The following is a 56,894-nucleotide window of genomic DNA, read 5'->3' as shown; positions in this document are numbered from 1 at the left end:
CCGCAGAGGTCCAGCACGGCAGCAACAGGGCCGCCGTGCCGAAGATCAGGCTGTGGTGATCAGGTTGTTCAGGCCGAGCGTGGCCGTCCGCGATGTCAGCGCGCCGCCGTACGTCACCTCGACCGCCGAGCTGATGTCCTCGATGTCCATGACGTCGCCCGTCGTGTAGTTGCCGAAGATCACCCAGTAGTTTGGATGCGGCGTGAAGACGGCCGTCATGTTCGGAGCCGCCTGGACGGCGTGGGTCCCGGATCCCGCCATGCCGATGCCGACTGACGTGTAGTTGGGCTGGACGTTGGACAGCTGCTGGATCGTCAGGGAGCCGATTGCACCCGTACCGGCGGGATTGGCAAAGGTGGTGGCCCCGAAACCGTCTTGCGTCAGCTGCACGACGTTCTGCCCGTTCGGATCTGCTGCGACATTCTGTGTTGCGGCAAAGTTGATGCCCGGCTGCAGCAGGCCAGTCTCCGACCAGACGAAGCTGTAGTCGAGACCCCAGGTAAAGGTGACTTTGCTGGACACGGCCGTTGGCCGGGCGAACCAGGCCAGCGAAAAGATGTTACCGGGAATGGTCATCGGTGGTGGCTTCTGGAAGACCGCAAAGCTGCCGGACATCTGCGAGTTATTGATGCATGTCAGAGAGTAAGTCGTCATTGTCGTCGCCTTTCGTTTCGGGAAGATCCCCTGTGATCAAGAGGCCGGCACCGCCCAGGGGAGGATGCGGTGCCGGCCCGCCTCGCCGCTCAAGTCGTGCGGAGCATGGAGACGGCGAGGATGCCCGGCTCGGTGGCGGAAGCCGGGCAATCGGAAATTGCAGCTAGCCGAGCTGGACGATCTCGTCGGTCACTCCGACAGAGATCTCTGCGGTTGCGAGCAGGCCGCTGCTCGATGTCCCCGGCTGGAACGTCACCTGCCTCGGCTGGCTGACATCGGAGACAGGCGGTGGCGGCAGCTGAAAGGCAGTACCGAACGACACCGTTGCAACGAGAGACATGTCAGGCGTCAGGGTGAGTACTGCTTGGCCCATCGCTGGCCGAACCAGAATCGATCCTGGACCCACCACCAGGCCGAGCTTTGTGCCAGGCGGGACCTGGGCGGTGAACGACACCTGAATGCTGTCTGCTGGGCCGCCGGCTGCGGGGGTGATCGTGAAAGCGCCGGCCGCCCAGTCGACGACCACGGTGTCGCCCAGCGCAACTGCGGTGCTAGGCTCGGTGACGCGGCTAGCTCCGGCCGTGACGGCAAACAACGACAGCGCACCGTTACCGCCTTGCCATGTCATCGTTGTGGATTGCCCTTTGCTCGTCGCATCGGAGACCAGAGCGACAAGGGTCTGGGCTTTGGCGTCCAGATTTGTCAGTATCGGTGGATAGACGTTGAAATAATTCTGCCCCGGAAGGCTGGAGTCGTTGGTGGCCTTCAGCTCGAAGGTGGTGCCGGCGCCCGCTTGTGCATCGATCGACATTGTATCGTTTCCTGTCGCTATTCGTTTGAGAACAATTGAATTGCTTCGGCTTTCTCTTTTGTTGCTGTGGATACTAGCGATCCTCTCCTGGTTGTCCTTGGATGCCCGTCCCGCAAACTTGGACAGGCGTCCCAAATCACGGACCGCGTCAGCCCGTGCCGAGCATGAGAAGCCAATCGGAGAAGGAGGGGACGGGACCCGGCGGGAACTTCAGGCCCTTCAAACTGCTGTCGCCGGCGCGCGCCGCCGCCCTGATGTCGCGCGGCGATTGCCCGAAGGTCTGCCGAAACAGCCGGCTGAAATGCGCCTCGTCGGAAAAACCCATTTCGTAGGAGATGTCGGCGATCCTGGCATCTGCGCGTCGTGGGTCGGCAAGCGCCTGCAATGAGCGCCGTAATCGCCGGCCACGGATGTAGGTGTCGACACCGCCGCTCGCCTCGAACTGCCGATAGAGCTGACTGCGGGATACGCCGATCTCGCGCGCCAGCCGCGAGGCAGTCAGGTCTGCCCGGTCGATATTCTCCTCGATATGACGGCGCAGCCGCCGGCCGAGATCGCCTCTCGTTGTTACCGCTGAAACCACGGGAACGGTCCCCAGGCACCAGCCGAGCAGGTCGGGAAAGCAGGCACCGAGGGCATTGACCTCAAGCGCGCTGAAATAAAGGGAGGCGTTGGAGAGGCTTTCGAGGATACCCCGCAGGAAAATAGCCATTGCGGTGTCGCCCTGGAAAACGCGGCATGGCATTGGCGAAAGGGACGCCACGGCACTGGGCAAACCGGCGCGCGGAACGATCAGATGCAGCGCGTCGGCCGCCACCATGGCAAAACGCATCGGCGAGGAAAGATCGACGACCGTAACGTCTCCCGGCCGCAACCGCCTCGCCTTGCCGCCGACAGCGATCCCTCCGCTCAACACCGAGGAGACAACGACATGGTCCAGATCGTCTGAACAGACCCGCTGATGGTCACGAAGAAAGCGCCCGCTGCCCGCAAAGCTGCGGCAAAGCAGGAACGTCCCGAAATGCTGGACAACAAGATCGGCCTTGAACCCGCTAGGGGTAATTTGCTGGGTCTGCGTGGCTTCGAACAACGTCGCGAGGACTGCACGCCAGGCGGCAAAGGGCGCATCGTTATCAGCCGTGGAAAAGCGAAAGCCGGCGACCTCACCTCGCCCTTGGGCATCGGACAGCGGTTCTGATGTTGGCGCCACGGCCTGATTCCAAGGGATCATAGATCGTAGGATTACAATCCTACTTCATGGATATCAAGGGTAGCATTTTAAATAAATGCAATTCAGGGTAATTGGCATAATACCGTCAACTGCTGAGGTGCCAGTCCGGGCTTCATTCCAGGGGAGCGCAACTTCTTCTAAAAAAATATAGATTCAGCATTGGTTCAGCGGATTGCGCCGAGCTCCGGACAACACTTCGACAAAAAATAGTTCAATCAGCGCGAACGAGCTCGAAAATAGGATTTAGATCCTGCCATACGAATGATTGGCTCTCCGCCGGGAAAGCATGAAAAAAGACTGTGGCCGCCGAAACTCTTTGTCCTGCCCCGACGTACCCACACCTGCGGTAGAAACATCCACGGAGTTACGTATTGAAAATAGGCATTTTCCTTTTGAGCATTTCCACGGTGATGTGTTGGGGACTGGCGTTTTACATGGTCTATCGCACGCATTAGCTACGAAAAATTGGAGGGTATCCGGCAGAGTGCAGCAGCACCGCCGCACTGGCCCTTCGCTCCAGATCGCTACTACAGATAGCAGAACCCCCCTCGGAGCGACTACTTCTCGACCAGTTTCAACGTCTTGTCGAAAATCTTCAGCACCTGGCGCAGATCGTGCCCGCGCTTCAAGATCATACCGTTTGTGTTGATGACGGCGTAGGCACCCTGCTTGGCGGCAAGCTTCGGGTCCTTCTCGATGCGAAACAGCGGCAACTCGCCGGAGCGTTTGAAAACCGAGAAGATCGCCTTTTCCTTGGTGTGGTCTATGGCATAGTCGCGCCACTCGTTCTCGCCCACCATTCGACCGTAGATCCACAGTATAGCATCCAGCTCCCGCCTGTGAAACGTCACTGGCAGGATATCCTTGCTCTGTTTATATTGAGTAATATCGACGACAACGGAAGAGTTGCTATCGACGCTGTTGCTTTGGCCGCGTCGCAAATCCGGCTGATCAGTCATCAATTCCTCGAAGCCTCCGCCCATGACAGCAGGGTGACAGTGTCGCCCCGCCGCAATAAAATTGCAAGATGCCGCGCATCCGGATTTGCGCCGGTGCAGATTTCACCGGGCATCCAGCCTGGAAGACATTTGCGATAGCGAAGATTTGACGCCTCTAGTCGTCGGCACCCACAGTCATGACGGTGGCCCCGATGATGGCTGCCGGATCTCCCGTGGCCGTCGAAGACTGCAGCATGATGGCAAGCCCCTTGCGGCCGGCCTTGTCCATAACGTTCGCAGGCAATGTTAGGTGCATCGGCTTGCCCTCCCACATGCCCACAGTCTCGACGTCCGAAACGCTGTGCATGTAGGCGATCTGCTGGCCGGTATTTTCACCCTTGGTGACGTCGACGCGCTGTTCCCGGTCGAAATAGGCGACTACCACGTTGGCCTTGCCCATGCCTGCCGCGATGTCGATTTCCAGTTCGTCGCCCTTCATCGCGGCGCTGACCGGAACGGTCAGTCCCTGTCCGGCACGCGAAAGATCATCCAGCTTGACGTTGATAGCCCCGAGATCGGCGCCGTTCAGATGATCCCGGCCATTCAGCACGGCCTGCGGCGTGTAGACGCTGCTGCGGCCGAGTGTCCGCGCATAGGCATATTGCCGGGCGGTATTGTCCTTCGACGACATGGTGTCGTTCCAGCCGAGATAGTTCCAGTAGTCGACGTGATAGGCCAGCGCCACGACATTGCCCTGCTCGATCAGTTGCTTGAGCGCGGCGTCCGCCGGCGGACAGGAGGCGCAGCCCTGCGAGGTGAAGAGCTCGACGACGCCCTTCAGCTTGCCCAAGTCCTGCGCATGCGCCGCGCCCGTCAACGCGACACCGGCCAGCAGGGATATCAGGAACCGAACGGACATGGGGCAACACCTCTTTCAGACCTTGTTAGCCAAAATCCTCGGCCTGCATCAAGCCTGACAAATCTGAAGCAAGAGATAATGGCTCGCAGCAGCCGCGCAAAGTCACGAACGGGTGAGGCAACGCGGCAACAGCGGACAACGATACACTTCACCGTGAAAGAACAACGCCGCCGGAGATTTCTCTCCGGCGGCGCCTGTCTGTGGCCTGTATTGTCTATCAGGCAGCGAGATCGCGCAGAACCGTCTGCAGGATGCCGCCATTGTTGAGATAGACCACCTCGTCGAGCGTATCGACGCGGCTGATGAGCGGCACATTCTTCACCGTGCCATCGCCGTAAGTGATGACGGCGGTCTTCTTTTCGCGCGGCTTGATGTTCTCGAGGCCTTCGATGGTGACGGTCTCGTCACCCTTCAGTGCCAGCGAGGCCCAGGTCGTGCCTTCCTCGAAGACGAACGGGATGACGCCCATGCCGACCAGGTTGGAGCGGTGGATACGCTCGAACGACTGGGCGATGACGGCCTTGACGCCGAGCAGGTTGGTTCCCTTGGCAGCCCAGTCACGCGACGAGCCGTTGCCGTATTCGACACCGGCAAAGATGACCAGCGGCACGCCTTCGGCCTTGTACTGCATGGCCGCGTCGTAGATCGATTCCTCTTCCTTGGACGGGTAGTGGATGGTGTAGCCACCTTCCTTGCCGTTCGGGCCGAGCATGTGGTTGCGGATGCGGATGTTGGCGAAGGTGCCGCGCATCATCACTTCGTGGTTGCCGCGACGCGTGCCGTACTGATTGAAGTCGGCAACGCCGACATGGTGCTCCAGCAGGTAAGCGCCCGCCGGCGACGCTGCCTTGATCGAGCCGGCCGGCGAGATGTGGTCGGTGGTGATCTTGTCGCCGAACAGGCCAAGAACGCGAGCGCCCTTGATATCGGAGATGCCGGAGCCGCTCTTGCCTATTCCCACGAAGTAGGGAGGGTTCTGGACGTAAGTGGAATCGTCGTCCCAGGCATAGGTCTGGCCCGGAGGAACCTGCACGGCCTGCCAGTTGACATCGCCCTTGAACACGTCGGCATACTTGCTTTCGTAGAGTTCACGGGTGACGTATTTCAGGATGAATTCCTGGATCTCGTGCGAGGTTGGCCAGATGTCCTTGAGGAACACCGGGTTGCCATCCTTGTCTTCGCCGAGCGGTTCACTGGTCAGGTCGATCTGCACCGAGCCCGCCAGCGCGTAGGCGACGACCAGCGGCGGCGATGCGAGGTAGTTCGCCTGCACATCGGGCGACACGCGACCTTCGAAATTGCGGTTGCCGGAAAGAACGCCAGCTGCAATCAGGCCCTTGTCGTTGATTGTCTTGGAAACCGGCGCCGGCAGCGGGCCGGAATTGCCAATGCAGGTGGTGCAGCCGAAGCCGACGAGATTGAAGCCGAGCGTGTCGAGATCGGTCTGCAGGCCGGACTTCGACAGGTATTCGGCAACGACCTGGCTACCGGGTGCCAGCGATGTCTTTACCCAGGGCTTTGACTTCAGGCCCTTGGCAACGGCGTTGCGGGCGAGCAGGCCGGCGGCGATCAGCACCGACGGGTTGGACGTGTTGGTGCAGGAGGTGATCGCGGCAATTGCCACGTCGCCGTGGCCGAGGTCGTAGTCCGTACCCTCGACAGCATAGCGCATGTCGATCTGGCCCGGCTTCTTGTAGTCGGCTTCGAGAGCAGCAGCGAAACCGGCGGCGATGCTTTCCAGCGGCACGCGGCCTTCGGGACGCTTCGGCCCGGCCATGGCAGGCACGACGTCGCCGAGATCGAGTTCCAGCGTGTCGGTGAAGACAATCTCGGACCCGTCATTGTCGCGCCACATGCCTTGCGCCTTCGAATAGGCTTCGACGAGCGCGATCCGGTCGGTGGTGCGGCCGGACATGGTGAGATAGTTGATGGTTTCGCTGTCGACCGGGAAGAAGCCGCAGGTCGCACCGTATTCCGGGCCCATGTTGCCAATGGTGGCACGGTCGGCAAGCGACATGTTGTCGAGACCGGCGCCGAAGAATTCGACGAACTTCGACACGACGCCCTTCTTGCGCAGCATCTGCACGACCATCAGCACGAGGTCGGTCGCGGTGCAGCCTTCCTTGAGCTTGCCGGTCAGCTTGAAGCCGATGACTTCGGGCAGCAGCATGGAAACAGGCTGGCCGAGCATGGCGGCTTCGGCTTCGATGCCGCCGACGCCCCAGCCGAGAACGCCAAGACCGTTGATCATCGTCGTGTGGCTATCGGTACCGACGCAGGTGTCGGGGTAAGCCACCGTTTCCCCATCCTCTTCCTTCGTCCAGACAGTCTGGCCGAGATATTCGAGGTTCACCTGATGACAGATACCCGTGCCCGGAGGAACGACGCGGAAATTCTTGAAGGCCTGCTGGCCCCACTTGAGGAAGCGATAGCGTTCGCCGTTGCGCTCGTATTCGAGTTCGACGTTGCGCGCGAGTGCCGTCGGCGTGCCGAATTCGTCGACGATGACGGAGTGGTCGATGACCAGGTCGACGGGAACCAGCGGGTTGATCTTTTCCGGATCGCCACCCAGCGCCACCATGGCATCGCGCATGGCGGCGAGATCGACCACGGCGGGAACGCCGGTGAAGTCCTGCATCAGCACGCGGGCCGGACGGTATGCGATTTCGCTTTCAGCGGTGCCCTTGTCGATGAGCCAGGCGGCAACGCTTTCGATGTCCTTTTTGACAACCGAGCGGCCGTCTTCGTTGCGCAGCAGGTTTTCCAGGACGACCTTCATGGAATAAGGCAGCTTGGAAATACCGGAAAGGCCGTTTGCCTCAGCCTTGGGCAGGCTGTAGTAAACATAATCCTTTCCGTTCACGCTGAGCGTGGAACGGCAATTGAAACTGTCGAGAGATTTAGACACGAGAGACCCCGTTTCTGATAGCCAACACAGTCGTGTGGACGCCTATGCACGTAATGCACATCAGGATGCGGGTACGGCCATTTCCGCTGTCCGCACGTGAGGTTGCCTTGAGACAACCGCAAGTTCGGCGCTAGGATGAAGTTCACGCCGACCGCTGGCGTGGTTGCAGGTCTTATAGATAATTTCCAAAAAACTTGCCATAGCAGGCAAGCCCAAAATCGGACAATTTTTTGCACATGCGTCATGCCAACCGGGAAAGCCTCCGCCAATGCATCTGAGTGCCGAAAACCTGGCTGCCAGGCGGGGCGAAGATCTGATTTTCGTTAACATTTCCTTTCACTTGCGAGCCGGCGAGGCCCTGATATTAACCGGCCCGAACGGCTCCGGAAAATCGACCCTCCTGGGTGTTGTCGCCGGTCTTCTGGCGGCCGAAAAGGGCAGGATCGTCTGCGTCGACGGGGCAGGAGAATCGGAGCGTCCGGTGGGCGAGGTCAGCCACTATTTCGGCCACCGCAACGCGATGAAAAACGAGCTTACCGTCGCCGAGAACCTGTCCTTCTGGCGCACGTTCCTCGGGTCTGACGGCGGGGTGTCCGTGGAGGAAGCAGCCGAGGCCGTCGGCCTTGCCGCCATCCTGCACCTGCCCTTCGGCTACCTCTCCGCCGGCCAGCAGCGCCGGATGGCCTTCGCCAAGCTGCTCGTCGCCCACCGCCCGGTCTGGATCCTCGACGAACCCACGGCAGCCCTCGACGCCAACGCCGACCTCCTGTTTGCCGACCTGATCACCAAGCACCAGCAGCGCGGCGGCATTGTCCTCGCAGCCACCCACCAGCCCCTCGGACTGGATAACACCCGCGAACTGGCGATGACCGGATTTGTCGGTGTGGATGAGGGAGTATGGGGTTGATGGTTCCAAGTTTGCCGCTGCCAAGCCATCCCGATGTTCACGCGCCACCTCCACAACAAGAGCGGGGTCACCGGACACGTACAAGTACCCCTGCCTTACCCTCTCCCCTCTTCCCTCATTCCTGTGCCCGTCACAGGAATCCAGCCACGGCGCGTCTGCGCCGTGAGACGACTCACTGTTGCTCGGCAAAGAGGCTTTCGCCCAAGGACTTGGGCGACTGGATTCCTGTGACAAGCACAGGAATGAGGGAGGTGGATGCAGCGCCCTCCCGAAACACTGGTCGCAATACACAAGCCAATCGGACTGGGCATCGCATGCGGGCCGGCGATGACAGGTTTTGCGGCCTTCGACGAGGAGTCATGCGATTGATCGCCGGGATTCTGGTGCTCCCGACCGCCCTCCCTGACGGTGCGGCCTCTCCCCTACAAGGGCAGGCCCACAATATCTCCCTCATTCCCAACCCCCTCTTCCCTCATTCCTGTGCTTGTCACAGGAATCCAGCTACGGCGCGTCTGCGCCGTGAGACGACTCACTGTTGCTCGGCAAAGAGGCTTTCGCCCAAGGACTTGGGCGACTGGATTCCTGTGACAAGCACAGGAATGAGGGAGGTGGATGCAGCGCCCTCCCGAAACACTGGTCGCAATGCACAAGCCAATCGGGCTGGGCATCGCATGCGGTCCGGTGATGACAGGTTTTGCTGCTTCCGGAGAGGAGTCATGCGATTGATCGCTTGGCCCCTACCACTCCCAACCCCACACTCTGACCGTGCGACCTCTCTCCCACACGTGCAGGCCCACAATATGTCCCTCATTCCCAACCCCCTCTTCCCTCATTCCTGTGCTCGTCACAGGAATCCAGCCACGGCGCGTCTGCGCCGTGAGACGACTCACCGCTGTTCGGCAAAGAATTTTCCGCCCAAAGACTTGGGCGACGGGATTACTGTGACTAGCACAGGAATGAGGGAGGTGGATGCCTTGCCCTCCGAAGCTTGCAACTGCCCTCGCCATGTCGGAGGCAAACGATGATTGCGCTCTTTCTTCGCGACCTCAAGCTTTCCGTTCGCTCTGGCGGCGGTGCGCTGATCGGGGTGCTGTTCTTTCTGACCGTCGTTGCCGTAATCCCCTTCGGTGTCGGGCCGGACCTGAAACTGCTTGCCCGCATCGGACCGGCCATCGTCTGGATCGGCGCGCTGCTGTCGGCGCTGCTCGGCCTCGACCGGTTGTTCCAGGCGGAGCGCGATGACGGCTCGCTCGATCTGCTGTTGATGCAGGAAACGCCGCTGGTGCTGACCGTGCTCGTCAAATGCGCGGCCCACTGGACGGCCACCGGGCTGCCGCTGGTGATCGCCTCGCCGCTGCTGGGGCTGTTCATGAACATGAGCGAGACGGCGATCGGCGCCACCATGCTGACGTTACTGGTCGGCTCGCCGGCCATCACGCTGATCGGCGCGGTCGGGGCGGCCGTTGCCGTTGCCCTGCCGCGCGGCGGATTGCTGGTGTCGATCCTGATCCTGCCGCTGGCTATCCCGGTGCTGATCTTCGGTGTTTCGGCCACCTATGCCGCCGTCGAAGGCCCGGCGCCGTTCCTGCCGCCCTTCCTGATCCTCATCGCCCTGACGCTGTTCTTCGCAGTCCTCGGACCGGCCGCAGCAGCCCTGGCTCTCAGGAGCACGCCGGATTGATCGCCTTGCCAGCAGCGTTTGAATTGCAGGCTTCACAATATCGCGCTAAGGAAAATCGATGAGCGAAGTCAGCCCGACACTGAGCCGGTTTTCCGATCTGGCCAACCCGACCCGGTTTCTGGCGCTGGCAAGCCGCGTCATTCCCTGGCTGGCTGCGCTGACGGCGATGCTCTCGGTCATCGGAATATACCTCTGTTTCTCGACGGATGCGGACTACCAGCAGGGCGACACCGTGCGCATCATGTACATCCACGTGCCGGCCGCCTGGCTGTCGATGATGTGCTATACGGTGATGAGCGTGGCTGCCATCGGCACGCTGGTCTGGCGCCATCCGCTGGCCGATGTTGCTGCCAAGGCCGCAGCCCCGCTCGGTGCCGCCTTCACCCTGCTGGCGCTGGTGACCGGTTCGCTCTGGGGCAAGCCGATGTGGGGCACCTACTGGGTCTGGGATGCCCGCCTGACCTCCGTCTTCATCCTGTTCCTGATGTATCTCGGCCTGATCGCGCTCAATCGCGCCATCGACGATCCCTCGCGCGGTGCGCGGGTGAGCGCAGTGCTGATCCTCGTAGGCTTCGTCAACATCCCGATCATCAAGTTTTCTGTAGAATGGTGGAACACGCTGCACCAGTCGGAAAGCATCGTGCGGCTGGACGGCCCGACCATCGCGCCGGAATTTCTTTGGCCGCTGTTCGTCATGGCGCTGGCCTTTACGCTACTATTCTTCACGCTGCACCTGATGGCGATCCGCAATGAGATCTGGCGCCGCCGCATAGCCGCCCAGCGCCGCCTTGCCGCCCGCATGGCAAGCCGGGAGGGCTGAGCCGATGGACCACGCCTTCTACGTCTATGGCTCCTACGGCTTTGCCGCACTGACCGTGATCGCACTCATTGGCTGGACCTGGATCGACGGTCGCCTGCGTCGCCGCGAACTGGCGGCGCTGGAAGCCTCCGGCATCCGCCGGCGCTCGCAGCGCAACAAGGAAGTCACATCCTGATGGCCGAAAGCACCGATCAGGACCCGGCGCCAAAGTCGCGCGGTATCGGCCGCTATGCCGCAGCCCTGCTGCCGCTGTTGGTGTTCGGGGTGATTGCCGGCACGGCTGGCAAAATGCTCTACGACCAGGATTTTCACGGCAAGGACATCGCCACGATTCCCTCGGCCCTGATTGGCCGGAAAGCGCCGTCGCTGGCGCTGCCGCCACTCGATGGCGCCAATCTGCCGGCGCTGACGGATGCGGCGATCAAGGGCAAGCTGACGCTGGTCAACGTCTTTGCATCCTGGTGCATTCCCTGCCGCGAGGAACATCCGCTGCTGAAGGAACTGGCGAAAGACGGGCGGCTGAATGTGGTTGCCATCAACTACAAGGACCAGCCGGAGAATGCCTTGCGCTTCCTCGGCGAACTCGGCAATCCGTTCAAGGCCATCGGCATCGATCCGAAGGGCGCAGCCGCAATCGACTGGGGCGTCTACGGCATCCCCGAATCCTATCTCGTCGCCCCCGACGGCACCATCGTCTACAAACGCGTCGGCCCGTTCGATACTCTCAGCCTCAGGGAAGGCCTGTACCCGGCGATCGACAAGGCCCTGGGACACGGTTCGTAGCATCATACGCTTGCTATTGCCCGCACCGCGCGGCGGGCGACCAGTCGCACCTGGCTACCCCAAACGCGTCAGTCGCCGCCCTCTCCTCCCTCATCCCTGTACTTGTCACAGGAATGAGGGGCGTGGGGTAACCCTTTGAAAACGAGATTTTACAGCGCAGCCTGCCAGACCTAAAGCGCCGCCTGCCAGGTCTTGACTGCGTCGACCGGCCAGACCAGCATCAGCACGTTCAGGGTGAGGTTGTCGCGGATCAGCCAGCCGGTGAGGAGTTCGAAGAAGATGGCGATTGCTATCGTCAGCCAGACGGGCGCCCGCCAGGCAAAGACGAAGCCGACGGCCATGAACACGGTATCCATCGCCGAATTCAGGATGCTGTCGCCGACATAGGCGAGCGAGATCGTCGTCGCCCGGTAGCGGTCGATGATGATGGGCGAGTTCTCGAGGATCTCCCAGCCCGATTCGATCAGCATGGCAACGAAAAGCCGCATGGACAGCGGCTTGGCCCGCATGATCAGATGCGTCAGGCCAAAAAACAGGAAGCCGTGAATGATGTGCGACGGCGTGTACCAGTCGGCGAGATGCTGCGAGTTGCCACTGGAATTGACCGCAGGCTCGAACAATTTGACATAGCCGCAGGTGCAGATGGCAACCCGGCCCATCAGGTGCTCGGCGAGGACCTGCACAAGAAGCACGGCGAGGCATGCCACGAACCACGCGGTGTGGCGGTTTGCCCGGTACGTCTGGTCGACGACCGTCATTTCTCCGCGTCCGTGGCAGCAGGCGGCTGCACCGTGTGCTTCATGATCAGCGGCATCTGCGAAAGCGTGAACAGGATGGTGATCGGCATCGTCCCCCAGACCTTGAAAGCGACCCAGAAATCATCGGAGAAATTCCGCCAGATGACTTCGTTGAGCACGGCAAGAAACAGGAAGAAGACGCCCCAGCGTACGCTCAGCTTGCGCCAGCCCTCGGCATCGAGCTGGAAGGCGGCATTGAAGACATAGCCGAGCAGCGACTTGCCGAACAGCAGGCCACCGAGCAACGCACAGCCGAACAGCGCATTGATGATCGTCGGCTTCATCTTGATGAAGGTCTCGTCCTGCAGGTAGATCGACAGCGAGCCGAATACCAGCACGACGATGCCGGAGACGAACGGCATGATCGGCAGGTGGCCGAGCACGAACTTCGAGACGATCAGCGACACGATCGTCGCGGCCATGAACAACCCGGTGGCGACAAACAGCGGACCGCCCAGCGCTGAAAGCGCCGGAAATTGCGCCACCAGCCAGGGGCCGCGCAGGTTGGCAAAGAAAAACACCATCAGCGGCCCGATCTCGAGCGCCATCTTCAACATCGGATTCTGACGATCCGCCGTGCTGGGTGTTACGTCGCTTTCGCTGCTCGTCATTATCCGTCCTGACCTTGGTCCAAATCCCGTTGCGCCATGATCGGCGTCGATGGCTTATCTATGGCGCCGGTTGCTATCCGTCGATCCCCGCAATCGCCTGGGCGAACTCTTCCGCCTCGAACGGCTCCAGATCGTCCACCCCCTCGCCGACGCCGATGAAATAGACCGGCAGCTTGTGCTTGGCCGAGATGGCGACAAGAATGCCGCCGCGGGCGGTGCCGTCAAGCTTGGTCATGATAAGACCGTTAACGCCGGCAACATTGCGGAAGATCTCGACCTGGTTGAGCGCATTCTGGCCGGTCGTCGCATCCAGCGTCTGCAGCACGGTGTGCGGCGCCTCGGGATCAAGCTTGCCGAGCACGCGGACGATCTTTTCGAGCTCGTCCATCAGCTCCTTCTTGTTCTGCAGCCGGCCGGCAGTGTCGATGATCAAGACGTCGGTGCCATCGGCTTTCGCCTGCTGGAATGCGTCGAATGCGAGACCGGAGGCATCGGCACCGATCTTGGTGCCGACAAAGGTCGACTTCGTCCGGTCGGCCCAGATCTTCAGCTGCTCGATGGCTGCGGCGCGGAACGTATCGCCGGCAGCAACCATCACCTTCAGGCCGGAGCCCGACAGTTTGGACGCCAGCTTGCCGATCGTCGTGGTCTTGCCGGTTCCGTTGACGCCGACCACTAGGATAACATGCGGCTTATGGCTGAGGTCGAGCTGCAGGGGCTTGGCCACCGGCTTCAGCACCTTGACGATCTCGGCCGCCATGATGCGGCTGACATCCTCGCCGGACACATCCTTGCCGTAGCGCTCCGAGGCCAGCGCATCGGTGATGCGCAAGGCCGTCTCGACGCCGAGATCGGCCTGGATCAGAAGGTCCTCGAGGTCCTGCAGCGTCTGGTCGTCGAGCTTACGCTTGGTAAACAGCGCCGTGATCTGGCCGGTGAGCTGCGACGAGGTCCGCGACAGGCCTGCACGCAGGCGCTGGAACCAGGTGGTCTTCGGGGATTCGGGGACGGGCGCGACGATGGCGGGACCGGTGGAAAAGCCTTTGGGGAGAATGGGAGGGGACGGGATGGTTGGCTGCGACGCCAGTTCGCCCCCCTCTGCCAGCTTCGCCGACATCTCCCCCACGAGGGGGGATATTGGCGCCGGAGCGGCCTTGGATGTTAAATCAGCCAGGCTGTCGACGATTGTCGTCGGAGCCGCGCCACTCTCCGTCTGATCTCCCCCCTTACGGGGGAGATGTCCCGCAGGGACAGAGGGGGGTGTCGCCCCACCCTCGGGAATCTCAGCCTCGGCTTCGAGCAACGCCAGTGGTGTGACGCCGAGATCGTCCAGCGCAGTGACGACAGGCAGGATCGGCGGCGTATCGTCCTCGGCATCGCCAACGATCCCATCGGCCGCAGGCCCACCGGCTGTCTCCATTTCCGCCGGCAAGACCGGATCGGCAGCCTCGGGCAGGTGCTCCTCGCGGCTCTTCGGCTCCAGCTCTGCGGCAAGACCCTTGTCTTCGTCCGGCAGCAACTCGGCCGGAACCTCGTTGAAGCCCGGCTGGTCGTGGCGGAAGGTGAAGACTTTTTTGATGAAACCGATCGCCATGAAAATTCCGTCAGTCAGGCCGCGTTTGCGGCGTCAAGTTGTATATCGAGGCGCTTGCCGTCGTGGCCGGTGATGACGGCCGGGACTAGCGCACGAGGCGCAAGGCCCGGAGCCGCGACAAGCGTGAAGTTTTCCGTATGCGCCATACCGTTGTTTTCGACAAGCAGCCATTGCGTCGTGCCGACCATGCCATCCAGATGGGATTGCTGCAGCCGAAGACCAGTGGCACGCAGCCGGGCTGCCCGCTCCTTGACGACGGCCCGGTCGAGCTGTGGCATGCGCGCTGCCGGCGTCTCCGGCCGCGGACTATAAGGAAACACATGCAGATGGGCGATGCCGGCTTCTTCCGCCATACTCACCGCATTCTCGAACATTGCTTCTGTCTCGGTCGGGAAGCCGGCGATCATGTCGGCGCCGAGGCTGATACCCGGCCGCAACCGCCGGACCTCGGCGCAGAAGGCGAGCGCCTCGGCACGCGAATGGCGGCGTTTCATCCGCTTCAGGATCATGTCGTCGCCATGCTGCAGAGACAGGTGCAGATGCGGCATGAAGCGCGGCTCGTCGGCGATCAGGTCGATCAGGTGCCGGTCTGCCTCGATACTGTCGATCGACGACAGCCGCAGCCGGCGGATTTCGGGCACTTGGCGCAAAAGGGTCTTGGCCAGCATCCCCAGCGTCGGCCGGCCCGGCAGGTCGCCGCCATAGCTGGTGGCATCGACGCCCGTCAGCACGATCTCGACATAGCCTGACGCCACCAGCTGGCGCGCCTGCTCGACAACTGATCCCATCGGCACCGAGCGGGAATTGCCCCGTCCATACGGAATGATGCAGAAAGTGCAGCGGTGGTCGCAGCCGTTCTGCACCTGGATGAAGGCGCGCACATGCCCGTCGATGTGTTTGACCATCTGCGGCGCCGTGTGGCGGACGCTCATGATGTCGTTGACGCGCAGCTTTTCTTCCGCCGAAACGCCGAAATCAGGCAATGCCCGGTAAGAGGTTTGGGTCAGCTTTTCTTCGTTGCCGAGCACCATGTCGACCTCGGGCATCTCGGCAAATGTCTGCTTCTCGGTCTGGGCAGCACAACCTGAAACGATGATGCGGGCATGCGGATTGTCGCGCCGCGCCCGCCGGATCGCCTGGCGCGCCTGGCGCACGGCCTCGCCGGTGACCGCGCAGGTGTTGACGAGGATGGCATTGTTCAGCCCGGCCTTCTCAGCCTGGCCGCGCATCACTTCGGATTCGTAGGTATTGAGCCTGCAGCCGAAGGTAATGACCTCGACGCCGCTCACCGCACCGACGCCACTTCGGATTGTTCGTCGCGCGAAAACACGCCTGTCGCCGGATCGACCCTGCCCGACCACTCCCATTCGGCCGGACCCGTCATGACGACGTGATCGTCGTCGCGCCACTCGATCTGAAGCTTGCCGCGCGGCACGCTGCTGGCAACGTCGATCTCGACGGTGCGACCGGTGCGGCCGGTGCGCGCAGCACTGACGCCGGCGGCACAGGCGGCAGATCCGCAGGCAAGCGTCAGCCCGGCGCCGCGCTCCCAGGTGCGGGTGATCATAGACGACGGCGAGGTCACCTGCGCCAGTGTGATATTGGCCTTTTCGGGAAACATCGGATGGTTTTCGAGCATCGGTCCGAAACGGGCGAGATCGTAGGACATCACGTCGCGCTCGACCCAGAAGATCGCGTGCGGATTGCCCATCGACATCACGGCAGGCGAATGCAGGATCGGCGCGTCGATCGGGCCTATCTGCAGTTCGATGCGGCTGGTGTCGAAGAACTCTTCCGACAGCGGGATCCTGTCCCATTCGAACACCGGCCTGCCCATGTCAACCGAGATCGTCCCATCATCGTGCTCGACTGCATTGAGGACGCCGGCGACGGTCTGGAAGGTGAAAACCTTGCGGCCGGTCTCCGATGAAAGCGCCTGCACGACGCAGCGCGTACCATTGCCGCAGGCCTGAGCCTTGGTGCCATCGCAGTTGAGGATGTCGATCCAGGCGTCGGTGCCCTGGGCCTTCGGGTCGTGGATGGCCATGATCTGGTCGAATTGCGTGGCCGGATCGGCATTCAGCGCAATCGCTGCCGCCGGCGTCACCTTGTCCTTGCGACCGCGCATGTCGACGACCAGAATCTTGTTGCCAAGCCCGTTCATGCGCGCAAATTCGACCGTGTCACCCATCAGACGTTCCATTGTTGGAGCCTGTATATGGCGGAAATGGCCGCGAATTACCAGTCTTGGCGCAAGACAGGCCGCCTGCCTCGCCAAGCTTGACCAATAGCAACCTAAGCGAGCACATTGAGCCTATGACCGACTACACTTACATCGTCACGAACCACAAGCACGGCACCCTCTACATCGGAGTGACCTCGGACCTCGCACGCCGCATCCACGAACACCGCGAAGCCCTCACCCCCGGCTTCACCGCCACATACGGCTGCCGGCGACTGGCCTGGTACGAAGAGCACTTCAACATCCAGGACGCCATCCAGCGCGAAAAGTCCCTCAAGCGCTGGTATCGCCAATGGAAGATCGATCTGATCGAAAAAACCAACCCGGATTGGAGGGACCTGTATTACGAGCTGTGGTGAACATGGTGGTCCTCGGGTCGAGCCCGAGGATGACGAATTGTGGGGGCTTGGCTTTGTCGATGCAAGGGCTGCGTTTGAGGCGCCAACTTCAGAATGACGGTCATCCGCTAAAGCCTGTCGACAAGCCCGCACCAACCACCCAGCACCACCGCCCCATACCGTCCACACGCACCACCTTCAAACGGCAACCCCACCCACGGGGTTCGTCATCCTCGGGCTTGACCCGAGGATCCAAACGCAAGCCACCGTAAGTATTTCAGGGGCCCCGGCTTAGCGGAAAACCGGGGTAGGCGGCATGCGTGCCATGCGTTCACCACGAATGCCGCACCGCTTGCGCCTGGATCCTCGGGTCGAGCCCGAGGATGACGAAGTGCGGTGGGCTGGGCTTTGCCACAGCAAGGACTATGTTTGGGGGCGCCAATTACAGAATGACGGTCACCCGCTAAAGGCCGGCCGACAAGACCGACCACCCCGCACCACCCATCCCGCACCACCGCCACACGGCAGCCCCACCCCCGGGGCTCGTCATCCTCGGGCTTGACCCGAGGATCCAAACGCAAGCGACCGCCGGAGGATGACGAACCCCAAGGGCCGGGCTTTCCCAAAACAAGCACAGCCCCCCCGGAATTACCCATCCCCCGCTCGCGACCGGGCAATTTCCTCGCCGATCTTGACTTTCCCGCCCAATTGCTGTTTACCGCGCCCATCTGCGACGAGCTCAAGCCTCCTAGCCGCCGACCGGGACCCCGCAAGGGAATTGGATCCCGGAGGTCAACACCCGACAGCGCGATGCGCCCTCGGGTGCTTTTTGGCTTTGCGTCTTGTTTTCGTCAAGGAAAAGAACAAAGTTTCCGGCCGACGCCGCGCGATGCCCTGAGGCGATATGCGGTCAAAAAATCGGAAGCGAGAAGGAAGAGCTGATGTTTGAAAACCTCCAGGACCGACTTGGCTCCATTCTGAATGGACTGACCGGCCGTGGCGCTTTGTCGGAAGCCGATGTTTCCGCAGCGCTGCGCGAGGTTCGCCGTGCTCTTCTCGAAGCCGACGTGGCGCTCGACGTCGTGCGTGGCTTTACCGATCGCGTCCGTGAAAAGGCCATCGGCGCCGAAGTCTTGAAGTCGATCAAGCCCGGCCAGATGGTCGTCAAGATCGTTCATGACGAGCTGATCGAGATGCTCGGTGCCGACAGCGTCGGCGTCGATTTGAATGCGCCGGCCCCCGTCGTCATCATGATGGTCGGCCTGCAGGGCTCGGGCAAGACCACGACATCGGCCAAGATTGCCCACCGGCTGACGACACGGGACCGCAAGAAGGTGCTGATGGCATCGCTCGATACGCGGCGCCCGGCCGCCCAGGAGCAGTTGCGCCAGCTCGGCGTGCAGGCCTCCATCGACGTGCTGCCGATCATTGCCGGCCAGTCACCGACAGACATTGCCGCCCGCGCGGTGCAGGCTGCCCGCCTTGGCGGCCACGATGTCGTCATCCTCGACACCGCCGGTCGCACCCATATCGACGAGCCGCTGATGGTCGAGATGGCCGAGATCAAGCGCAAGTCGAACCCGCACGAGATCCTGCTGGTCGCCGATAGCCTGACCGGCCAGGACGCGGTGAATCTTGCCCGGAATTTCGACGAGCGCGTCGGCATCACCGGTCTTGTGCTGACCCGCATGGACGGCGACGGCCGCGGCGGTGCGGCCCTTTCGATGCGCGCCGTCACCGGCAAGCCGATCAAGCTGATCGGTACCGGCGAAAAAATGGGCGAGCTGGAAGAGTTCCATCCGCGCCGCATCGCCGACCGCATTCTCGGCATGGGCGACATCGTCTCGCTCGTCGAGCGTGCCGCCGAGAATATCGACGCCGAGAAGGCGTCCGCCATGGCCGCCAAGATGGCCAAGGGCAAGTTTGACCTCAACGACCTCGCCGACCAGCTGCGCCAGATGCAGAAGATGGGCGGCATGGGCGGCATCATGGGAATGATGCCCGGCATGTCGGGCATGAAGGACAAGATGGCCGCCGCCGGCCTCGACGACAAGCTGTTTGGCCGCCAGATCGCCATCATCCAGTCGATGACCAAGGCCGAGCGCGCCAATCCCGATATCCTCAAGCATTCCCGCAAGAAGCGCATCGCCGCCGGCTCCGGTACCGATTCCGCCGCTATCAACAAGCTCCTGAAGATGCACCGCCAGATGGCCGACATGATGAAAGCCATGGGGGCTAAGGGCAAGGGCGGCATGATGAAGCAGATGATGGGTGGCCTTGCCGGCAAGATGGGCCTCGGCGGCATGGGCGGAATGGGCGGCATGCCCGATCTCTCCAGCCTCGATCCGAAGCAGCTGGAAGCCCTGCAGAAGCAGGCGGAGGCGGCTGGCCTCGGCCGTCCCGGCAGCATGCCCGGGCTTGGTGGCATGGGCGGTGGAATGGGTGGCCTGCCGGGTCTCGGCGGCCCCAAGCTTCCCGGCCTTGGCGGTGGTTTTCCTGGCCTGCCCGGCCTGCCGAAGAAGAAGTAAGGGAGCGCCCTAATGACCGATAACGACGTCAAGACCCAGCTTTCCGGCTACCGTCAGTCGATCGACAACATCGACGCCGCGCTGGTCCACATGTTGGCCGAACGCTTCAGCTGCACCAAGGCAGTCGGCGTTCTCAAGGCAAAGTACAATTTGCCGCCGGCCGATCCGGCGCGCGAGGAATACCAGATCGAACGTCTGCGGCGGCTTGCCAAGGATGCCGATCTGGACCCGGATTTCGCCGAGAAGTTTCTGAACTTCGTCATTACCGAAGTCATCCGGCACCACGAACAGATCGCCGCCGAATTCAAGGCATGATCGACAAGAACTGAAAGACAAAAGGCCGCCCGCCAAGGCGTCCTGACAACACTCTGAAGGAGTATGATACAATGGCACTGAAAATTCGTCTCGCCCGCGGTGGCTCCAAGAAGCGCCCTTACTACCACGTCGTCGTTGCCGACGCCCGTTCGCCACGCGACGGCCGCTTCCTCGAAAAGGTCGGTTCGTGGAACCCGATGCTCGCCAAGGAAGATGCCAAGCGCGTCGAACTCGACACCGCCCGCATCCAGCATTGGATCGACCAGGGCGCCCAGCCGACCGACCGCGTCCTGCGCTTCCTGTCTGAAGCCGGCGTTGCCAAGCGCGATCCGCGCAGCAACCCGGAAAAGGCAAAGCCAGGCAAGAAGGCCGAAGAGCGTATCGCTGAACGCGCCCAGAAGGCTGCCGACATCGCCGCCGCTGCCGAGACTGCTGCTGCCGAATAAGCCGTCACAGGCAATCACCGGAGCGGGTGGCATGGAGACATGCCGCCCGCTTTTTATTTGCCATCGTTCTCCGTTCCTCTATGAGAAGAACGATGTTCACCCTCATTCGATCTGCGGCATAGTCATGGCGAAACTCCAAAACCCCATTCTGATGGCCACACTTGGCGGCGCGCAGGGCCTGCGCGGCGAAGTCAGGGCGCGCTCCTACACGTCCGATCCGATGGCGCTTGCCGAATACGGCAACCTGCACGCCGCCGATGGCCGCACGTTCGAGGTGCTGGACATCCGCGCCAGCAAGACTGTCGTCATCATCCGGTTTCGCGGCATCAACGACCGCGAGGCTGCCGAAGCGCTGAACGGCCTCGAGCTGTTCGTCGAACGCGAGGACTTGCCGGACGACGAACTCGACGACGACGAATTCTTCTACGCCGACCTCGAGGGTCTGGAAGTCGTCGATGCCAAGGGCGTCGGCTACGGCGTCGTCAGCGGCGTCTACGATTTTGGCGCCGGCGACCTGCTGGAACTGAAGGGACCGGGCAAGCGCCCCGTGCTGATCCCCTTTTCCGAAGCAGCCGTGCTGGAGATCGACCTCGAGAACCGCAAGGTGCTGATCGACCCGATGGCTGCCGGCCTGATCGACGATCCGACCGACATCGGCCAGCCGCCAAAAACCGACCGCCCGAAGAAGTAGGTCCGATGAGTTTCCGGGCGACCATCCTGACGCTCTATCCCGAGATGTTTCCCGGCCACCTCGCGACATCTCTTGCAGGCAAGGCGTCGGCGCGCGGCCAGTGGTCGCTCGACACGCTGCAGATCCGCGATTTTGCCACCGATCGCCACCGCACCGTCGACGACACGCCGGCCGGCGGAGGCGCCGGCATGGTGCTGAAGCCCGACGTGCTCGCCCGCGCCATCGACCACGCCGGCTCTGACGACGGTCGCCCCCGCCTGCTGATGAGCCCGCGCGGAAGGCCGTTGACGCAGCAACGCGTCCGCCAACTGGCGGCGGGGCCGGGCGTCGTCATCGTCTGCGGCCGCTTCGAGGGCGTCGACCAGCGTGTGATCGATGCCCGCGACCTCGAGGAAATCTCGATTGGCGACTACATCCTCTCCGGCGGCGAACCGGCAGCGCTGGTGCTGCTGGATGCCATCATCCGCATCCTGCCCGGCGTCATGGGCAACGACCTCTCCGGTACGCACGAGAGCTTCGAAAACGGCATGCTGGAGCACCCGCATTATACGCGCCCGCAGCAGTGGGAAGGCCGCGAGATCCCGGCTGTCCTGACATCGGGCAACCACGGCGCCATCGCCAGATGGCAGGCCGAGGAGGCCTTGAAGCTGACACGGGCGCGCCGGCCCGACCTGCTCGACGATGCCGACGTGTCAGGCCGCTGATATCGGCCCCATTGCCGACAGCCCGGATCGAGAAAAATACGGCGCGAGGGATGACAAACCCTGCATTTTGGTGTAACTGCCCACGCGGACATGGGGTCAACCCCGTCGACCAGCAAAGAAATAATAGTGAATTCGCCCCCGTCCGAAAGGACAAGATCCCGCGGCATCGACCTACGGATACTGGCAGGGCGCTCTGGCTGTTTTAGAAGAACTCGAAAAGGTTAGACCAATGAACATCATTCAGGAACTGGAAGCCGAACAGGCTGCCAAGATCTTAGCCGTACGCAAGCTGCCGGAATTCTCCCCGGGCGATACGCTCCGCGTCAACGTCAAGGTAACCGAAGGTACGCGCACCCGCGTGCAGGCCTATGAAGGCGTCTGCATCGGCCGTTCTGGCGGCGGCATCCACGAGAACTTCACGGTTCGCAAGATTTCCTACGGCGAAGGCGTCGAGCGCGTATTCCCGATGTATTCGCCGATGATCGAAAGCGTCGACGTCGTCCGTCGCGGTAAGGTCCGTCGCGCCAAGCTGTACTACCTGCGCGATCGTCGCGGCAAGTCGGCTCGTATCGTTGAAGACACCGGTATCCGCGCCCGCAAGCTGAACGACGCCGAGCGCGCTGCGATGGCCGAAGAGAAGGCCCGTATCGAAGCTGAGAAGGTCGCAGCAGCACAGGCACTGGCCGCCGAGAAGGCAGCAGCCGAAGCCGCTGAAGCAAAAGCTGCCGACGAAGCAGCAAAGGCGAAGGCCGCTGAAGAAGCCGCCGCTGCCGCCGAACCTGCTGCGGAATAAGCCTTCAGGCTTTGACGCAAAAATAGTATCTGGAAAGGGCGGTCTTTGGGCCGCCTTTTCTGTTTTTATCGTCCCGGCCATGCCATTGCCCTTGCCAGCGACTTTGCACCTGTGACAATTTCGCGATTGGCCATTTGGGGAGATTTTCCATGACGTTCCGCCGCTCGTTCCTGCTGGGTCTGACCGCCCTTGTCTTGTCGCCGCTCGCAGCCCTTGCCGCCGACCTTCCGGATCTGAAAGGCAAGACGGTCGTCGTCGTCACCGAAAATGCCTATCCTCCGCTGCAGTTCGTCGAGCCGAAGACCGGCAAGGCGATCGGCTGGGAATACGATGCGATGAACGAGATCGCCAAGCGGCTGAATTTCAAGGTCGAATACCAGAACACCAGCTGGGACGCGATGATCCAGGCGGTGTCAGACGGCCAGTACGCCATCGGAATGACCGGCATCACCATCAAGGAAGACCGTAAGCAGAAGGTCGATTTCTCCAACCCGTACATGCGCTCACAGCAATTCATGCTGGTGCGCGGCGACGAGAAGCGCTTCACCGACGCCAAGACGTTCGCCGCCTTCAAGGACGGCCTGGTCGGCGCCCAGCCGGGCACCACGCCCTTTTACACATCCGTCTACGAAGTGCTCGACGGCAACGAGCAGAACCCGCGCATCAAGCTGTTCGAAACCTTCGGCGCCACCGTCCAGGCCTTGAAGACCGGCGATGTCGATACCGTTCTGACGGACGGCACAGCTGGCAAGGGCTATGTCGAAAGTTCTGGCGGCGCCCTGAAGCTGATCGGCGGCCCGCTTGGCGTCGAGGACTTCGGTTTCATCTTCCCGAAGGGATCCGACCTCGTGGCTCCCGTCAACGCCGCCATTGCTGCACTCAAGGCAGACGGCACCTTCGCGGCGCTCGATAAGAAATGGTTCGTCGACTACAAGATGGGCGGCTGATGCTCGATACAGTGAAGTGCCGCCGGTGATTGCAGCCCAGCCCTCGCCGAGCGGCAAAGACAAGGGCGACTACCCCTGGTGGCTGGTCGCCCTGATCGTCATCTGCGTGGCGGTCGCCATCGTCATCGCCACCAGCGGCCTCTATACACAGGTCTTCCTCACCGTCGTGACCGGCGCAACGATCACCGTCTTCGTGACTCTGGTCTCCTTCGTGCTGGCGACGCTGCTCGGCCTCGGCGTGATGCTTCTCGGGCGCGCCGACAACGTCGTCCTCAGGCAGGTCTCGCGCTTCTACATCGAGGTGATCCGCGGCATCCCGATGCTGGTGCTGCTGTTCTACGTCGCCTTCGTCGGCGCCCCCGCCATCGTCGCTGCCTATAACATGCTGACCGCGCCGCTGGTGGCTGCCGGATGGACCGAGCCGCTGATGGTGCGCGAGCTGTCGCTGATGTGGCGGGCGATCATTGCCTTGACGATCGGCTATGCCTCGTTCATCGCCGAGATCTTTCGCGCCGGCATCGAAGCGGTCGATCACGGCCAGATCGAGGCATCGAAGGCGCTCGGCCTCTCCCGCGTCCAGCGCTTCCGGCTCGTGGTCTTCCCGCAGGCGATCCGCGTCATCCTGCCGCCGCTGTCGAACGACTTCGTCTCGATGGTCAAGGACTCGTCGCTGGTCTCGGTGCTCGGCGTTGCCGACATCACCCAGATGGGCAAGGTCTACGCCTCGGGCTCCTTCCGGTTCTTTGAAACCTATTCGATTGTCACCTATATCTACCTGATACTGACGGTTGGCCTGTCGCTGTTGCTGCGGCAGTTTGAGAAGCGGATGCGCCAGGTCAGGCGCTAGAACCCCAATGATTCGAATTGCCGTGCGCCAGAAAAATTGGTAAAGCCAGCCCCATGGAATCGAAGTTTAGATGCATCGGCGGAGAGACTCTCGTGCTGCAGGACCACAAGCGTCTGCCAGCGCGTTTCTTTGCGATGATTTCAGGCGCGCTCAACAGCCGGGTTTGCTGATCGAGCCTGCGGCCGGCGAGCCCCTCGCCGCCCCATCATTTTCCGCGATACCCACTCCAATATGGATCCGCCGCCATGACAGCACCCCGCACGCTCTATGACAAAATCTGGGACGACCACGTCGTCGATACGCAAGACGATGGTACCTGTCTTCTCTACATCGACCGTCACCTCGTTCATGAAGTGACCTCGCCGCAGGCCTTCGAAGGCCTGCGCATGACGGGCCGGACCGTTCGCGCGCCGCAGAAGACGCTCGCTGTCGTCGACCATAACGTGCCGACCTCGCCGGATCGCCACCTCGGCATCAAGAATGAGGAAAGCCGCATCCAGGTCGAGGCGCTGGCCACCAATGCCGCCGAATTCGGGGTCGAGTACTATTCCGCCAGCGATATCCGCCAGGGCATCGTCCACATCGTCGGCCCCGAGCAGGGCTTCACCCTGCCGGGCATGACCATCGTCTGCGGCGACAGCCACACCTCGACGCATGGTGCCTTCGGCGCGCTGGCGCACGGCATCGGCACATCCGAGGTCGAGCATGTGCTGGCCACGCAGACGCTGATCCAGCAGAAGGCCAAGAACATGCTGGTGCGCGTCGACGGGAAGCTGCCCGACCACGTCACCGCTAAGGACATCATCCTTGCCATCATCGGCGAGATCGGCACCGCCGGCGGCACCGGCCACGTCATCGAATTTGCCGGCGAAGCCATCCGCGCCCTGTCGATGGAAGGCCGCATGACGGTCTGCAACATGACCATCGAGGGCGGCGCCCGCGCCGGCCTGATCGCCCCAGACGAGAAGACCTTCGAATACATCAAGGGCAAGCCACGCGCACCATCGGGCGAGAACCTGGAAAAGGCCATCGCCTACTGGAAGACCCTGCAGACCGACAAAGGCGCCCATTACGACAAGGTCGTCGTGCTCGATGCCGCCAACCTGCCGCCGATCGTCTCCTGGGGCTCTTCGCCGGAAGACGTCGTCTCCGTGCAGGGTGTCGTGCCTGATCCGGCCGAGATCGAGGACGAGAACAAGCGCACCTCGAAGCAGCGCGCCCTCGACTACATGGGCCTGACCGCCGGCACGAAGATGACCGACATCAGCATCGACCGCGTCTTCATCGGCTCCTGCACCAACGGCCGCATCGAGGATTTGCGCGCCGTCGCCAAGGTTGTCGAAGGCCGCACGGTGGCGCCGACAGTCGACGCGATGATCGTGCCCGGCTCCGGCCTCGTCAAGGAACAGGCGGAAGCCGAAGGCCTCGACAAGATCTTCAAGGCCGCCGGCTTCGACTGGCGCGAGCCGGGCTGTTCCATGTGCCTGGCCATGAACGACGACCGGCTGAAGCCGGGCGAGCGCTGCGCCTCGACCTCGAACCGCAATTTCGAAGGCCGCCAGGGCCACAAGGGCCGCACCCATCTGGTCTCCCCGGCCATGGCCGCCGCCGCCGCCATCGCCGGCCACTTCGTCGATATCCGCGAGTGGAAATAGGCATAAGCGTCTGAGTAAACCGGAGGCCAACAAACCCGGCCTCCGGTTCCAAGTCCAAGAGCTGGATTTGTAAGTTCGTCGTCGACGGGATTGACCATTCCCCTGAAAACGAAACGCGGTCGCAGAAGCCAAACTTTTCACCACGACATTACCCACGATTTCCCCAATTTCCCTCACTCCTGTGCCCATCACCGGAATGACGGGAGGAAGTGGGGGCCTCTCTGAGCAAGGCCTTGTAAACTCAAGTCTATCGAGGCGCCCAACTCCGTGAAAAGGGATCAATTGCTACCACGTATTCTAAGATCCAACTTCGCCTGGGATGCGCGCCCCCACTTCCCTCATTCCTGTGCTCGTCACAGGAATCCAGTCACGGCGCGTCTGCGCCGTGGGAGGACTCTCTGTTGGTGAGGAAAGTATCTATCGCCCAAAGACTTGGGCGGCTGGATTCCTGTGACAGGCACAGGAATGAGGGAGGTCGGGGGTGGCTTTTTGGTTTTGTGATCTTTCTGACCTCACACGCACACACACTCTCTCTATCTCTCGCACTCTCTCCTCTCCCGCTTCCCTCCATCGCCCCTGCCCGCAGCACCTCATAGGGATAAACCGTTGGGATTTCCGTTTGGAAACAATGCCGGCATCATAATTTCATCCCCGTGCTTTCATCCCGATCTATAATCACCCCGTTCCACCATCGGATACACCGGTCTGCGTTACCGGCGAGGTGGGGCCGGGTCTTGGAGGGGTTGCTGTCTACGCAGGCGACTTCTTCAAGGGTCCGCAGAAGTGGATCCCTTCGGGCCCCTAGGCTCGGCGTGCCTGTGTGGCATAACTCCGGCAGCTTTTCCCTTAACGGGACCTGGGTCGGAAACAGAGGATCCGGAGTTGCGGATAAAAACTGTCGAACGGGGCACATCGCGTGTCACTTCACTAAAAATCATCAGGCACTCGGTGTGCCCCGGCCATCAGAATTGTCATGACACGGACCGAACAGGCCGCGTGAACGGGGAAGCGTGGGGGTTGTTGTCGGGCCGGTGCAAAGCCCTCGGAATCGTCTTTCACAACCGCAAGTCGGGCGCTAAGGTGGGCCCACGCAACGAATGGACCGAATGATGCTCAACGACCCGCGCTCCCATGGCCTATGGGAAAAGACCGCCCCGCCGCCGCCTGTGACGCAGCCGCTTGCCGGCGCGGTATCGGCCGATGTGGTGATCGTCGGCGGCGGTTATACGGGCCTGTCGTCGGCCCTGCATCTTGCCGAGGCCGGCACGCGGGTGGTGCTTCTCGAAGGCAACGAGATCGGCTTCGGTGGCGCCGGGCGCAATGTCGGGCTGATCAATGCCGGCATGTGGGTGATGCCCGACGACGTGCCGGGCGTGCTTGGCCCGCTCTACGGCGAGCGCCTGCTCGATACGCTCGGCAACGGCCCTGAACTGGTGAAGGCGCTGATCGACAAGCACAGCATTGCCTGCGAACTCGAGCGCAACGGGACGCTGCACTGCGCCGTCGGCGCCGATGGGCTGAAGGAGATCGAGGCCCGCGCCCGCCAGTGGGCGAGTCGAGGGGCGCCCGTCACCGTGCTCGATGCCGACGAGACGCGCCGCCGCATCGGCAGCGACGGCTATGCCGGCGCGCTGCTCGACATGAGGGCCGGGACGCTGCAGCCGCTTGCCTATGCGCGCGGGCTTGCCAAGGCGGCCATCCGTGCCGGCGCAACACTCCACACCGGCAGCCGCGTTACGGAGACCAGCCGCGAGGGCAGTCGCTGGGTGGTAAGGACAGCCGCCGGCAGCGTCACCGCCGACTGGATCGTCGTCTCCACCGATGCCTACAGCACCGGGCCGTTCGAACAGGTGCGCGGCGAGCAGGTTTTGCTGCCCTATTTCAATTTTGCCACCGTGCCGCTGGGAGACAATCTGCGCAAATCCATCCTGCCCGGCCGCGAAGGTGCCTGGGACACCAAGGAGGTGCTGTCTTCCTTCCGCATGGACCAGGCCGGGCGCCTGGTGTTCGGCAGCGTCGGGGCACTGCGCAACACCGGTGCCGCGATCCACAAGGGCTGGGCCCGGCGGTCCCTGAAGCGGCTGTTCCCGCAGCTTGGCGACATCGAATTCGAATGCGAATGGTACGGCAAGATCGGCATGACCGACAATGCCCTCCCGAGGTTTCACAGGTTCGCCGAAAACGTCGTCGGCTTCAGCGGCTATAACGGGCGCGGCATCGCGCCAGGCACGACATTCGGAAAGACCCTTGCAGCCCATATCCTCGGACGGATCGGCGAAAACGAACTGCCGCTGCCACCGACCGAGGTTGGCGCCCCCCGCTTCCGTGCCCTCAAGGAAATGTGGTACGAGGCCGGCGCCCAGATTGCCCATCTTGCCGAGTCCCGCTTCTAGCCGGCGCCAGGCCACCATCAGACCAACTCAAGGGACAGCCTCACATGACCGCTCTCGATCTTGCCCAGGAAACCAAAAAGATCTTAACCGACCTCGGCGTCGCCACGGAACGCTTTACCGGCGGCACCCTGTCGGTAACATCGCCGATCACAGGCGGCGAAATCGGCCGCCTGCCGGAGCACTCCGTTGCAGAGGCCCGCGCGGCCATCGACGCGGCGCATGAAGCCTTCCTCACCTGGCGCACGGTTCCGGCGCCGAAACGCGGCGAACTGATCCGCCTGCTCGGCGAAGAGCTTCGCGCCGGCAAGGCGGCACTCGGCCGGCTGGTCTCCATCGAGGTCGGCAAGATCACCTCGGAAGGTCTCGGCGAAGTGCAGGAGATGATCGACATCTGCGACTTCGCGGTCGGCCTGTCCCGCCAACTCTACGGACTGACGATCGCCACCGAGCGCTCCGAGCACCGGATGATGGAAAGCTGGCACCCGCTCGGCGTCACCGGCATCATCTCGGCCTTCAATTTCCCCGTTGCCGTCTGGTCGTGGAATGCGGCGCTGGCCATGGTCTGCGGCAATTCGACGGTGTGGAAGCCATCGGAAAAGACGCCGCTGACGGCGCTCGCCACCCAGGCGCTGTTCGAAAAGGCGCTGAAGCGCTACGTCGCGGAAGGCGGTTCTGCGCCGGCTAATCTTTCGACACTGCTGATCGGCGGCCGCGATATCGGCGAAGCGCTGGTCGATCACGTCAAGGTGCCGCTGGTGTCTGCCACCGGCTCGACCGCCATGGGCCGCACTGTCGGCCCGAAACTTGCCGCCCGCTTTGCCCGCGGCATTCTCGAACTCGGCGGCAACAACGCCGCCATCGTCTGCCCGACGGCCGATCTCGACCTGACGCTGCGCGGCGTCGCCTTTTCGGCGATGGGCACGGCCGGCCAGCGCTGCACCTCGCTGCGTCGCCTATTCGTCCACGAGAGCGTATACGACCAGCTGGTACCGCGATTGCAGAAGGCCTATGGCTCGGTGAGCGTCGGTAATCCGATGGAAGACGGCGTGCTGGTCGGACCGCTGATCGACAGGCAGGCGTTCGACAAGATGCAGGCGGCGCTGGCAGCAGCCAAGGCAGAGGGCGCAACCGTCACCGGCGGCGAGCGCGTTGAGGCCGATGGCGCGGATGCCTTCTACGTTCGGCCGGCGCTGGTGGAAATCCCAGCGCAGACCGGCCCGGTCGTCGAGGAAACCTTCGCGCCGATCCTCTACGTCATCAGGTACAGCGATTTCGATGCGGTTCTCGACCTGCACAATGCCGTGCCGCAGGGCCTTTCGTCGTCGATCTTCACCAACGACATAAGGGAAGCGGAGACCTTCCTGTCGTCACGCGGTTCGGATTGCGGCATTGCCAATGTCAATATCGGCCCGTCCGGCGCCGAGATCGGCGGGGCTTTCGGCGGCGAGAAGGAAACCGGCGGCGGCCGCGAATCCGGCTCGGATGCCTGGCGCGCCTATATGCGTCGCGCCACCAACACCATCAATTACGGCCGCACGCTGCCGCTCGCCCAGGGCGTCAAGTTCGACGTCGAATAAGGGATGCCATAGAATGCGCGGCGGCCGGGGCCGCCGCGCATTCCTTTGAAAAATCAGGAGATGGCGTCAGGTTCGCCATCGAGCCAGCCGCCCTTGAAACCGGCCTTCTCGAGGCCCTTGCGCATGATCGGCGAGCCGCGCAGGAGCTTCCAGATCAATCCGGTGCGGTCGTTCTCGATCATGATCACCAGGAGACCCTGGTCGATGGCGACCGAGCGGTCATCGACCCAGCCGTCTGGTCCCTTGCCTTCGACGGTCGGGTTAAAGCCGCCGACGAAGCATCCGTCGAGCATGATGTTGGGATAGGCCGACATCAGCGCCCGGGTACCGCTGAGGGCTGCCTTGCGGTCGAAGGGCAGGCAGGAGAGCGGCGCCCAGGGGGCGATGGTGCCGTCATCCGGGCCGAACGGTGCGCCACGGGCGGCATAGCCCAGCACTTTCGGTCTCCCGCGCCGGCTATGGCGGCCGCCTGTCGGGTTGGGTCCGTCGCAGGCGGTCAGGCCCCAGACCTCGCGGCTATAGCCGGCAAAATGGCCGGGGTTGCGGTCGGCATAGTCGCGCTGCGTATCGATGGCGATCTGGGTGTTGAGAAAATAGTCGCTGTCCTTCTCCGCCATGTACTTGTCGCGGATACCGCGAAAGTCGATCCAGGCGTGGGAGAACAGGTGGATGAAAAGCGGGCCGGCATAGAGGAACGGCTTGTTCTTGACCATCATCCAGTTGTAGGTCGAGGCAAAGGCATCGTAGCATTTTGCCGGAATGGGATGGGTCGGCGACGCCATCGCCATGGCATAGAGCAGGATCGCCTCGTCGTAGCCCTGCCAGCGCCAGCGCAGGAAACCGCCGCCCGGCTTCCAGCCCATCGTCAGCGTGTCGCCCTTGTTCAGCGCCCAGCGCCAGTCGGCCCGCTCGTAGAGCATGGTCGCAAGCTCGCGGATCTCGGCATCGTCGGGCTCGTCGCGGTCGAAATAGGCGGCGACGGTGAGGACGCCCATGAACAGCAGGGCGGTGTCGATAAGCGACAGCTCGCTGTTCCAGGCGCGGTTGCCGGTCTTCATGTCGATGAAATGGTAATAGAAGCCGCGATGGCCGGTGGCCGCGCGTTCCTCGCCCTGGTCGCTGTCGGCAAAGAAATCCAGCGTCGTCAGGATGATTTCGGCTGCTTCCGTCCGGTCGATCCAGCCGCGCTCGATGGCGACGGGATAGCTCGAAAGCGCAAAGCCGACAGCCGCGATGCTGCAGTGGCTGCCCTTGATCGAGGTGTCCGCCACAAGCCCGTTTTCGCGGTTGGTGTGGCGCAGGAAATAGGTGAAGGCAGATTTCTGAAGGCGATCGACGAGGGCATCGTCGGTTTCCTCGCTGCGTTGAAGCATTGCAAATCCATCCATTGTCCGCCCCCTCCATGTGCTTTGCGGCATGCCAAACGTCAACTGCAAATCAATGTGATCGATGCTGCCACGCGTTCATCAACGATTGCTTAAGAAAGTGGCGTCTGCCCTATCCGCAGCCAAAAATAGTTGCGAAAGACCGCCAGAATTCAACTCACGGGGGCGTCAAGAATTAAAGGTCGGTGTGAAAAGCGACAATCGAGGCGGCCGACAGCCCGGGAAATTATCGGTGCTCCAGCGTCTCCTCGGTATGGGGGAAGTCGATTTCAATGGTCCGGAACCGAGCGGAACAATTGCTCGGAATGCAGGTTGAGTCACCTGAAAGCCAACCCACAGGAGAACCTCATGGCCGACAAAACACTCAACGACCTCTTCATCGACACGCTGAAAGATATCTATTTCGCCGAGCGCCAGATCGTGAAAGCGCTGCCGAAAATGGCTCGTGCTGCGCAGTCGCCGGAACTGAAAGCTGCCTTCAAGAAGCACCAGGAAGAAACCCAGGGCCAGATCGAACGCCTGCAGCAGGTTTTCGAACTGGTCGGCAAGCCCGCCCGCGGCAAGACCTGCGAAGCCATCCAGGGGATCATCGCCGAAGGTGAAGAGATCATCGAGGAATTCGCCGGGTCGCCAGCCCTTGATGCAGGTCTGATCTCGTCCGCTCAGGCGGTCGAACACTACGAGATCGCCCGCTACGGCACGCTGAAGAACTGGGCGACACAGCTCGGCATGAAGGAAGCCGCCGACCTGCTCGATGCAACGCTGCAGGAAGAAGGCGCAACTGACGAAGCGCTGACTCAGCTGGCCAACGCTTCGGTCAATGACAAGGGCAAGAAGAAGGTCGCCTGAGGCACCTCTTCTCCATCTAGAAAGGCGGTCGTCCCCGGGGCGGCCGCTTTTTTTGGCTTTCCACCCGCCTGAAGCTTGATATCGGCGACATCAAACTCTGGCGCATCGCCCTTGTCGGACCGCTGCCTGAGGGCTTAATAGAAGGACATAGTTGACGTGATTTTCGCCCTGCCCTAGGTGGCGGCGAAGGGAGACTACGATGACCTTCTTCTCCGCCTACGACCAGGGTTTCGTGCGTGTTGCCGCCTGCACTCCCGTCTGCGAGATAGCCGATCCCGCGACCAATGCTGCCGAGATCATGCGGCAGGCGACAATCGGCCATGCCGAGCATGTCGCCCTCATGCTGTTTCCGGAACTATCCGTCTCCGCCTACGCGATCGACGATCTGCTTGGCCAGAGCGTGCTGCTCGAGGGCGTAGAGAAGGCGCTGCTCGATATCGCGGCATTCACCCGCACGATCGCGCCGGTGCTGATCGTCGGTGCACCGCTGCACAAGGATGGCCGGCTTTATAATTGCGGCGTTGCCATCCATGACGGCAAAATCCTCGGCGTGGTGCCGAAATCCTATCCGCCGAACTACCGCGAATTCTACGAGCGCCGCTGGTTCGCTTCCGGCCGGACCATTCGCGGCTCGTCCATCGCGGTTGGCGGCCAGACCGTCCCATTCGGCGTCGATCTGCTGTTCGAAGCGGAGAATCATCCCGATTTCGTCTTCCACATCGAAATCTGCGAGGATTTCTGGGTGCCGACGCCGCCGAGCGATTTCGGCGCACTAGCGGGGGCGACCATTCTCACGAACCTGTCGGCAAGCAATATCACAGTCGGAAAGTCCGAGACGCGCAAGCGCCTTTGCGCCACGCAGTCTTCGCGGGCTCTGGCGGCCTACGTCTATTCGGCAGCCGGTCCCGGCGAATCGACCACCGATCTCGCCTGGGACGGACAGGCCTGCGTCTACGAGCTCGGCGAGCTTCTGGCGGAGACGGAGCGCTTTCCGGGCGGCTCGCAGATGTGCATCGCCGATATCGACGTCGAGCGTCTGAAGCAGGAACGCCTGCGTCAGGGAACGTTCGGGGAAGCTGCCCTCAATGTCGATCCGGACCGCGCGTTTCGCCGCGTCGGCTTCCGCACTGCGCGGCCGGAAGGTGATAGCGACCTGCGCCGCACTGTTGCCCGCTTTCCCTTCGTGCCCGCCGATCCGAGCCAGCTGGCGCAGGATTGCTACGAGACCTTTAATATACAGGTGCAGGGCCTGCAGAAGCGCCTCAAGGCAACCGGCATCAAGCGTTTGTGCATCGGCATTTCCGGCGGCCTCGATTCGACCCATGCGCTGCTGGTGGCGGCCCGCGCCTTCGACCAGCTGGGCTGGCCGCGTTCGGATATCCTGGGCTTTACCATGCCGGGTTTTGCGACCGGTGACGAAACGCTGGCCAATGCCTGGGCACTGATGCGCAGCCTCCATATCACGGCCGACGAGATCGACATCAAGCCGCTGGCGCTGCAATTACTGAAGGATCTCGGGCACCCCTTCGCAGGCGGCGAGCCGGTCTATGACGTGACGTTCGAGAATGTGCAGGCAGGCTTGCGCACCGACTTCCTGTTTCGCGCCGCCAACCAGCGCAACGCCTTCGTGCTCGGCACCGGCGACCTGTCGGAAATTGCGCTGGGCTGGTCGACCTACGGCGTCGGCGACCATATGAGCCACTACAACGTCAACGCCTCGGTTTCGAAGACGCTGATCCAGCATCTGGTGCGCTGGGTCATCCACTCGAACGACTTCGACGCCGACACAAACGCCACGCTCGACCGGGTGCTGAACACCATCATTTCGCCGGAGCTTGTCCCGGCTGGTGCAGATGGCGCGATCCAGAGCACGGAGGACCGGATCGGTCCTTATGCGCTGCACGACTTCGCGCTTTATTATATCAGCCGCTACGGGCTGAAGCCGTCGAAGGTGGCGTTCCTTGCCTATCACGCCTGGAAGGATGCCGAAGCCGGCGCCTGGCCGCCGAATTTTCCGGCCGATAAAAGGCAGGCCTATACGCTGCCGGAGATCAAGCACTGGCTGGAAAATTTCCTGTTCCGCTTTTTCACCATCAGCCAGTTCAAGCGCTCGGCCTCTCCGAACGGCCCGAAGGTTACCTCCGGCGGCTCGCTGTCGCCGCGCGGCGACTGGCGGGCACCGTCCGATGGCAATGCCCGGCTTTGGCTTAAGGAACTGGCGGACAACGTGCCGGATGCGTGAGGCAGTGACGTCGGGCAGCTACGGCTTGTGAACCCTCTATTCGTCGGGGTCAGCTGAGGATCCCGGCTAGTTCCCGGCTCGTCTGCTGGAGAGCGTCGAGATACTGTGCCACGACCGAGGGCATGGGCTCGTCCGACATGGGAAGGCCGGTGTTGAGCGCTGCGACGACCTGGCCACGGGCATTCTTCAGCGGCACGGCGATCGAGCGCAGCCCAATCTCGACTTCCTGGTCGACGGCGGCGTAACCCTGCGCCTTTATGCGTCCGAGCTCATCAAGGATGGCGTCCGGATCTGTCAGCGTAAACGAAGTCCTCGCCGTCAGCGGCGCGCTGGATAGCAGCGCGCGCGCCTGATCTTGCGGCAGCGTGGCGAGGAGAATGCGGCCCATCGAGGTGCAGTAGGCCGGTAGGCGCGATCCCGGCATCAGCGTGATCGACATCACCTTGCGCTCGGCGGCACGCGCCACGTAGACGATTTCGTGTTCGTCGAGGATCGCCACGGACGTACTTTGCCGGATCGTCTCGGACAGCCTGTCCAGAAAGGGCTGGACAATACGCGGTAGCGGCATCGACGCCAGGCAGCCGGTGCCGAGACGCAGCACCCTCGGGGTGACGGTGAAGTATTTTCCATCATAGGCACAATAGCCGATATCGGCCAGCGTCAGCAGGCAGCGCCGCGTGGTGGCGCGATCGAGGCCCGCCATTGCGGCCGCCTCCGAAATGCTGAGGCGCGGTGTCTCGGCCGTAAACGCTTCGATGACGCGCAGCCCCTTGGCAAGACCGCCCATCATGTCACTCGGCTTCATGTCCATCAGAGGCCCTTCGTGCGATATGGCAACAAAGTGCTTCTATCGCACAGGGTCATGATGGTCGAGATGCGGGATTTGTGATGAAGTCCAAGGCGTCAGAAATGCGCGAAGCGCGCACATCTGAGAATGATTTGTATCTTTAGTACAGGAAGATTTTACTCATTTGCGTCCCGTCATCGACACATGTCGAGAGGGAAATTGGAGCGGGTGAAGCGATTCGAACGCTCGACCCCAACCTTGGCAAGGTTGTGCTCTACCCCTGAGCTACACCCGCTCATCCCACTGGTCCGGGGGTAGTCTGTGGACCGTGGCGCCACCTTGCGGCGACGGGCGCTATATGGCCCAACCGTTTTTCAAATGCAACAGGAAATCTTTCGGCTTCGAGAAAAATTTGTCACACAGTTCGGAGCGTATGCGAAAAACCGTTCAGCAGCAGGACTTTCGCCCCAAAAGATTGCCAAAAGGCAGGCAGGGACGTATCACCGCAGCGACCCATTCTGCAGACGTTGCCAAGTGAGATCCGATGACCGAGCCGACCCCGAAAACCCGCGCCGATCTGTTCGCCTTTCTGGACGGGCTGGGCATCGCCCACACGACGCTCGATCATCCCGCCGTGTTTACCGTCGCCGAATCTGTATCGCTGCGCGACCAAATTCCCGGCGGCCATACCAAGAACCTTTTCGTAAAGGACAAGAAGGACAACTTCTTCCTTCTGACTGTCGAGGAAAATGCTGCCGTCGATCTGAAGACGGTCCACACCCTCATCGGTGCGGCCAGCAAGGTGTCGTTTGGCAAGCCGGAGAAGCTGATGGAATATCTCGGCGTCATCCCTGGTGCCGTGACGGCATTCGGCGCGATCAACGATATCGGCCACCACGTCACCTTCGTGATCGACGAGGCGCTGATGGCGGACGACATCATCAATTGCCACCCGCTGTCGAACGAGGCAACGACCTCGATCGCCACGCAGGATCTCGTGCGCTTCATGGAGGCGACAGGCCACACGCCGCTCGTCTTGAAAGTTGCGTCCTGAGATACGATTATAAACGCTATAATTTCGGTCCGGACACGCGGACAGACGGGAGACATCATGAGCGGCACAGACAATCCCTATAACGCGGCTTCGCTGGGCGGACAGATGTCGGGCTCCGTCGCCATGGGAGCCCCTGCTGCAGGCGGCTCCCACATCAAGGATACGACGACGGCGACTTTCACGCGTGACGTGATCGACGAATCCCGAAAGCAGCCGGTGCTGGTCGACTTCTGGGCGCCGTGGTGCGGTCCGTGCAAGCAGCTGACACCAGTGATCGAAAAGGTCGTCAACGAGGCTGGCGGACGCGTCAAGCTGGTGAAGATGAACATCGACGATCACCCGTCGGTCGCAGGCCAGCTCGGCATCCAGTCGATACCGGCCGTCATCGCTTTCGTCGATGGCAGGCCTGCCGATGGCTTCATGGGCGCCGTGCCGGAAAGCCAGGTGCGCGAATTCATCGACAAGATTGCCGGGCCTGCCGGCCCAGATGCAGAAGCTGCCGAAATCGCCGCCATTCTCGAGGAGGCAGCAGCCTTGCTCGCCTCGTCGGACATCCATGGTGCTGCCGAGCTCTTCGGCGCCGTCCTGCAGGCCGACCCGGAGAACCCCAAGGCGCTTGCCGGCATGGCCGAATGCATGATCGCCGCCGGCCAGAGCGAGCGGGCCCGCCAGGCGCTCACCGATCTGCCGGAGACGCTGTCGAAGGATGCAGGCATCCAGGCGGTGGTGAAAAGGCTCGACCAGATCGAGGAGGCTGCCAAGCTCGGTGACCCCTCAGCGCTCGAACAGCAGCTGGCACTGCAGCCGGACGATCACGCGGCGCGCCTCAAGCTTGCCAAGATCCGCAATGTCGAGGGCGACCGGAATGCGGCTGCCGAACACCTGCTGACCATCATGCGTCGCGACCGGACCTTCGAGGATGACGGCGCTCGCCGCGAGCTGCTGGCATTCTTCGATGTCTGGGGTCCGAAAGATCCTGCCACCATCGCTGCAAGACGCCGACTGTCTTCAATCCTGTTTTCGTAGGGCTTGCCCTGTTCTCTCAGGGCTTAGCCGATCCTCATAAAATCTGGCCCGTCACTTGCGTTTTCGGTGGCGGTTCCCACATCTTGACGAGACATCTGCTGCGCATAGGATGCATGGTGGACGCTGTAACCAGAACGGGAAACCTTTAATGCAGGTGGGCAACGCCAGATATCTGAAGCCGAGCGATCTGCCCGAATCGGTCGCGATCTTTCCGCTGACCGGGGCGCTGCTTCTTCCGGGCGGGCAGTTGCCGCTGAATGTCTTCGAACCGCGCTATCTCGCGATGTTCGACGCTGCAATATCGGGCAACAGGCTGATCGGCATGATCCAGCCGGCGCTGGGCGACGCTGCGGATAGCGGCCAGCTTGCGCATGTCGGCTGTCTCGGACGCATCACGTCCTTTGCCGAGACCGGCGATGGGCGGTACATGGTATCGCTGACGGGGATTTGCCGTTTCCGGGTCATGGACGAGATTTCCGGTCATCACCCCTACCGGACATTCCGCATCGCGCCATTCTTCGCGGATCTGAAGGCGGAAGACGAGGAAAGCAGCGTCGATCGCGCCGGCCTCCTCTCCGCATTCAAGGCCTTCCTGGAAGCCAACAAGCTCGAGGCGGACTGGGATAGCGTGGAGCGGGCCGGCAACATGACGCTGGTCAATTCGCTGTCGATGATGGCGCCGTTCGAACCTGCCGAAAAACAGGCGTTGCTCGAAGCCCCGGACCTCAAGACAAGGGCCGAGACGTTCGTCGCCATTACCGAAATCGTGCTGGCGCGCAGTTTCGGCGATTCCGACACCATCCTGCAATAGGTGCTGAGATGGTCGATACCGTCAGCAAGGTCGATACCAAGCTCCTGGACCTGCTCGTCTGCCCGCTGACGAAATCGCGGCTGAGCTATGATCGCGAGCGTAATGAACTCGTCTCCGAAAAGGCTAGGCTCGCCTATCCCATCCGCGACGGCATCCCGATTATGTTGACCTCGGAAGCCCGCCGCATCGAGGACTGATCGGTCCTCAGATCGTCTCGCCTGCAAGCAGCCGGGGATTGTGAGCGGCGCTCGTGCCGGCAGCCTGGCCGATGAAATAGGATTTCAACGCCGGCAACCTGTCGACCAGGCCGAGGCCGAAATCGCGAGCGATACGCAGCGGCGCAACGTCGTTTGAAAACAGCCTGTTCAGCACATCGGTGGTGACGCCCATCCGGAAGGTGTCGAAGCGACGCCAGGTCTGGTAGCGCTCCAGCGTGTGGATCGAGCCGATATCGATACCTAGGCGGTCCGCCTCGACGATGGTTTCCGCCAGCGCCGCCACGTCCTTGAAGCCCAGATTGAGACCCTGGCCCGAGATCGGGTGGATACCGTGCGCGGCGTCGCCGGCGAGAGCGAGACGTGGTGCCACGAAAGCGCGGGCGAGCGTCAGGCCGAGCGGGAAGGCGCGTTTGCCGCCGACCACCTTCAGCGCGCCGAGCTTGCGGCCGAAACGACGTTCCAGTTCCTCCTCGAAGATCAGGTCGTCGGCAGCGACCAGCCGGTCGGCATCGGCCGTGCGCTCCGTCCAGACCAGCGAAGAGCGATTGTTTTTGAGTGGCAGTATGGCAAACGGGCCGGAGGGCAGGAAGTGCTCCTCGGCGCAGCCATTGTGCGGACGCTCATGCTCGATGGTAGTGACGATGCCGGACTGGCCGTAATTCCAGCTGACGGTCTTGATGCCGGCCATCTCGCGCAGCTTCGATTTTACCCCGTCGCAGGCCACCAGCAGCTTGGCCTCCAGCATGCTGCCGTCGGAGAGGGTCAGAGACACGCTGCTGTCGGCAGTCTTGAAGTCGGTCGCGGAGAGGCCTTCGCGGATGGTGATGCCGAGCCTTTCGCAGGCTCCCCTGAGCGCGCCGACCATGGCGACGTTCGGCACCATGTGGGCAAAGGGTTCGCCTTCGACAACTGCACCCTCGAAGGTCAGGAAGACGGGGCGAACGGGGTCGGCGGTGCGCGAATCGGTGACGATCATCTTGGTGATCGGTTCGGCCTCGGGAAGGATGTCGTCCCAGACGCCGAAGACGGAGAGCATGCGCGAGGCTGCGGTGATGATCGCCGAGGCGCGCTGATCCTTCTTCCAGCTACCCTCAGGCGCAGCCTCAATCACCATCACATCGAGATGCGGGGCCGCCTGCTTGACAGCCACCGCTGCGGAAAGGCCCACGTAACCGCCACCTACCACCAGCATGTCCAACATTGCGCTCTCCTGCTTCCCGTGATCCACTGCCCGTCTATATAGATCAGCCTGACGTCCGTTCCTACTGCCGGAGAGCATCCATTATGTCGCGCCACCCCCATTCCGCCGCCATGGAACAATTGCTCTCGACGCTGGATCTGGAGGCCATCGAGGTCAATCTTTTCCGTGGCGTCTCTCCTGATGTCGGCTGGCAGCGGGTGTTCGGCGGCCAGGTGGTCGGCCAGGCCGTCATGGCGGCGCAGCGCACGGTGGATGCCCACCGTCACATCCACTCCCTGCACGGCTACTTCATGCGACCCGGCGATCCCTCCGTGCCGATCCTCTACCAGGTCGAACGGCTGCGTGACGGCGGCAGCTTTGCCACCCGGCGCGTGCTTGCCATCCAGCACGGCCAGGCGATCTTCTCGATGTCGGCCTCGTTCCAGATCGATGAGCCCGGCTACGATCACCAGATTGCCATGCCCGCGCGACCGGCGCCGGAAGAACTCCTCGGGGAACAGGAGATCAAGGAGAAATATCTCGCCCAGGCGCCGGCCTCGATCCGCAGGTACTGGGAACAACCGAGGCCGATCGAGATCCGGCCGGTGTCGCTGACGCATTATTTTTCCAACACCAAGCTCGATCCGCAGCAGGACGTGTGGGTGCGCGCGACCGGCCCGGTGCCGGACGACCGCCATTACCAGGCGGCCGTGCTGGCCTACCTGTCGGACATGACGCTTCTCGACGGCGCGCTGTTTGCGCACGGCACATCGATATTCGATCCCAGCCTCCAGGTGGCGAGCATCGATCACGCCATGTGGTTCCACCGTCCGTGCGCGCTGGACGATTGGCTTCTTTACACTCAGGACAGTCCGAGCGCCTCCGGAGCGCGTGGACTGGCCAGGGGAAGCCTTTTTAACCGGTCAGGCGTGCTGATTGCCTCCGTCGCCCAGGAAGGCTTGATTCGGAAAAAGGCAAATGCCTAATTAACGTGCAAAATCGTAAATTTGCCTTATATTTGCTCGCTTTCAGACGCCGAAATTGCCTCATTTTTGGGGATGTGTTTTTATCCCATTGATTTTCAACGGCTTAATGGCTGATTTGAATCTGGCACGGCCTTTGAATGTAGAAGACCAGTCGCTGCCCATTCGATGGTCGGCGTCGAGAAGGGTCGGCCTGTGCCGAGGGTAACAAAGGATGGGAACCAGATGAAAATTGTGATGGCCATTATCAAGCCGTTCAAGCTCGATGAGGTCCGTGAGGCTCTCACGGCGGTCGGCATTCAGGGCCTGACCGTGACGGAAGTGAAGGGCTACGGGCGTCAGAAGGGGCACACCGAAATCTATCGCGGCACGGAATATGCGGTCAGCTTCCTTCCGAAACTGAAAATCGAAGTCGCGGTCTCCACCGAGATCGTCGACAAGGCAGTCGAAGCCATTGCCGCATCTGCCAAGACCGGCCAGATCGGCGACGGCAAGATCTTTGTTTATTCGATTGACCATGCCGTGCGTATCCGTACCGGCGAAACCGATTCAGAAGCGCTGTAAGTCACGGCCGATCAGGGAGTTTTCCGCAATGTCTCTTTCCAAGTTGTCTTCCACGCTGACAGGGCTGGGCGTCGCTTCTGCCGCTCTGCTCGCGCCGGTGATTGCGTTCGCGCAGACGGCGACCGATGCTGCCGCAACCGCGGTTGCCGCTGCCCCGGTGCCTGACAAGGGCGATACCGCCTTCATGTTCATCTCGACGATCCTCGTCCTGTTCATGCTCGTTCCCGGCCTCGCACTTTTCTACGGCGGCCTCGTCCGCTCGAAGAACATGCTTTCCGTGCTGATGCAGTGCACCGTCATCGGCGCTACTGTCATGTTGATCTGGGTTATCTACGGTTACTCCTTCGCCTTCGGCGGCGGCACCAGCCCTTACTGGGGCGGCACGGCTAAGATGTTCCTGTCGGGCGTCAACACCACGACCACGGCGGCAACCTTCTCCAAGGGCGTCGTCATTCCTGAATTCATCTTCATGCTCTTCCAGATGACCTTCGCCGCCATCACGCCGGCGCTGATCATCGGGGCCTATGCCGAACGCATCAAGTTCTCGGCCTCGGTGCTGTTCTGCGCATTGTGGGTTACCTTCGTCTACTTCCCGATCGCCCACATGGTCTGGGACTCGAACGGCTTCCTGTTCAAGATGGGCGCCCTCGATTTCGCTGGCGGTACCGTCGTGCACATCAATGCCGGTGTTGCCGGTATCTGCGGCGCCCTGCTCATCGGCAAGCGCACAGGCTACGGCAAGGACATGATGGCTCCGCACTCCATGACATTGACCATGGTCGGCGCTTCCATGCTCTGGGTCGGCTGGTTCGGCTTCAATGCCGGCTCCAACCTTGAAGCTTCCGGCGGCGCAATGCTTGCTACCGTCAACACCTTCATCGCCACTGCCGCCGCCATCGTTTCTTGGTCGCTGGTCGAAACACTGACACGCGGCAAGGCTTCGATGCTCGGCGGCGCGTCCGGCATGGTTGCCGGTCTGGTTGCCGTTACACCGGCTGCCGGCATCGTCGGCCCGATGGGAGCCATCGTACTCGGCCTCATCGTCTCGCCGCTGTGCTACTTCTTCGTCTCTGTGGTGAAGAACAAGTTCGGCTACGACGACACGGCTGACGTGTTCGGCGTCCACTGCATCGGTGGTATCTTCGGCGCGCTGGCAACAGGCATCTTCGCCAGTGCATCGCTCGGCGGCGTCGGCTATGCCGAAGGCGTCACCATGAGCAGCCAGCTTATGGTCCAGGCGACCGCTGTCCTGACCACCATCGTCTGGTGCGGCGTTGGCTCGCTCATCCTCTACAAGGTTGTCGATGTCATCGTTGGCCTGCGCGTCACGGTCGAAGCCGAGCGCGAAGGCCTCGACCTTGCCTCGCACGGCGAAGCCGCCTACCACGCATCGTAATCCGAGAGACCGTCCTGCCGAAGCTACGTCTTCGGCAAGGCTGATCCTCCCGTCGCGTCCGATCGAAAGATAGGTCGTCTTTGGCCCGAGCCTCCGGTTCGGGCCTTTTTCGTGGAATGAGCCAGCGCGTCAAGCATGGTTAACGCCGCTTTAACCCTCGTCTGGTTAGGTGGGGCTGACGTATTGAATGATCGGCATTGCGTCGATTCGTCCGATCATCGCCAACAGACGGGCTTAAGCATTATGGGCAGAAGCAATTCGCCAGCATTGGACGGTCGTCCCGTCCGCTTCACGCTCTCGACATTCGTGATCCGGCAGATTACCGGGCTCGCCGGTTTCGTCTTGTTCTTCTTTCTGGCGCTGGCAGTTGCCGCGCTGGCGACCTGGAACGTGATGGACCCGAGCTATTCCTACGCCACCAGCAATGCGCCCACCAATATCCTCGGTGCCTACGGCGCCATCTTCGCCGATGTCGTCATGCAGGCGCTGGGGCTCTCCAGCGTCATCGTCATGTTGCCGGTCGTCGCCTGGGCCCTTGCCCTCGTCTCCGGTCGCAAGCTTCACCGCCTGCCTGCCCGCCTAGCAGCCTGGGTCGGCGGTGCAGCACTTGCCGCCGCTGCCGTCGGCTGCCTGCCGGAGCCGCTCACCTGGCCGATCCCGAACGGCATCGGCGGCGTCATCGGAGACATGATCCTGCGCTTTCCGGCCTTGTTCGTCGGCGCCTATCCAAGCGGCGTGTTCGGCGCCGTCGTTGGCACCGTCTTTGCCGTGCCTGCCATTTGGTGCATGCTGTTTGCGGCAGGCCTGATCGGTAACAGCATCGACGATTTCGACTTCGAAGAGGACGAGGAAGACGATATCCCCAGCCGCATGCGCGCCGTCGGTGACGATGCGGAGGATGACGAGCCGCGGTTTCTTGCCTTCGGCGTCGTCATTCACATGTGGTACAATGCCAAGGCGCGCCTGCGCCGGCTGTTCGGCATGGGTCCCCGCCAGCGGCGCGACCACGCCTTCGACGCCCCTTACGATTTCAACGACGACGAATTCGGTCGCCTGAACGAGCCTGCCCGCGCCAAGACAGCAGCCAGCCGCAGCGAGCGGCTCGAGCCGTCCATGGATGGCAGTCCGTCGCGCCGCGTCATCTCGGCACCCCCGATTTCCGTCGGCGACGCAGACCATGACGACGACGACAATGATGTACCGTTCGACGTCGATCCGCGCCGTCCTGCCGGCATTCTGCCCGATGACGACGACGTCATCCGCCCTATCGGCTCCCGAGCTTCGCCTTCCAACGCCGGCCACCGCGTCATTCCGCCGGCACCGCGCCCGAAACCCGGCATTCGCGCCGAGCGCGAGGCGCAGACCTCGTTCATACGTCCCCAGGGCTTCCAGCTGCCGGCCGTGCACCTGTTAGCCGAACCGAAAGCCGTGGTGCGCGATTCGACGCTGTCGGCCGATGCGCTGGAACAGAACGCCCGCATGCTCGAAGGCGTGCTGGAAGATTTCGGCGTCAAAGGCGAAATCATCCATGTCCGCCCGGGTCCCGTCGTCACGCTCTACGAGCTGGAGCCGGCGCCCGGTATCAAGTCCTCGCGCGTCATCGGCCTTGCCGACGATATCGCCCGCTCGATGAGCGCGATTGCTGCCCGTGTTGCCGTCGTCCCCGGCCGCAATGCCATCGGCATCGAATTGCCGAACAATATCCGCGAAACCGTCTATCTGCGCGAGATGATCGCGTCGCGGGATTTCGAGACCTCCAAGGCGAAGCTCGCCATGGCACTCGGCAAGACCATCGGTGGCGAACCCGTCATTGCAGACCTCGCCAAGATGCCGCATCTGCTGGTCGCCGGCACCACCGGCTCGGGCAAGTCGGTGGCGATCAACACGATGATCCTGTCGCTGCTCTACCGGATGACGCCGGAGCAGTGCCGCCTGATCATGATCGATCCGAAAATGCTCGAACTCTCCGTCTATGACGGCATCCCGCATCTGTTGTCGCCCGTCGTCACCGATCCAAAAAAGGCCGTCGTGGCGCTCAAGTGGACCGTCCGCGAGATGGAAGAGCGCTACAAGAAGATGTCGAAGATCGGCGTGCGCAATATCGACGGCTTCAATACCCGCGTCGAGCAGGCTGCTGCCAAGGGCGAGGCGATTTCGCGCACCGTGCAGACGGGCTTCGACCGGGCGACCGGCGAGGCTATGTACGAAACGGAAGAGTTCGACCTGAAGCCGCTTCCCTACATCGTCGTCATCATCGACGAGATGGCCGACCTGATGATGGTCGCCGGCAAAGATATCGAAGGCGCCGTGCAGCGCCTGGCGCAGATGGCGCGTGCCGCAGGTATCCACGTCATCATGGCAACGCAGCGTCCCTCCGTCGATGTCATCACCGGCACGATCAAGGCAAACTTCCCGACGCGCATTTCCTTCCAGGTGACTTCGAAGATCGACAGCCGCACCATCCTCGGCGAACAGGGTGCCGAACAGCTGCTCGGCATGGGCGACATGCTCTACATGGCCGGCGGCGGTCGCATACAGCGCGTTCACGGCCCCTTCGTTGCCGATGGCGAGGTCGAGGACATCGTCGCCTATCTGAAGACGCAGGGCTCGCCGCAATATCTCGACGCCATCACCGCAGACAGCGATGAGGACGACGAGGATGGCGACGGTCCAGTCGGCACCGGTAACCTGTCGGATTCGGACGATCCCTACGACCAGGCCGTGGCTGTGGTACTGCGCGACGGCAAGGCCTCGACATCCTATGTCCAGCGCCGTCTCGGCATCGGCTATAACCGCGCCGCCTCGCTGATCGAGCGGATGGAGCAGGAAGGCATCATCGGCCCGGCCAACCATGCCGGAAAGCGCGAGATCCTGGTGCCGACGGAAGCCGATATCCTCGACCGCTAGCAAGTATCGTCGGGTTGTCCGGCTGGGGCTACTAAGGCTCTCGGCAAATTGACCGTGCGCCCTATGTATGTCGCCGAAAAGGTCATGAAGCCGCCGGTTTTCAGCGCCATAGAGATCGGCAAAGGAGATTTTAATGAAAAAGACTGAAGTCGGCGCCGTCGCACGCAGCCCGTTGCAGCTGACGCGCCGCCATTTCATCGGCGCCTGCGCTGTCGGACTCGTGGCTGCCGCCTTGCCGTTCAACGCCTTCGCCCAGGCAACCTCCAATGCGCCGCCGCCGGCGCTGGCCCAGGCCATTGCCGACCACTTCTCCGCAACCAAGACCATGCAGGGCTCGTTCGTGCAGTTCGGTCCGCGTGGCGACCAGACCGGCGGCCGGTTCTTTATCGAGCGGCCGGGCAAGATGCGCTTCAACTACGACGATCCATCGCCGATGCGGGTAATCTCCGACGGTTACAATGTCGTGGTCGGCAATTCGCAGCTGAAGACCTGGAACACCTATCCGCTGTCAAAGACGCCGTTGACGCTGCTGCTCGCCAGCAAGATCGACCTTTCGGCCGACATGGTGCGCAGCGTCAAGGTTGAACCGACGCTTACCACCATCGTGCTCGGCAGCCGGACGATCTTCGGCGATTCGACCATCACCATGATGTTCGATTCCAAGACCTACGATCTGCGCCAGTGGACGGTGACAGACAACCAGGGCAAGGACACGTCGGTCGTTATCAGCAACGTCAAGACCAACGTTGCCTTCGACGAAAGCGTGTTCAAGATTCCGAGCGACACCAGCGCCCGCCACTGAACCTTTTCATCTTCTCTGTCGGGGCGGTCGCGGCGAGCGGCCGCCCTTTGTTTTTCGCCGTTCTGGCAGTTTCCTTTCATTGCTGCTCGGTCTAAGCCATGGCCATCCATTCAAGAGGCATGGCATGAGCTTTTCGATCACCACGTGGAATATCAATTCGGTGCGGCTGCGCATGCCGATCATCGAAAAGCTGGTGATGCAGCAGCAGCCGGACATTCTTTGCCTTCAGGAAACCAAGGTCATCAACGATCTCTTCCCGTTGGCGCCGCTGCGCGCCATGGGCTACGAGCACATCATCATCCACGGCCAGAAGGGCTATCACGGCGTTGCCATCGCCTCGCGCATCCCGCTCGTCGAGGATCATCGCCAAGATTTCTGCGGCGTCGGCGATGCCCGGCATATCTCGGCGATTTTCGAGCGTGGCGGCCGTCGGGTGCGGCTGCATAATTTCTACGTGCCGGCCGGCGGCGACGAGCCGGACCGGACGATCAACCCGAAATTCGGTCACAAGCTCGATTTCATCGAGGAGATGAAGCAGCTGCATGCCAATGCCGAGCCCGACACCTCTGCCATCCTCGTCGGCGATCTCAACATCGCGCCGCTCGAGAACGATGTCTGGTCGCACAAGCAGCTGCTGAAGATCGTCAGCCATACGCCCGTCGAGACGGAAGGCCTGCTGGAGGTGATCAGGGGTGGAGCCTGGGTTGATCTCATGCGCCAGACGGTGCCGGCCAGCGAAAAGCTCTACACCTGGTGGAGCTACCGCGCCAAGGACTGGGAGGAGGCCAATCGCGGTCGCCGCCTCGACCATATCTGGGGATCGGCCGATCTCGGGCCCCTGCTACAGCGCATCGACATCCTCAAAGAGGCGCGCGGCTGGGACAGGCCATCCGATCACGTGCCGGTGACGGCGCATTTCGATCTCTGAGCCGTCCTTATGAAAAGCGGTCGAGCATCGCGACCGCCTGATTGACCATGATATTGAAATTGTCGCGCACCCGGCGTTCGATAAGCTGCGCTGCCTCGGGATATTCCTCGATCAGCCGGTGAAACAGCGCCCGGGTGATGCGAACGACGGTCGAATCCTCAAGCGCGATGGCCGTGTATTTGCGCTCGACCAGCGTTACCAGCGCCAGCTCGGACAACAGCGTGCCCGCCTCTACGAGAGCTTCGACCCGCGATGCGCCTTTTCCATCCTGCGTCGTCAGTTCGAAACGGCCGCTGGCCACCACATAGGCGCATTCGGCCGGCGACCGCTCGCGAAACAGGGTCTGGCCGGCAGCGATGTGCCGCCGATCGGCCCCGAAGGCGATCAGCCGCAGTTGATCCTCGCCCATGCCCTGGAAAAGCGGCAGTTGCGAAAACAGCTGGATATCGTCACTGAGGGCCATCGGAAACGCCTTACGGGATGATCTTGTAGCCGCCGTTTTCCGTTACCAGAATTTCGGCATTCGATGGATCACGCTCGATCTTCTGGCGCAGGCGGTAGACGTGGGTTTCCAGCGTGTGGGTGGTGACGCCGGAATTGTAGCCCCAGACTTCTTCGAGCAGGATATCGCGGGTGACGACCTTCTGCTCGGCGCGGTAGAGATAGCGGATAATTGCCGCTTCCTTCTCGGTCAGGCGGATCTTCTGCCCGTCTTCCGTGGTCAGCAGCTTCTGGCTCGGCTTGAACAGATAGCGGCCGACGGTGAAGGTCGCATCTTCGCTCTGCTCGTGCTGGCGCAACTGCGCACGGACACGGGCGAGAAGCACGGCGAAGCGGAACGGCTTGGTAACGTAATCGTTGGCGCCGGCTTCTAGACCCAGGATCGTGTCCGAGTCCGTGTCGTGGCCGGTCAGCATGATGATCGGTGGCTTGAAGCCGCCCTTGCGCAGCAGCTTGACGGCCTCGCGGCCATCCATATCCGGCAAGCCGACATCCATGATCAGCAGGTCGATGGCTGTGGCGCGGGCTGTAGCTATGCCCTTGCCGGCATTGGCTTCCTGCAGGACAGTGAATTCCTCGTAAAGCGACAATTGTTCGACCAGCATCTCGCGCAGATCGGTGTCATCGTCCACCAGTAGAATGGTGCGTGCGGTCATACGGCTCTCGTCCTTGTGTGGTTCGATCCGATTAAAGGCTTACGCCAAATTGCGTTTTTGGCAAGCGAAGGCACGCTTGCCGCTTGGTCGTCCCCTTGAAACTGCTAGAGTTTCATCAACAGATCGACCGGGCGAGAGAGAACACTTGAGAAAGATGGGTAAAGCAAGGCAGCAGCCAGCCACACGCAGCACGATCATCACCGTTCGCCCTGCGCCGGGAAACCGCAGCCGCGCGCTTGTCGCCTTCGACGGGGTCGTCGTGCCGGCCGCAATCGGACGAAACGGCAGGACCGTGCGCAAGCGCGAGGGTGATGGCGCAACGCCGATCGCGTCGATGCGACTTATCTCGGGCTTCGCGCGAGGCGACCGCGTCATGATGCCGGCGACGATGCTTGCCATGCGCCGTATCCGGCCAGGCATGCTGTGGTGCGACGATCCAGGCCACGCCAGCTACAACACGCTGGTCAAGGCACCCTTTCGCGCCGGTCACGAGGAGATGATGCGCGGTGACGGGGTGTATGACATCTGCCTCGTGCTCGACTGGAATATTTCAGTGCGGCAGCGCAATCGCGGCTCGGCGATCTTCTTTCACCTGATCCGCCCGGGTTTCGAGCCGACAGCCGGCTGTATTGCCGTCAGCCTGCCACACATGCGCCGCTTGCTCTCCCATGTCGGCAAGGACAGCGTCGTGCGCGTGCTTTAGCCACCGCTCTCAGGGAGGGGTGATAAACGTCGGACGCGACCTATATGAAAGGCGTCGGCCTTTGAGCCGGCGGGGCTAGGCGCCGGACCGCAGTCGGTTCGCGCCGCCCCGCATTCCGATTGAACATCATTTCCGGAGAGACAGTGTGACCGATCAAACCAGCATCACGTTTAACGACGGCCGTTCCATTCCCCAGGTCGGGCTCGGCGTCTGGCAGACGCCGAACGAGACAGCCGCACCGGCCGTGCGCGCCGCGATCGAGGCCGGCTACCGTCATATCGACACCGCCGCCATCTATGGCAACGAAGAGGGCGTCGGCGAGGGCATCCGCTCCTCCGGTGTCGACCGCAAGGATATCTTCCTCACCACCAAGCTCTGGAACGACGCACAGGGCTTCGACAGCACGTTGAAGGCCTTCGACGAGAGCCTGAAGCGCCTCGGCACCGACTATGTCGACCTCTACCTCATCCATTGGCCGGCACCATCCAAGGACCGGTATCTCGACACCTGGAAGGCGTTCGTCCAGCTGCACAGCGAAGGCCGGGCAAAGTCGATCGGCGTCTCCAACTTCGCTGCCGAACACCTGAACCGCATCATCGGCGAGACCGGTGTTACGCCTGTTCTCAACCAGATCGAACTGCATCCGGATTTCCAGCAGCGGGCGCTGCGCGAGACCCATGAGGCACTCGGCATCAAGACCCAGTCCTGGAGCCCGCTCGGCCAGGGCAAGCTGCTCGATAACGCCGTGATCGGAAAGATCGCCGGCAAGTACGGTCGCACGCCGGCGCAGGTGATCATCCGCTGGCACATCGACGCTGGCCTGATCGTCATTCCGAAGTCGGTCACCCCGAGCCGCATTGCCGAAAACTTCAAGGTATTCGACTTCAAGCTCGATGCCGATGACCTGAAGCAGATCGACACGCTCGACACCCCCGGCGGCCGCATCGGTCCGGATCCAGTCACCGCGACGTTCTGATCTCGCCTTCGCGCAAAATTTCCCGCTCCCGTCTGGCCTGCCGGCCGGGAGTGGGATAGGCATCTGGCATCGAACCCGTGACCCCGAGGGCCGCCCTTGAGCTTCCTGCATGATGCCTGGTCGTCGATCCAGCCTTTCCTTCACGAATACGGCCTGCTGACGCTCTTCCTGATCATCTACTTCGAATCGCTCGGCGCACCGCTTCCCGGCGAGAGCGCCCTCGTCAGCGCTTCGCTGCTCGCATCCCGAGGCGAGTTGAACATCGTCAGCGTCTTTTTTGTCGTCTGGGTCGCGGCCGTCGCCGGCGATTTCACCGGCTACCTGATCGGCCATTATGGCGGAAGGCCGCTACTGGAAAAGTATGGCTGGATGGTGCGCCTGACACCGGAAAGGCTGCACAAGTTCGAGGAGATCTTTCGGGTTCGCGGTCCGATCATCGTCGTCACCGCGCGTTTCTTCATTCTCCTGCGGCAGCTCAACGGCCTGATCGCTGGCTCGATGGGCATGCCATGGGCCCGCTTCCTCATTGCCAACATCATCGGCGCCGCACTCTGGACCGCCGTGTGGGGCCTCGGCCCATACTTCTTCGGCGACTTCGTAGGACGAGGATTTACAGCACTGCGCTCGCTGTTCTGATGGGGGTACTCCTCTCACTCTGGCAATCAGGATGGGCCGGTCTCAGTCGGATCCAGCGTCCCTTATCCTTGCACCCGCGAAGGCTGAAGGATGCGGGTTTGCTTGATTGCGGCGGGTTACGCGGATATGCAGGCAGGCACATCGTTTGTCTCAAATGTGCCAGGATAGAGCCATGAAGCCCATTTTCGTTCAGCTGCAATGCGCCCCCGGCAAGACCTACGAGGTCGCCGATGCCATCTACCAGACGGAGCTCGTTTCCGAGCTCTATTCGACCAGCGGCGACTACGACCTCCTGATGAAGGTCTATGTCGGCGAGGACCAGGACATCGGCAAATTCATCAACGACACCATCGCCAATATCCCGGGCATCGTCCGCTCGCTGACGACGCTGACCTTCCGGGCCTTCTGACGACGCGCCGCCCACAATCCGGCCATACCAAGCATACCTTGCCTCAGGGTCGCATTAACCCTTTCCCGCCGTATCCGCCGGCGACCGAGGCAATTTAGCGCTTCCTTAACTGGCGCAATGATTTGCTGACCCGAGACAGACACGACGCGTGTCAAGCCGGAGATCGAACTTTGGCGCGAGGGTGGACCGATGACATTGGCGCAGGCTCATGGCCGCGATTTCAAAATTCCGGACGAACGACGACCCCTGATCGTCCATGTGGTGCGCGAGTTGCTGCCTGACGGCGAGGGCACGGACGCCGTCGCCATGCTCTGCCGCCAGCTATCGCGCCGCTACCGTATCCGCGTCGTCACCTGCGAGAACCCGGCTTCCGGAATCGCCGGCAACCGGCCAGCGCGGGACACGATAGACGGTCTCGAGATCGTGCGGATTACCGGTCCCGGCAACAGCGTCTATCCTGCGGCGCTCGAGGTCTTCAGGCATATCGCTGATGCCGACCTGGTCCATGTCCACGGGGTCGACTTCTGCTTCGATGCTCTGGCCTGGGGCAGGTTTCTACATCGGCGACCGCTTATCGCGACCATCAGCTGCAACGTCCGGCACGCAAGCCGACACGAAGAGATGAAGAAGCTGTGGTTCAGCCTCGTGACGCGCCGCTCCTGCAAGGCCTATAGTCGCATTGCCTGCAGCAGCGAGCCGGACCACCGGCTTTTCGACACCATCGTTGGCAACCGCGCGACGTCGATCGGCAGCGGCGCCGACGTCGCGAAGTTCGCCAACTGCGCCGCTCTCGATACCCGTCGCCGGATCGTCACCATCGGCGGGCTGTCGTCGGAAGCCCGGCTCGACCGGCTGCTCGATGTGATGCAGGTGCTCGCCCCGCGCCATCCAGACTGGCATCTCGACATTATCGGCACGCCCTCCGGTCTTGATGGCCAGTCGCTCAACGCTGACATCCGGTCGCGTGGCCTGTCGCGGCATGTCTCGCTGCAAGCCTCGGACGACCATTGTACCATCCGAAACACGATGGCCCGCGCCTCGCTTTTTGCATCGGCCTCGGATAGCGCCGGCTCGAGGCTTGCCGTCATCGAGGCCATGAGCGCCGGCCTGCTGCCCGTGCTCAACAGCAACGACACCTTCCGGGCGCTCGCCACAGCCCATCCGGTCCTGATGCTAACCGATTTTTCCGGGGCGCAACGGTCGGCAAAGGCCCTCGAAGCCGCCTTTGCGCGCCTTGTAGCGCAGGGAACAGGCATTCGCGAAGAACTGCTCGGCATCGCCCGCAGCTATGCCTGGGACAAGGTCGCCGAGCGCTATGGTGCGCTGTATGACAACGTGCTGCCAGACCTTGAACGTGTGCCGATATGCGTTTACGGCGAACTCGCCTGACGCACGATAGCTACGCCGGCGCCGCTCTCTACGTCAGATCGAGACGATATGCCGGCTGCTGATCGTGCCGATCTGCACGGCCGGCGGTCTATCGACCACGCCGGCATCCCTCGGGATGAGCTTGACGCGACGTGGCGCCCCTGGCGCGAGGTGAAACCAGTCGTCCTCGGCCCTGAAACCCTCCGCCTCGATATGGACGGACTGGGCGAACCGCTCGCATTCGAGATCGACGAACCATGCGCCATCCTCAAAGACAACCGCCGCAACGATACCGGGCGCGTGAAAGGCCCTAGCCCTGCCGAGCGGGAAGTGAAAGGCCTCCGCCTGGATCGCGCCTGGTATCTTCGGGTCCGATACCAGCGACCGCAGGCGGGCAACGGTGACATCGTGCGACGGCGGTCCGAAACGAAAGGCATAGGTGGTGTCGAAGAAGGCACCGAACAGATTGGTGCAGGCGATCTCCTGGCTGGAACGGGCATCGAGCGTCAACTCGCGCCGGCCGCTGACGACAACCTGGCGGCCGTCGCGCAGGGCGGAAACCTCGAGTTCCAGCGCAAGCGGCGCAGCAGTCTCGTTGATGACATGCACGGTAAGCCCGTTGGTGCCCTCGTCGGTCATCAGCACCTGCACCGGCCGGAACGCACGGCGCATCGCATACCAGACCGGCTTTGGCTCGCCTGTCGCATCGATCACCCCCCAGCCGGGGCCGGGCAGGAGGTCCTGCAGCGTCCAGACCAGCGCGCCACTGCAGCTCGAGCCCGTGCGCCGCCACTCGCCATAGGTCGCCTCCACCACCTCGCCGGTGGTGGCGCGCGAAAGGTCGAGATAGAGATTGGGGTCCTCGCGGCGCAATCGGGCCGGATCGAAACCGTAGAGTTCCTGCAGATAGTGATCGCGGACATCCTCGAAATCCCAGGAAGCGCTGCGGTCGCGCGGTACACGGGCCTTCCATTGCGGGCTGTGGACGGCGGGAGCGGGCAGATGCGCATCGAGCGTGCGTTGCTGCGGCACATTGGCGAAGGCGAGGCTTTCGGCTGCGAAACGGACATGGGCGCGACGGGCATCGTCGAGCGGCCTGAGATAGGCGCCGACGCCATAGTAATGGGTCACGCCTGTATCGGGCGAGAACGGCATGGCGCCACCGACGGGGGAGTTGGCGACATAGGGCACGTCCGGGCGCCTTGCCTCGGCGACGGCCGGCAGGATCTCCTCCGTTACCGGGTTCATCCAGAACCGCTGCGGCAGTCCCATCATCGCCGCCTGCTGGTACATTTCACTGCCGCCGCAGATGACGGCCAGCGACGGCGACAAGCTGATGGCGTCGAGAAATCCGGCGGCCTCCCTCTCGACATGCGCATGAAATGTCTTGTCGGTTTTCGGATAATCGAAATTGGCAAACATCATGTCCTGCCAGACAAGAATCCCGAGCTCGTCGCAAAGCCCGAAGAACTCCGGCGTCTCATAGACCATCGTGCCGCCGATCCGCACCATGTTCATGCCGGCCTCTGCCGCCAGCCGCAGCCACGGCTCATAGGCGGCACGGTCGCCGGGCAGCCGGACGATATCGGCGCTAGTCCAGACCGCACCCCGGCAAAAAATGCGCTCGCCATTGACGACGAGGGCGAAATCCCGGCCATCGGCACCGCGATCGACTTCGATGCGGCGAAATCCGGTGCGGCCGGCGGTGTGGACCACACCGTCGATGACGAGGGCCACATCGTGGAGATCAGGCCTCCCATGGCTATTCGGCCACCACGGACGGACGGCGGGGATCGTCAGCGTCGCCGCCCAATGGCCTTTGCCATCGCTTTCAAGGTTTTGCTCGGCCCCGGCGCAGGAAAGTACGATGGCGCTGACCTTACCCTCCACCGACAGGGAAACATGCAGCCGCCCCTCGCCGCTCTCGCTGAGTTCAGGTCGCAGGACGAGATCGCGGATAGCGACGGGCCCCGGCCGCAGCAGCGATATCGGCCGCCAGGGGCCGACGGCATGAATCTCGGGGCACCAGCCCGGCATATGGCCGAGCAGCGTCGTGCGGACCATGCGCAGCCCCTGCGGCACGATCATCTGTGGCCGCCAGCGGGCGCGTGGACCGGGCTCTGCAAGCCTTGGCGCCAGCGCCCGAAAACATAAGCCCAGCTCGTCGCCGCCGAGCAAGGTGACCGGCAGGTCATGGCTTTCGAACATGCTCTCGCTGGGCAGAAGCATGACGCCGTTGAGGAAGACCTCGCAGAGTGTCGCAAGACCGGCAAGGCGTAGCACGGCATCGCCAGGCGCTGCGTCGACCAGCCGGCAGAAATACCAAGCATCACGATCGTTCAGTGGTTCCGGATGCTCGCGGTCGAAGAGGCCCGCCTTCTCCAGCGCTTCTGCGACGGTGCCGGGCACCGTGGCCGGGATGAAGGCTGCACCCAACGACACGTCGGCGGGCGTCTGCCATTCGCCGGGAGCGGTGAGGACAAGGGTCCAGCCCTCGCCCAGCAGCGTCTCCTCAGCGCCGATGCCTGCCAAACGCCCCTCGATTGCCATTGCCCGTTTCAGACCTGTCGTTCCAGAAGCCCGACCATGGCATCCCATGCATCCGCCACCGGATCAAGCGCCGTCTGCAGCGGCTCGAATTTCCGCCGCGTCACCGCCCGGGCGATCTGGAACTGCACCGATTTTGCAGCCTCGGATAGCCGCCGGGCTTGCGCACTTGCAGCCGCGAATTCCGGCGACATCCAGTCGAGATGGCTGCCGCCGAGTTCGAAATTTGCGCCAACCTGACGCAGCGTGTTGAAAGCATATTTGTGGAACACGCCGAACGGCCTCTCGGAAATCGCCTCGACCTGGGCGGCAAACACCGTCGCAAAGGCGCGGATCGGGTTGTCGCGCGGGCGCCGGGCAAAATGGGCTCCCAGCAGGCGACGGGCCGTCCGGCGGATTTCAGCTTCGGCCGGCGGCTGCAGCGGCAATTTAGCGAATTCCGTATAGGGCAGGAACGGCGGCGCACCTTCCGGCAGGTGTCGCTGGAAAACGCCATAGAAGTCCTCGCCGGAGAGCCGGAAAAAGCCGCCATTGTGGAAATAATCGAGTTCGCGGGCAACCGGGTCTAGCCTGTTGATCGCCACCGTCGTCTTGCCGTGCTCGGTACGGTAGGCGACGCCTTGCGTATCCGGCATATAGAACGAATCCATCTCGACGAGGCAAAGCCGCCCGCGCGCGATCTGCACCGCCAGATGCCGTTCGACGTCGTCGTAGATGGCAAGTTCGGTGCAGCGGATGCCATAGAGCGCCTCGAGGTCCTCCAGCGGCACCTTGAAGAAGGTGAACTGGTCGCCCTCGAAATCCTGCCCCATGGTGAAGCCGAGCATCGCCTCTGGCGGCAGGCCGAGCGTGTTCAGCACCTCGATCCACAGATCGATATAGCAGTTGGTTTCCGGCCACATCCGTTCGCTGTCGTGCAGCCGGTGGCGGGAATAGCCGGCAGGATCGAGCCCGGGAAATACTGACGGCATCCCGGCGATCAGCCCCACAGGACGTCGCGCACCGGCGCCGGCCAGGCTTTTACGTCGAGCCCGTGATGGTGGAACAGCGCCAGCGCAATCCGCTCGAGCCCGAAGCCGACGCAGGCCGTATGCGCGACCTTGCCGTCGGCAAGGTTGAGGCCCCATTTGGTGCCGAACGAATCCTGGTGATAGTTGAAGCTCATGCAGGCCGTCGGATTGGCGGTCGAGGTGATCGGGATCAGCAATTCGAACTTCAGGTTCTGGTCGCGCTGGTTGTTGACCATCATTTTGCCTGCGCGGCCGAAGAACGGGTCATTGGCGACATCGATGACGACCTCGAGACCGACCGACTTCATCATCTCGACGCCACGATCCATCCAGCTCTGGCGGAAATCCGTGACATGCTGCTCGGTGCCCATGCAGACATATTCGCGCATGCGAAAAAGCTGCTGGCGGGCGGGATCCTGTGACGGTTCATGGCGGAAGCAATAGGACTGCAGGTCGAACAGCGCGCCCTTCGCCGGCAGGTTGCCGCGCCGGGCCACCGTCGGATAGAGCGGATAGCAGGCGGCGGGCGTCAGCACGATCTCGGTTGCTTCCTGACCCTTGGTCCAGTCGTCGCCAACCTCCATGCACTTTAGCAGGTTCATATGGTCCATCTCGCCGCCGCAGAAGCTGTGGACCGTGCCGGCCAGCTGCGGAAAGCTCTTCATGTAGCCGCTCTTTTCAAAGATCGCGCGGTTCATGCCGGGCGGGAAGCGCATCGCCTCCGCACCGTCGTCACCGCCGAACCTGTCGATCAACCGCTCGAAGGCAGCGATGACGTCTTCAAACTGGCCGCTGCGGCCATAGAGGCCATCGACACCGGTGTCGA

At 62.3% G+C, this 56,894-nt stretch carries 53 protein-coding genes, 1 tRNA gene and 1 pseudogene (1 of these 55 only partly in view); 35 read left to right on the top strand and 20 right to left on the bottom strand.

Annotation, left to right across the window (positions count from 1 at the left end):
• Nucleotides 1–45 precede the first annotated feature (45 nt).
• The 6 genes from EQW76_RS12310 to acnA all read right to left on the bottom strand — a co-directional run bounded on the left by EQW76_RS12310 (nt 46) and on the right by acnA (nt 7,461).
• Nucleotides 46–654: a hypothetical protein gene (locus EQW76_RS12310; protein WP_142824669.1), complete on the bottom strand. Its 609-nt coding sequence runs from the start codon at nt 652–654 to the stop codon at nt 46–48.
• A 163-nt stretch (nt 655–817) separates the two neighbouring features.
• On the bottom strand, nt 818–1,465 hold the full coding sequence (locus tag EQW76_RS12305; RefSeq protein WP_142824668.1) for a hypothetical protein: 648 nt from the start codon (nt 1,463–1,465) through the stop codon (nt 818–820).
• Between the two features lie 148 nt (nt 1,466–1,613).
• Nucleotides 1,614–2,675, bottom strand: a complete 1,062-nt coding sequence (locus EQW76_RS12300) for a helix-turn-helix domain-containing protein (protein WP_161990915.1) — start codon at nt 2,673–2,675, stop codon at nt 1,614–1,616.
• Between the two features lie 578 nt (nt 2,676–3,253).
• Nucleotides 3,254–3,655, bottom strand: a complete 402-nt coding sequence (locus tag EQW76_RS12295) for a DUF2794 domain-containing protein (RefSeq protein ID WP_142824666.1) — start codon at nt 3,653–3,655, stop codon at nt 3,254–3,256.
• A gap of 154 nt (nt 3,656–3,809) precedes the next feature.
• Nucleotides 3,810–4,553: a thioredoxin family protein gene (locus tag EQW76_RS12290; RefSeq protein WP_142824665.1), complete on the bottom strand. Its 744-nt coding sequence runs from the start codon at nt 4,551–4,553 to the stop codon at nt 3,810–3,812.
• 217 nt (nt 4,554–4,770) lie between these two features.
• A complete protein-coding gene (gene acnA, locus EQW76_RS12285) occupies nt 4,771–7,461 on the bottom strand; it encodes an aconitate hydratase AcnA (protein WP_142824664.1) in 2,691 nt (896 codons plus the stop codon).
• A 268-nt stretch (nt 7,462–7,729) separates the two neighbouring features.
• On the opposite strand from acnA, the gene ccmA reads away from it, so the two are divergent.
• The 5 genes from ccmA (at nt 7,730) to EQW76_RS12255 (ending at nt 11,652) form a co-directional block, all read left to right on the top strand.
• On the top strand, nt 7,730–8,368 hold the full coding sequence (gene ccmA, locus EQW76_RS12280) for a heme ABC exporter ATP-binding protein CcmA (protein WP_142824663.1): 639 nt from the start codon (nt 7,730–7,732) through the stop codon (nt 8,366–8,368).
• A 1,021-nt stretch (nt 8,369–9,389) separates the two neighbouring features.
• A complete protein-coding gene (ccmB, locus tag EQW76_RS12270; protein WP_111219658.1) occupies nt 9,390–10,049 on the top strand; it encodes a heme exporter protein CcmB in 660 nt (219 codons plus the stop codon).
• Between the two features lie 58 nt (nt 10,050–10,107).
• Complete coding sequence (locus EQW76_RS12265; protein WP_142824662.1) at nt 10,108–10,869, top strand: heme ABC transporter permease; 762 nt, start codon at nt 10,108–10,110, stop codon at nt 10,867–10,869.
• A gap of 4 nt (nt 10,870–10,873) precedes the next feature.
• On the top strand, nt 10,874–11,044 hold the full coding sequence (ccmD, locus tag EQW76_RS12260; protein WP_142824661.1) for a heme exporter protein CcmD: 171 nt from the start codon (nt 10,874–10,876) through the stop codon (nt 11,042–11,044).
• The gene (locus tag EQW76_RS12255; RefSeq protein WP_142824660.1) at nt 11,044–11,652 is read left to right on the top strand and encodes a DsbE family thiol:disulfide interchange protein; all 609 of its coding nucleotides are present in this window, start codon (nt 11,044–11,046) and stop codon (nt 11,650–11,652) included. Before ccmD ends, EQW76_RS12255 begins: the two co-directional genes overlap by 1 nt.
• 170 nt (nt 11,653–11,822) lie before the next feature.
• Here the strand turns inward: EQW76_RS12255 and EQW76_RS12250 are convergent, their stop codons facing one another.
• The 5 genes from EQW76_RS12250 to dapF form a co-directional block, all read right to left on the bottom strand.
• The gene (locus EQW76_RS12250) at nt 11,823–12,410 is read right to left on the bottom strand and encodes a DUF2585 domain-containing protein (protein WP_142824659.1); all 588 of its coding nucleotides are present in this window, start codon (nt 12,408–12,410) and stop codon (nt 11,823–11,825) included.
• On the bottom strand, nt 12,407–13,060 hold the full coding sequence (locus EQW76_RS12245) for a septation protein A (RefSeq protein WP_142824658.1): 654 nt from the start codon (nt 13,058–13,060) through the stop codon (nt 12,407–12,409). Before EQW76_RS12245 ends, EQW76_RS12250 begins: the two co-directional genes overlap by 4 nt.
• 73 nt (nt 13,061–13,133) lie before the next feature.
• Nucleotides 13,134–14,654, bottom strand: a complete 1,521-nt coding sequence (gene ftsY, locus EQW76_RS12240; protein ID WP_142824657.1) for a signal recognition particle-docking protein FtsY — start codon at nt 14,652–14,654, stop codon at nt 13,134–13,136.
• 14 nt (nt 14,655–14,668) lie between these two features.
• Nucleotides 14,669–15,943, bottom strand: coding sequence for a tRNA (N(6)-L-threonylcarbamoyladenosine(37)-C(2))-methylthiotransferase MtaB (gene mtaB, locus EQW76_RS12235; protein WP_142824656.1), 1,275 nt, complete (start codon nt 15,941–15,943; stop codon nt 14,669–14,671).
• A complete protein-coding gene (gene dapF / locus EQW76_RS12230) occupies nt 15,940–16,845 on the bottom strand; it encodes a diaminopimelate epimerase (protein WP_142824655.1) in 906 nt (301 codons plus the stop codon). Before dapF ends, mtaB begins: the two co-directional genes overlap by 4 nt.
• 125 nt (nt 16,846–16,970) lie before the next feature.
• On the opposite strand from dapF, the gene EQW76_RS12225 reads away from it, so the two are divergent.
• The 12 genes from EQW76_RS12225 to EQW76_RS12170 all read left to right on the top strand — a co-directional run bounded on the left by EQW76_RS12225 (nt 16,971) and on the right by EQW76_RS12170 (nt 30,130).
• Nucleotides 16,971–17,255, top strand: coding sequence for a GIY-YIG nuclease family protein (locus tag EQW76_RS12225; protein WP_142824654.1), 285 nt, complete (start codon nt 16,971–16,973; stop codon nt 17,253–17,255).
• Nucleotides 17,256–18,175: 920 nt separating this feature from the next.
• On the top strand, nt 18,176–19,762 hold the full coding sequence (gene ffh, locus EQW76_RS12220) for a signal recognition particle protein (protein WP_142824653.1): 1,587 nt from the start codon (nt 18,176–18,178) through the stop codon (nt 19,760–19,762).
• Nucleotides 19,763–19,774: 12 nt separating this feature from the next.
• On the top strand, nt 19,775–20,077 hold the full coding sequence (locus EQW76_RS12215) for a chorismate mutase (RefSeq protein WP_142824652.1): 303 nt from the start codon (nt 19,775–19,777) through the stop codon (nt 20,075–20,077).
• A gap of 71 nt (nt 20,078–20,148) precedes the next feature.
• Entirely contained in the window at nt 20,149–20,523 is a 375-nt protein-coding gene (gene rpsP / locus EQW76_RS12210) for a 30S ribosomal protein S16 (protein ID WP_111219634.1), read from the top strand.
• Between the two features lie 124 nt (nt 20,524–20,647).
• On the top strand, nt 20,648–21,214 hold the full coding sequence (gene rimM, locus EQW76_RS12205) for a ribosome maturation factor RimM (RefSeq protein ID WP_111219632.1): 567 nt from the start codon (nt 20,648–20,650) through the stop codon (nt 21,212–21,214).
• Between the two features lie 5 nt (nt 21,215–21,219).
• On the top strand, nt 21,220–21,918 hold the full coding sequence (gene trmD, locus EQW76_RS12200; protein ID WP_142824651.1) for a tRNA (guanosine(37)-N1)-methyltransferase TrmD: 699 nt from the start codon (nt 21,220–21,222) through the stop codon (nt 21,916–21,918).
• Between the two features lie 229 nt (nt 21,919–22,147).
• Entirely contained in the window at nt 22,148–22,711 is a 564-nt protein-coding gene (rplS, locus tag EQW76_RS12195; RefSeq protein ID WP_142824650.1) for a 50S ribosomal protein L19, read from the top strand.
• A 149-nt stretch (nt 22,712–22,860) separates the two neighbouring features.
• Nucleotides 22,861–23,658: a transporter substrate-binding domain-containing protein gene (locus EQW76_RS12190; RefSeq protein ID WP_142824649.1), complete on the top strand. Its 798-nt coding sequence runs from the start codon at nt 22,861–22,863 to the stop codon at nt 23,656–23,658.
• Between the two features lie 28 nt (nt 23,659–23,686).
• Entirely contained in the window at nt 23,687–24,505 is an 819-nt protein-coding gene (locus EQW76_RS12185; RefSeq protein WP_142824860.1) for an amino acid ABC transporter permease, read from the top strand.
• A gap of 245 nt (nt 24,506–24,750) precedes the next feature.
• Nucleotides 24,751–26,160: a 3-isopropylmalate dehydratase large subunit gene (gene leuC / locus EQW76_RS12180; protein ID WP_142824648.1), complete on the top strand. Its 1,410-nt coding sequence runs from the start codon at nt 24,751–24,753 to the stop codon at nt 26,158–26,160.
• A 1,109-nt stretch (nt 26,161–27,269) separates the two neighbouring features.
• Complete coding sequence (locus EQW76_RS12175; protein ID WP_142824859.1) at nt 27,270–28,553, top strand: FAD-binding oxidoreductase; 1,284 nt, start codon at nt 27,270–27,272, stop codon at nt 28,551–28,553.
• A 44-nt stretch (nt 28,554–28,597) separates the two neighbouring features.
• Nucleotides 28,598–30,130, top strand: a complete 1,533-nt coding sequence (locus EQW76_RS12170; protein WP_142824647.1) for an aldehyde dehydrogenase family protein — start codon at nt 28,598–28,600, stop codon at nt 30,128–30,130.
• Nucleotides 30,131–30,183: 53 nt separating this feature from the next.
• Here EQW76_RS12170 and EQW76_RS12165 read toward each other — a convergent pair whose 3' ends face one another.
• Entirely contained in the window at nt 30,184–31,503 is a 1,320-nt protein-coding gene (locus EQW76_RS12165; RefSeq protein WP_142824858.1) for a glucoamylase family protein, read from the bottom strand.
• A 360-nt stretch (nt 31,504–31,863) separates the two neighbouring features.
• Here EQW76_RS12165 and EQW76_RS12160 point away from each other — a divergent pair, with 360 nt between their 5' ends.
• Both EQW76_RS12160 and EQW76_RS12155 read left to right on the top strand, forming a co-directional pair.
• A complete protein-coding gene (locus EQW76_RS12160) occupies nt 31,864–32,364 on the top strand; it encodes a ferritin-like domain-containing protein (protein ID WP_142824646.1) in 501 nt (166 codons plus the stop codon).
• A 199-nt stretch (nt 32,365–32,563) separates the two neighbouring features.
• On the top strand, nt 32,564–34,606 hold the full coding sequence (locus EQW76_RS12155; RefSeq protein WP_142824645.1) for an NAD(+) synthase: 2,043 nt from the start codon (nt 32,564–32,566) through the stop codon (nt 34,604–34,606).
• A 49-nt stretch (nt 34,607–34,655) separates the two neighbouring features.
• Here the strand turns inward: EQW76_RS12155 and EQW76_RS12150 are convergent, their stop codons facing one another.
• A complete protein-coding gene (locus EQW76_RS12150) occupies nt 34,656–35,417 on the bottom strand; it encodes an IclR family transcriptional regulator C-terminal domain-containing protein (RefSeq protein WP_142824644.1) in 762 nt (253 codons plus the stop codon).
• Between the two features lie 196 nt (nt 35,418–35,613).
• Nucleotides 35,614–35,688, bottom strand: a tRNA-Gly gene (locus tag EQW76_RS12145).
• A gap of 249 nt (nt 35,689–35,937) precedes the next feature.
• Here EQW76_RS12145 and EQW76_RS12140 point away from each other — a divergent pair.
• From EQW76_RS12140 to EQW76_RS12125, 4 genes are all read left to right on the top strand, one after another.
• Entirely contained in the window at nt 35,938–36,447 is a 510-nt protein-coding gene (locus tag EQW76_RS12140) for a prolyl-tRNA synthetase associated domain-containing protein (RefSeq protein WP_142824643.1), read from the top strand.
• Between the two features lie 57 nt (nt 36,448–36,504).
• Nucleotides 36,505–37,473, top strand: a complete 969-nt coding sequence (gene trxA, locus EQW76_RS12135; protein WP_142824642.1) for a thioredoxin — start codon at nt 36,505–36,507, stop codon at nt 37,471–37,473.
• Between the two features lie 148 nt (nt 37,474–37,621).
• Nucleotides 37,622–38,284, top strand: coding sequence for an LON peptidase substrate-binding domain-containing protein (locus tag EQW76_RS12130; RefSeq protein WP_142824641.1), 663 nt, complete (start codon nt 37,622–37,624; stop codon nt 38,282–38,284).
• An 8-nt stretch (nt 38,285–38,292) separates the two neighbouring features.
• On the top strand, nt 38,293–38,481 hold the full coding sequence (locus EQW76_RS12125; protein WP_111219606.1) for a Trm112 family protein: 189 nt from the start codon (nt 38,293–38,295) through the stop codon (nt 38,479–38,481).
• A 7-nt stretch (nt 38,482–38,488) separates the two neighbouring features.
• On the opposite strand, the gene EQW76_RS12120 is transcribed toward EQW76_RS12125, so the two are convergent.
• Nucleotides 38,489–39,781 (bottom strand): ubiquinone biosynthesis hydroxylase, encoded by a 1,293-nt coding sequence (locus tag EQW76_RS12120; RefSeq protein ID WP_257625649.1) that lies wholly within the window; start codon nt 39,779–39,781, stop codon nt 38,489–38,491.
• A 5-nt stretch (nt 39,782–39,786) separates the two neighbouring features.
• On the opposite strand from EQW76_RS12120, the gene tesB reads away from it, so the two are divergent.
• The 7 genes and pseudogenes from tesB to EQW76_RS12090 all read left to right on the top strand — a co-directional run bounded on the left by tesB (nt 39,787) and on the right by EQW76_RS12090 (nt 47,262).
• Nucleotides 39,787–40,668, top strand: coding sequence for an acyl-CoA thioesterase II (gene tesB / locus EQW76_RS12115; protein ID WP_142824639.1), 882 nt, complete (start codon nt 39,787–39,789; stop codon nt 40,666–40,668).
• A 222-nt stretch (nt 40,669–40,890) separates the two neighbouring features.
• On the top strand, nt 40,891–41,229 hold the full coding sequence (locus EQW76_RS12110; RefSeq protein WP_111220017.1) for a P-II family nitrogen regulator: 339 nt from the start codon (nt 40,891–40,893) through the stop codon (nt 41,227–41,229).
• Between the two features lie 28 nt (nt 41,230–41,257).
• Complete coding sequence (locus tag EQW76_RS12105) at nt 41,258–42,625, top strand: ammonium transporter (RefSeq protein ID WP_142824638.1); 1,368 nt, start codon at nt 41,258–41,260, stop codon at nt 42,623–42,625.
• A gap of 243 nt (nt 42,626–42,868) precedes the next feature.
• Complete coding sequence (locus tag EQW76_RS12100; protein WP_142824637.1) at nt 42,869–45,532, top strand: DNA translocase FtsK; 2,664 nt, start codon at nt 42,869–42,871, stop codon at nt 45,530–45,532.
• A 189-nt stretch (nt 45,533–45,721) separates the two neighbouring features.
• A pseudogene (locus EQW76_RS30230) lies at nt 45,722–45,775 on the top strand (hypothetical protein); the annotation flags it as partial.
• An 82-nt stretch (nt 45,776–45,857) separates the two neighbouring features.
• Nucleotides 45,858–46,334, top strand: a complete 477-nt coding sequence (locus EQW76_RS12095; protein WP_348539567.1) for an outer membrane lipoprotein carrier protein LolA — start codon at nt 45,858–45,860, stop codon at nt 46,332–46,334.
• A gap of 124 nt (nt 46,335–46,458) precedes the next feature.
• Nucleotides 46,459–47,262, top strand: a complete 804-nt coding sequence (locus EQW76_RS12090; RefSeq protein ID WP_142824635.1) for an exodeoxyribonuclease III — start codon at nt 46,459–46,461, stop codon at nt 47,260–47,262.
• A 7-nt stretch (nt 47,263–47,269) separates the two neighbouring features.
• Here the strand turns inward: EQW76_RS12090 and EQW76_RS12085 are convergent, their stop codons facing one another.
• Nucleotides 47,270–47,725: a cyclic nucleotide-binding domain-containing protein gene (locus tag EQW76_RS12085; RefSeq protein WP_111219592.1), complete on the bottom strand. Its 456-nt coding sequence runs from the start codon at nt 47,723–47,725 to the stop codon at nt 47,270–47,272.
• Nucleotides 47,726–47,735: 10 nt separating this feature from the next.
• A complete protein-coding gene (locus EQW76_RS12080) occupies nt 47,736–48,419 on the bottom strand; it encodes a response regulator transcription factor (RefSeq protein WP_142824634.1) in 684 nt (227 codons plus the stop codon).
• Nucleotides 48,420–48,573: 154 nt separating this feature from the next.
• Between EQW76_RS12080 and EQW76_RS12075 the strand changes: the two genes are divergently transcribed.
• The 5 genes from EQW76_RS12075 (at nt 48,574) to EQW76_RS12055 (ending at nt 52,532) form a co-directional block, all read left to right on the top strand.
• Nucleotides 48,574–49,122: a L,D-transpeptidase family protein gene (locus tag EQW76_RS12075; RefSeq protein WP_142824857.1), complete on the top strand. Its 549-nt coding sequence runs from the start codon at nt 48,574–48,576 to the stop codon at nt 49,120–49,122.
• A 145-nt stretch (nt 49,123–49,267) separates the two neighbouring features.
• The gene (locus EQW76_RS12070) at nt 49,268–50,098 is read left to right on the top strand and encodes an aldo/keto reductase (RefSeq protein ID WP_142824633.1); all 831 of its coding nucleotides are present in this window, start codon (nt 49,268–49,270) and stop codon (nt 50,096–50,098) included.
• A gap of 96 nt (nt 50,099–50,194) precedes the next feature.
• The gene (locus EQW76_RS12065; RefSeq protein WP_142824632.1) at nt 50,195–50,734 is read left to right on the top strand and encodes a DedA family protein; all 540 of its coding nucleotides are present in this window, start codon (nt 50,195–50,197) and stop codon (nt 50,732–50,734) included.
• A 172-nt stretch (nt 50,735–50,906) separates the two neighbouring features.
• Entirely contained in the window at nt 50,907–51,143 is a 237-nt protein-coding gene (locus tag EQW76_RS12060; protein WP_111219583.1) for an Lrp/AsnC ligand binding domain-containing protein, read from the top strand.
• A 189-nt stretch (nt 51,144–51,332) separates the two neighbouring features.
• Nucleotides 51,333–52,532: a glycosyltransferase family 4 protein gene (locus tag EQW76_RS12055; protein ID WP_142824631.1), complete on the top strand. Its 1,200-nt coding sequence runs from the start codon at nt 51,333–51,335 to the stop codon at nt 52,530–52,532.
• Between the two features lie 33 nt (nt 52,533–52,565).
• Here EQW76_RS12055 and EQW76_RS12050 read toward each other — a convergent pair whose 3' ends face one another.
• The 3 genes in view from EQW76_RS12050 to EQW76_RS12040 are tightly spaced (at most 14 nt apart) and all read right to left on the bottom strand, a layout consistent with a single transcriptional unit that may run on beyond the window.
• The gene (locus tag EQW76_RS12050) at nt 52,566–55,055 is read right to left on the bottom strand and encodes a glycoside hydrolase family 2 protein (RefSeq protein ID WP_142824856.1); all 2,490 of its coding nucleotides are present in this window, start codon (nt 55,053–55,055) and stop codon (nt 52,566–52,568) included.
• Between the two features lie 14 nt (nt 55,056–55,069).
• A complete protein-coding gene (locus EQW76_RS12045) occupies nt 55,070–56,029 on the bottom strand; it encodes a DUF1839 family protein (RefSeq protein WP_202617165.1) in 960 nt (319 codons plus the stop codon).
• Between the two features lie 8 nt (nt 56,030–56,037).
• Nucleotides 56,038–56,894 carry the 3' portion of an amino acid--[acyl-carrier-protein] ligase gene (locus EQW76_RS12040; RefSeq protein ID WP_142824629.1) on the bottom strand. 52 nt of this gene lie beyond the right edge of the window, so 857 of the gene's 909 nt are visible here — the last part of the coding sequence; its start codon lies beyond the right edge, outside the window; it ends in the stop codon at nt 56,038–56,040.

This window comes from Rhizobium sp. rho-13.1, assembly GCF_007000305.1.
Lineage (GTDB): Bacteria > Pseudomonadota > Alphaproteobacteria > Rhizobiales > Rhizobiaceae > Rhizobium > Rhizobium rhododendri.
Note: the sequence above shows the minus strand (reverse complement) of the source record. Positions and strands in the feature narration are given on the sequence as shown.

Bases quoted from the DNA above. Each gene is read 5' to 3' on its own strand.
- EQW76_RS12120 (WP_257625649.1), bottom strand. From the start codon at position 39,781: ATGCTCTCCGGCAGTAGGAACGGACGTCAGGCTGATCTATATAGACGG.
- EQW76_RS12105 (WP_142824638.1), top strand. From the start codon at position 41,258: ATGTCTCTTTCCAAGTTGTCTTCCACGCTGACAGGGCTGGGCGTCGCT.
- EQW76_RS12080 (WP_142824634.1), bottom strand. From the start codon at position 48,419: ATGACCGCACGCACCATTCTACTGGTGGACGATGACACCGATCTGCGC.
- EQW76_RS12055 (WP_142824631.1), top strand. From the start codon at position 51,333: ATGACATTGGCGCAGGCTCATGGCCGCGATTTCAAAATTCCGGACGAA.
- ftsY (WP_142824657.1), bottom strand. From the start codon at position 14,654: ATGGCGATCGGTTTCATCAAAAAAGTCTTCACCTTCCGCCACGACCAG.
- EQW76_RS12170 (WP_142824647.1), top strand. From the start codon at position 28,598: ATGACCGCTCTCGATCTTGCCCAGGAAACCAAAAAGATCTTAACCGAC.
- EQW76_RS12225 (WP_142824654.1), top strand. From the start codon at position 16,971: ATGACCGACTACACTTACATCGTCACGAACCACAAGCACGGCACCCTC.
- EQW76_RS12190 (WP_142824649.1), top strand. From the start codon at position 22,861: ATGACGTTCCGCCGCTCGTTCCTGCTGGGTCTGACCGCCCTTGTCTTG.
- tesB (WP_142824639.1), top strand. From the start codon at position 39,787: ATGTCGCGCCACCCCCATTCCGCCGCCATGGAACAATTGCTCTCGACG.
- EQW76_RS12130 (WP_142824641.1), top strand. From the start codon at position 37,622: ATGCAGGTGGGCAACGCCAGATATCTGAAGCCGAGCGATCTGCCCGAA.
- EQW76_RS12150 (WP_142824644.1), bottom strand. From the start codon at position 35,417: ATGGACATGAAGCCGAGTGACATGATGGGCGGTCTTGCCAAGGGGCTG.
- leuC (WP_142824648.1), top strand. From the start codon at position 24,751: ATGACAGCACCCCGCACGCTCTATGACAAAATCTGGGACGACCACGTC.
- ffh (WP_142824653.1), top strand. From the start codon at position 18,176: ATGTTTGAAAACCTCCAGGACCGACTTGGCTCCATTCTGAATGGACTG.
- rimM (WP_111219632.1), top strand. From the start codon at position 20,648: ATGGCGAAACTCCAAAACCCCATTCTGATGGCCACACTTGGCGGCGCG.
- rplS (WP_142824650.1), top strand. From the start codon at position 22,148: ATGAACATCATTCAGGAACTGGAAGCCGAACAGGCTGCCAAGATCTTA.
- EQW76_RS12095 (WP_348539567.1), top strand. From the start codon at position 45,858: ATGCAGGGCTCGTTCGTGCAGTTCGGTCCGCGTGGCGACCAGACCGGC.
- ccmD (WP_142824661.1), top strand. From the start codon at position 10,874: ATGGACCACGCCTTCTACGTCTATGGCTCCTACGGCTTTGCCGCACTG.
- EQW76_RS12250 (WP_142824659.1), bottom strand. From the start codon at position 12,410: ATGACGGTCGTCGACCAGACGTACCGGGCAAACCGCCACACCGCGTGG.
- EQW76_RS12090 (WP_142824635.1), top strand. From the start codon at position 46,459: ATGAGCTTTTCGATCACCACGTGGAATATCAATTCGGTGCGGCTGCGC.
- EQW76_RS12140 (WP_142824643.1), top strand. From the start codon at position 35,938: ATGACCGAGCCGACCCCGAAAACCCGCGCCGATCTGTTCGCCTTTCTG.
- rpsP (WP_111219634.1), top strand. From the start codon at position 20,149: ATGGCACTGAAAATTCGTCTCGCCCGCGGTGGCTCCAAGAAGCGCCCT.
- EQW76_RS12100 (WP_142824637.1), top strand. From the start codon at position 42,869: ATGGGCAGAAGCAATTCGCCAGCATTGGACGGTCGTCCCGTCCGCTTC.
- EQW76_RS12110 (WP_111220017.1), top strand. From the start codon at position 40,891: ATGAAAATTGTGATGGCCATTATCAAGCCGTTCAAGCTCGATGAGGTC.
- ccmA (WP_142824663.1), top strand. From the start codon at position 7,730: ATGCATCTGAGTGCCGAAAACCTGGCTGCCAGGCGGGGCGAAGATCTG.
- trmD (WP_142824651.1), top strand. From the start codon at position 21,220: ATGAGTTTCCGGGCGACCATCCTGACGCTCTATCCCGAGATGTTTCCC.
- EQW76_RS12085 (WP_111219592.1), bottom strand. From the start codon at position 47,725: ATGGCCCTCAGTGACGATATCCAGCTGTTTTCGCAACTGCCGCTTTTC.
- EQW76_RS12305 (WP_142824668.1), bottom strand. From the start codon at position 1,465: ATGTCGATCGATGCACAAGCGGGCGCCGGCACCACCTTCGAGCTGAAG.
- EQW76_RS12255 (WP_142824660.1), top strand. From the start codon at position 11,044: ATGGCCGAAAGCACCGATCAGGACCCGGCGCCAAAGTCGCGCGGTATC.
- EQW76_RS12075 (WP_142824857.1), top strand. From the start codon at position 48,574: ATGGGTAAAGCAAGGCAGCAGCCAGCCACACGCAGCACGATCATCACC.
- trxA (WP_142824642.1), top strand. From the start codon at position 36,505: ATGAGCGGCACAGACAATCCCTATAACGCGGCTTCGCTGGGCGGACAG.
- EQW76_RS12155 (WP_142824645.1), top strand. From the start codon at position 32,564: ATGACCTTCTTCTCCGCCTACGACCAGGGTTTCGTGCGTGTTGCCGCC.
- EQW76_RS12290 (WP_142824665.1), bottom strand. From the start codon at position 4,553: ATGTCCGTTCGGTTCCTGATATCCCTGCTGGCCGGTGTCGCGTTGACG.
- dapF (WP_142824655.1), bottom strand. From the start codon at position 16,845: ATGGGTGACACGGTCGAATTTGCGCGCATGAACGGGCTTGGCAACAAG.
- EQW76_RS12265 (WP_142824662.1), top strand. From the start codon at position 10,108: ATGAGCGAAGTCAGCCCGACACTGAGCCGGTTTTCCGATCTGGCCAAC.
- EQW76_RS12165 (WP_142824858.1), bottom strand. From the start codon at position 31,503: ATGCTTCAACGCAGCGAGGAAACCGACGATGCCCTCGTCGATCGCCTT.
- EQW76_RS12160 (WP_142824646.1), top strand. From the start codon at position 31,864: ATGGCCGACAAAACACTCAACGACCTCTTCATCGACACGCTGAAAGAT.
- EQW76_RS12310 (WP_142824669.1), bottom strand. From the start codon at position 654: ATGACGACTTACTCTCTGACATGCATCAATAACTCGCAGATGTCCGGC.
- EQW76_RS12060 (WP_111219583.1), top strand. From the start codon at position 50,907: ATGAAGCCCATTTTCGTTCAGCTGCAATGCGCCCCCGGCAAGACCTAC.
- EQW76_RS12295 (WP_142824666.1), bottom strand. From the start codon at position 3,655: ATGACTGATCAGCCGGATTTGCGACGCGGCCAAAGCAACAGCGTCGAT.
- EQW76_RS12175 (WP_142824859.1), top strand. From the start codon at position 27,270: ATGCTCAACGACCCGCGCTCCCATGGCCTATGGGAAAAGACCGCCCCG.
- ccmB (WP_111219658.1), top strand. From the start codon at position 9,390: ATGATTGCGCTCTTTCTTCGCGACCTCAAGCTTTCCGTTCGCTCTGGC.
- EQW76_RS12125 (WP_111219606.1), top strand. From the start codon at position 38,293: ATGGTCGATACCGTCAGCAAGGTCGATACCAAGCTCCTGGACCTGCTC.
- EQW76_RS12215 (WP_142824652.1), top strand. From the start codon at position 19,775: ATGACCGATAACGACGTCAAGACCCAGCTTTCCGGCTACCGTCAGTCG.
- EQW76_RS12245 (WP_142824658.1), bottom strand. From the start codon at position 13,060: ATGACGAGCAGCGAAAGCGACGTAACACCCAGCACGGCGGATCGTCAG.
- EQW76_RS12045 (WP_202617165.1), bottom strand. From the start codon at position 56,029: ATGCCGTCAGTATTTCCCGGGCTCGATCCTGCCGGCTATTCCCGCCAC.